This window comes from Halomonas flagellata (genome assembly GCF_022487945.1).
In the GTDB taxonomy this organism is placed as follows: Bacteria; Pseudomonadota; Gammaproteobacteria; order Pseudomonadales; family Halomonadaceae; genus Halomonas; species Halomonas flagellata.
Genome location: NZ_JAKVPY010000003.1, coordinates 171,083 through 226,555, shown reverse-complemented (window position 1 = coordinate 226,555; position 55,473 = coordinate 171,083). Strand labels below are relative to the sequence as shown.

The window sequence follows — 55,473 nt, the reverse complement described above, 5'->3', positions numbered from 1 at the left end:
TGATCGCCTACGACTATCGCCACCTGCCCCGCGAGAACCCGGCGACCCTGCACGCCATCAACGACGTCTTCGAGCGCTTCGAGCGGCTGCACAGCCTGACCCAGATGTACTACGACATCTGCGGTGACCTGGTGGACGGCTACCTCTCGATCTCGTCGCACCAGCTCAACACCACCATGCGCATCCTCACGGTGATCACCGCCATCTTCGTGCCGCTGACCTTCCTGGCCGGCATCTACGGCATGAACTTCGCGCACATGCCGGAGCTGGCCTATCGCTACGGCTATTTCATCGTGCTGGTCGTGATGCTGGTCATCGGCGTCGGCCTGCTCTGGGTGTTCCGGCGCAAGAAGTGGCTGTAAAAGTGGCTGTAAAAGGGGCCGTGACGGTGACCGGGAACGAGGCGAGTTGACGCAGGGCGGTTGGCCTGACCGCCGCGAGCCCTTAATCTCGGGGCTCCACCTCCTTTTCAGGCCCGACCATGCACCCCCAGCGAGAGCGATTGCACAACGAGCTCCATGCCCGGCCCTCCATCTACTTCGTGGAGCCGGCCCACCTGTACCACTACGCCTTTCTCGATACCGACGGCGTCGGCGACGGCATCGTCCCGCGGCTCTGTGAGCTGGCCGGAACGCGGCTGACGCCGGATGCCGTCCAGGACATCCTGACCCTCGACGATGGCCAGGTGCTGAAATGGGAGCGGCATACGGAGTTTTTCACCCTCACGCTGATGGTGCCGCGGGCGGCGGATGGCGAGGCCTGGCCGCCGCCACCGCCATGGCTTGCCGCCATCGCCGAGGCGCATCGCGCGGCGCTGATCAACGCCACCCTGATCCTGACCGAGTCGGAGTCCCGTTGGGGCGGTGACACCGCGGCCTACGGCTTCCGCGACCCCGCCGGCTCGCGGATCGGCGGCGGCGACGCCACCGTCTGGAGCGACTTCAGGCTCGACGCGAACGGCGTCAACCGCCTGCTGCTCGTCAATCGCGGGCTCAACGACTTCCGCCTGGGACGCATGGCCCGGCGGCTGCTGGAGATCGAGACCTACCGCATGATGGCCTCGCTGGCGCTGCCGCTGGCCAAGGAGCTCGGCGCCGAGCTGCGGGACTACGAGATGGAGCTCGGCGAGCTCTCCGACCACAACGCCGACCAGCAGGAGGCGAGCCCGCGCCCGCTGCTGGCGGCCATCTCGCTGCTGTCGGCGCGCCTCGAGCGCAGCGGGGCCCGCTCCCGGCAGCGCTTCAGCGCCACCGAGGCCTATGCGCGCATCGTCTACACCCGCATCGAGGAGCTGCGCGAGACGCGGGTCGGGGACTGCCAGCGCCTGGGCACCTTCCTGATGCGACGCTTCCTGCCCACGGTGCGTTACTGCGCGGCGGTGAATCGGCGCCAGGAGAGCCTGGCTCAGAGCGTCGCGCGGCTCAACGACCTGCTGCGGACCCGCGCCCAGGTGGAGATCGAGGAGCAGAACTCGGCGATGCTGCAGAGCCTCAACGAGCGCTCCAGCAGCCAGCTGAAGATCCAGAAGGCGGTCGAGGGGCTGTCGATCATCGTCATCAGCTACTACATCTTCAGCCTGTTCAAGCTGTCCCTCGAAGGGCTCGATGCGCTCGGCATACCGATCGAGCCGCGCCTCGCCGCCACCGTGCTGGGGCCGCTGGGCATCCTGATCGTCGGCCTGCTGGCCTGGCGGATCTGGCGGGTCAAGCAGCACTGAGCGAGGGGCGGGCGATCATGGCGCCTCGCGCTTCACCCGGGCCTGCAGGGCGAGCAGCCCCAGCATCAGTAGCCCCACCAGGCCGGCGAGCAGCAGGGGGAAGGCCCGGGTGCCGGCCCACTCCAGCAGCGGGCCGGTCAGTGACGGCACGATCATGGCCCCGCTGCCCGCGGCGAGGAAGATCAGCCCGGTGGTGCGCCCGCTCATCGCCATCAGCCGGTTGCTGAGCCCGAACAGGGTGGGGAAGATCGCCGAGGCGGCGAGTCCGAACAGCAGCGCCACCCCCGGCAGCGGCAGCCAGGCCAGGTGCAGCCCCAGGGCGGTGGCCAGGCCCAGCGCCAGGCAGCCGCCCAGCACTCGCCAGGGCGAGAACCGCCGCAGCAGCGGGATCGCCAGCAGGCGCCCGGCGGAGAGGGTCAGCCAGAACAGCGTGACCAGCAGGGCCGCGTCGCCCGGGGCCATGCCGCTCAGGGTGGCGTAGGCGGTGATCCAGCCGGCGAAGGTGATCTCCATGCCCACGTAGAGGCCGAACATCAGGAGGAAGATCGCCAGCCGCCAGCTGTCACGGGGCGGGGGTGACGGTCGCTCCCCACCATCGCTGCGCCCCGGCTGGGGGCTGGCCTGTCCGGCCAGCGGCTTGAGCAGCAGCAGACTGTAGAGCGCCACCGCCCAGAAGGCCCAGGCGACGTGCCCGGTCAGCGCCAGGGCGGCCACCAGCACCAGCGGCACCAGCATGTTGCCGAGCCCGAAGCAGAAGTGCAGGGCGCTGATCCAGGGGGGCGATGCCGTGCCATGGGTCCACAGCAGCAGGGTATTGGCGCCGGCATTGATCGACACCTCGGCGAAGCCGAGCAGGAAGACCACCGCCGTCAATACCGCCAGGGCCTGGCTGAAGGGGACCGCCGCGAGTCCCGCCGCCATCAGCAGGGCCATGCCGATCAGCACCCGATGGCCCGGGAAGCGGTCCACCAGCATGCCCGAGACCACCGAGCCGAGCATGTTGCCCAGTGCCCGGGCGGTGAACAGGATGGCGATCTGGCCCATGCTCGAGCCGGTCATCTCCGCCAGGTGCGGCAGCGCCGGCCCCAGCAGGCCGCCGCTCATGCCGATGGCGAGGAAGGCGAGGAAGTAGGTCAGGGTCACCCGGTGATGGTGCCGGGTCGCGAAGGCCAGCATGTCCGCTCCATGGAGTCGTTGGCGAGGGAGGATTGTCGCACGATCCGTTCGCGAGTCACTCCTCCCCCGGGGGGAGGAGAGCCCGATGCCCCTCCCTCGTGCGGGATCGGTGCGTCCACCTGTATGCGCTCCAGGCGAGCCGGCGTTCAGGTGAAACCCGAGCAGGAAGAAGGCACACAACTGCGGTGAAATTCAGAAAGAATCCTTCCGGCTCACCATGTCCCGTACGGCCGCGATCGTGTTTCAATCCTCGACTGAGGGGAACCCCCTCTCTGTGACCACGGCTGAAAGTCCATCCATGCCAGGAGGTTGAGACAAGTGGCATCCGATACCCTTCCGGAGAACGTTCCGGCCACCATGGCGGCCATGTTGCTGACCGGGCATGGCGGCATCGACAAGCTGGTCTACCGTGACGACGTCTCCACCCCGACGCCCGGGCCGGGCGAGGTGCTGGTGAAGGTCACGGCGACGGCGAAGAACAACACCGACCGCAAGGCGCGCGAGGGACTCTACCCGACGAAGGACAAGGGCGAGGTGACCTCCTTCGCCATGGGCGGCGCGCCGACCCTGACCTTCCCGCGCATCCAGGGCGCCGACGTGGCCGGGCGCGTAGTCGCCGTGGGCGAGGGAGTGGACGCCTCGCGCATCGGCGAGCGCGGGCTGCTGGACTTCAACCTCTACCCGGACGCCCGCCGCGACCTCAACCTGATGCCGGACTACTACGGCCACGGGGCCGACGGCGGCTTCGCCGAGTACATCGCCGTGCCGTCGGACCAGTTCCATCAGGTGCCCAACCCCGAGCTCGCCGACGCCGAGCTGGCGGCCATGGGCATGTGCTCCTACCAGACCGCCTACCACATGATGACCTCGGCCGGCGTCAAGGCCGGCGAGCGGGTGCTGGTCAGCGGCGCCAGCGGCGGGGTGGGCACCGCGCTGATCCAGCTGTGCCGCATCGTCGGCGCGATTCCCTATGCCGTGAGCCAGCCCGACAAGGCCGAGGGATTGCTGGCGCTGGGCGCCGAGGCGGTGATCGACCGTGGCGACCTGCCGACCTTCGTCGACCGGGTGCGTGATGCCACCGGCGGCGCGCCTGTGGATGCGGTGATGGACCTGGTCGGCGGCGAGATGACCGACCGCTTCATCGACACCATGATCTTCGACATGCGGCGCCGCGACAGCTACCCGAGGCTCTCCATCGCCGGGGCCAGCGGCGGCAACCTCAGCGAGATCATGTGGACCCGCATCTACCTCTACCAGGTACAGATCTTCGGCGTCTCCCACGGCACTCGCGAAGAGGCCGAGCAACTGGTGGCCTGGATCCGCAGCGGCCAACTGAAGCCGGTGCTGCACGCGGCCTTCAGGCTCTCCGACCTGCACGAGGCGGAGACCTATTTCGTCAACCGCGGCAGCAACTACCTGGGCAAGATCGTGATCGTTCCCGATAGCCAGTGGGATGAGCATGGCGCCCCCTTCGCGCTCGAGGGACAGGAATGAAGGAGAAACTCGTCTTCCAGCTGATGGACACCCACGCCGGCGGCGACGTCAGCCGCATCGTCACGGGCGGCATCGACCTGCTGCCCGGCGCCACGGTCAGGGAGCAGATGCACTACCTGCGCGATGACGCCGACGGCCTGCGCAAGCTGCTGCTGCACGAGCCCTACGGCATTCCCGAGATGTCGGTGGACCTGCTCGTGTCCCCCAGCCACCCCGAGGCCCAGGTGGGCTACATCATCATGGAGGTGATGGGCTACCCCATCTACTCCGGCTCCAACACCATCTGCACCGCCACGGCGGTGCTGGAGCTGGGCCTGGTGCCCAAGCAGGAGGGGCGCCAGCGCTTCGTGCTGGAGTCGCCGGCGGGCCTGGTGCACATCGAGGCGCTGGTGGAGGACGGTGTAGTGGAGGCGATCACCTGCGAGGGGCTGCCCAGCTACATCGACACCTACCACGCCAGCATCCATGTGCCGACCATCGGCGACGTGACCTACTCGGTGGCCTACAGCGGTGGCTTCTATGCCCTGGTGGACGCCGCCGCGCTGGGCTTCCATCTGACCCGCGACGAAGAGCGCGACCTGGCGGAGTGTGCCCACAGGATCGTCGAGGCGGTCCAGGCCGAGCGCGGCTTCTCCCACTATACCCTGGGCGACGTGGGGCCGCTGCCCTTCCTGCACTTCATGGGGCCGGTGGAGCAGGTGGCCGACGACTTCTACCGCTCGCGCTCGACCACCTACGTGCACCCCGGCGTGATCTGCCGCAGCACCACCGGCACCGGCACCTCGGCGCGGCTGGCGCTGATGCACCATGAGGGCAGCATCAAGCCCGGCGACAAGCTGGAGACCGTCTCGCTGCGCGAGACGGGCTTCATCGGCCAGTTCACCGGTATTCGCGAAGAGAATGGCGGCCATGTGGTGGAGAACACCATCACCGGCAAGAGCCATGTGCTCGCCCGCTCGGAAATCGTCGTCAACTGCGCGGATCCCCTGGTGGAGTGCGCCGGCCTGCACCATATCCTCACCAGCGGACACGCCTCGCCGGAGTAGGGATCACACCGGCACCTTGCCGCGCAGCGCCTTGGTCTTGCCCTTGCGGGTCTTCTTGTCCACCCGGCGGCGTTGCGACCCCTTGGTGGGCTTGGTCGGCCGGCGGGCTTTCTGCTGCTTCACCGCACTGCGGATCAGCTCCCTGAGGCGCGCCAGGGCGTCCTCCCTGTTCAGTTCCAGGGTGCGGAAGCTCTGCGCCTTGATGACGATGATGCCCTCCTTGCTGATACGCTGATCGGAGAGGGCCATCAGGCGCTCCTTGTAGAAGGGCGGCAGGCTGGAGGCGAGAATGTCGAAACGCAGGTGCACCGCGGAGGCGACCTTGTTGACGTTCTGCCCACCCGCCCCCTGGGCGCGGATCTGGCTGATGTCGATTTCCCAATCGGCCAGTTCCACCGTATTGGAGATGGTCAGCATGGCATGCCTCGTGGTCAGGGCCCGATGGTGTCAGGCTACCATATCGGCAGTCCCCGGCCTGCCGGCTGCCCCCGGAGGGCATGGGCCGTGTTGGCGCGTGACACCCGGCTACTCGAAGCCCGCCTTGCGCAATCCCTCGAGGTAGTGCTCGGCATCGGTGCGGCGCCGGTAGGGGTCGAGCGCCGCCAGCCAGTCGAGGCAGCCGGTGTGCTCGGGGAAGGCGCCGCGCGCCACCTGAATTCAAGCAAATTAATGCCGTGTGTCACGTCTTGGGGACGGGCGTCTGCTATTCCTTGAATGTAACCCATGGCGGGGGAGCCACGGCCTGTTTCCGTTCCCCCCTGCCCAATCCCGGTCGCTGTGCCGTGGATGGGGGCGGCGGCGGGCACGGTTTGGCATCGTCTGGCAACGTAACGAATGGGAGGTGGGTGATGGCAGATCCGGGAATCACTACACAGCGTCGCGACGCTATCGCCTTGGGCGCGGACGCGATTCGCTCATTCGCCGAGCGCCTGCGCGGGGCGCTGATCCAGCCCGATGACGAGCGCTACGACGAGGCGCGCCGGGTCTACAACGCCATGCACGATCGCCGCCCGGCCCTGATCGTCCAGGCGGCAGGCGTCGCGGACGTGATGACAGCCGTGACCTTCGCCAGGGAGCACGCGCTTCCCCTGGCCGTGCGCGGCGGCGGCCACAGCGTCCCCGGCTTCGGGACCTGCGATGGCGGCCTGGTGCTGTCGCTCGAGCGGATGCGCGGCCTCCGGGTCGACCCCGAGCGTCGCCGCGTCCGGGCCGAGGGCGGTTGCACCTGGGCCGACCTCAACCATGCCACCGCCGCCTTCGGCCTGGCGACGACCGGCGGGATCGTCTCCAGCACCGGCATCGCCGGCCTGACCCTGGGCGGTGGCCTCGGCTACCTGGCGCGGAGCTGCGGGCTCACCTGCGACAACCTGCTGTCGGCCGACGTGGTCACGGCCGAGGGCCGCTTCCTGACCTGCAGCGAAGGCCACAACGAGGACCTGTTCTGGGCCATCCGCGGCGGCGGCGGCAACTTCGGCGTGGTCACGTCGTTCGAGTACCGCCTGCATGACGTGGCCGATATCCTCGGCGGGCCGACCTTCTATCCGCTCGAGGCGGAGGTCATCCGTGGCTACCGGGCCCTGATCGCCGAGGCGCCCGAGGCGCTGGGGGCGGTGCTCGGCATCACCCTCGGTCCGCCGCTGCCGTTCGTGCCCGAGCAGTGGCACGGTCGGCCGGTGGTCGTGGTGCTGACCTGCTGGAGCGGGCCGGCAACCGAGGACGACGCGATACGCGAGCGGCTCGGCCGACTCGGCCCCGTCGTGGGGCAGGCTGTCCAGCGCATGCCCTACCCGGTGATCAATACCCTGTTCGACGAGCTGCTGCCCGCCGGGCTCCATCACTACTGGAAGGGCTGTTTCACCCGGGAGCTGACCGACGAGGCGATCGACGTGCATCTCGACTTCGGCGCCCGGATGCCGTGCCTGCAGAGCGCGACGCTGCTGTTTCCCGTCGATGGCGCCTGCCAGCGTGTCGCGCCCGACGCCACGGCGTTCGCCTACCGGGACGCCACCTTTGCGACGGTGCTCGGCCCGAGCTGGCCGGACCCCGCCGACAGCGAGCACAACGTCGCCTGGGGGCGCGCCTACCATCAGGCACTGCGGCCCTATTCCGAGGAGGGGGGCTATGTGAACTTCATGTCCGCTGACGACGCCGATCGGGTGCGTGCCAACTACCGGCAGAACTACGATCGGCTGGTCGAGATCAAGACCCGCTACGACCCGACCAACCTGTTCCGCCTGAATCAGAACATCGCCCCGGCGCGGCTGGCTTGATCGGCGTCGGGGCCAGGGGCTCCCCCACGACCCTGGTCAGACCTGAACCAACAGGGCCGTGGTGTACATTGCCATGGCCCCCGCGCCGACACCGGACAGGGCGACTCCCGAGAACCATGGCTGTCCCGCGCCGCGCGCGCTGCGCACCAACAGCGCGCCGACCTCAATGATGACCTGGAGGATAGCCCCCGTCCCCACGGCGAACGCCATGGCGGCCCAGTAGGGCGAGAACGCATAGCTGCCGACCCATATCCCGATCACGGCGGGCAGCCCGGCAAGGGCCGCCAGGGCGGCGAACACCCACAGCGGTGGTCGCTGCTTGAGCATGGGGGCCACGATGCCGATACCTTCCGTCAGGTTATGCAGGGTGAAGCCGAGTACCAGAAACGAGCCGAGTGCAACCGAGCCGGTGGCAAACGCAGAGCCGATCGCCAGGCCTTCGCCCAGGTTATGCAGGCCGATCCCGAGGGCGATCGCGGTCGCGAGACTCACACCGGCCAGCGTCTTTCCCTGACGCCGACTCACTCCCATCAGCACCGCGAATGTCAAGGCGGTGACAAGCCATACCGAGATTTCCCCCTGGAAGCCGGGCGCGGCTTCCCCTGCCAATGCCAAGGCCTCGTCAAGGGTGTCGACCAGCAGGTAGGCCAGGAGACCGGTCGTCAGGGCGAGAGCGAACTGGAAAGCCCGCGTCCCCCCCGCGCGCAGGGCCGGATAGAACAACATGCCAAGTGTCACCGGCACAACGCCGACGAATAATCCGACCATGCCGAAGGTGCGCAGCGTGCCGGCGTCGGGGGTGGGCGTGGCAACGGCAACCTCGATGGTGTGATCGAAGGTGATGCCGCTTGGGGTCAACAGGGTCAAGTGATGGGTCTCGCCCTCCACCCATGGATAGGGGATCCGTATCCAGGCCGTTTCCATGCGTTCCAGCGCCCCCGACGGAGTTTGCATGAAAGCCCAATAGGCGCCGTCGACCTGTACCTGGGCGATCTTCATCGGTTCCGATCCGCCGGCACGCACCCGAAGCGCGATACCGTTCTCGTCGAGCAGGGTGCGCTCGACCGTGAGTTCCTCGATGGGGGGGACGGCGCCGGTCAAGGAACGCAGGGGATCGCTGGCCAGGAAGGCCACCATGACGGCGACGATCAAGAGAATCGGTAGCACGATCCAGAGCACGGTGCGTTTCATCGGCGTAGCCTCCCGAGGCCTGCTGCAGCTATCATGCCTCCCGGACATCGAACAGACTCATCCAACCCAGCTCGGCGAATTCCGACTGATGGGCGTGGAACATGTAAAACCCGGGCTCGTGATCGGAGAAGGAGAATTCCAGGATCCCGCGCTGGGCCTGGCACTGCATGATGGTGTCGACCATTCGTAGCGTCGGGGTGAGCGTGGTGCCGTGGTCGTAGTAGTCGAAGAAATTCGCATGCAGGTGTAGCGAGTTGACCGGGTCGAACTCCGTGACGTTGATCAGGTAGAGCCGCAGTGGGCGAGCCCGGTCTACCGGGATGGGCCGCTTGAAATAGGCGTGAGCGATCGAGTTGACCGCGTAAATCTCATTCTCCTCATCGAAGTTCGTGTCGAAGCCGTTCATCACCAGCACGAACTCCTGCCAGCGCGCATTCTCCGACGAGCCAAGGAGGCGCGAACGCGCGGCCTCGGCCTGCTCCGGGTGACGGTCCGGGTCCGGGTCGACGATGAAGGCACCGTACAATCCCTTGTGGATGTGTCGCTTGAGTGGGATCGAATGGCAGTGGTAGAGATGGCAACCGAACGGGAAGGCATCGAACTCGTAGACGAACACGCCGCCCGGAGGCACGTCTCCGGCCCCTGGCACGCCATCCATGCGTGCCGGGTGGATCCCGTGGAAATGCATGGAGTGCGTGTGACTGCCGCCGTTGACAAAGCGTATGCGGATACGATCCCCCTCGGTGGCTCGCAGGGTCGGGCCCGGTACGCGGCCGTTGTAGGTCCAGGCGGGAAAGAACATGCCCGGGGCGATTTCGATCTCCTTGTCACTGGCGGTGATGTCGAATTCGCGGAGAACCTGTCCGTCCGGCAGGCGAGAGACCGTCCCTCTCTCCCAGTCGGTCAGGATCTCGTGGGGATCGAAGCCGTTGCGGGCATTGTCCACCTCCCCCACGGTGATCATGCCGTCATGAGACTCGTGCCCACCCGTCGGGGCGTACTGGGCGGTATCCGGCGCCTGGCCCACTGCCAGGCGTATCACCGATGAGCCGCCGATCAGCGCACCCGCCCTGAGCAGAAGCCGCCGTGTCATGGGGTACTTGAACCAAGGTCGCATCTCTCGGCTCCGATGGTGCAAGACGAGCCTTCCAGGTGGATGTCCGATAGCAGGCTCGATGATGGGTATGTGGCTATACAATACAGCATAGGCTATATCTCGTGTTCCTGTGGCACCTTGCCCCTGCAGGCACGCCAGCCGCATGGCACGGTTATGTTATGGTGAGATACACGACATCGAGGTAGGGACGGCGATGACCAAGTCGGAAGTGGGCGCCGGTAACGTGTTGCCGGATGCGGATCAGCAAGCGGTCAATTTCAAGCGGGTGCGGGAAGCCCATCAGAGCGAGGTAGCCGAGGATTACGTTGAGCTCATCGCCGACCTGATCAACACCACGGGGGAGGCGCGCGCGGTCGACATTGCGCGACGGCTGGGGGTGGCGCATGCCACGGCAGTGAAGACCATCGCTCGACTGCAGCGGGAGGGGCTCGTTTCCAGCCAGCCCTATCGGTCGGTCTTCCTGACGGAGAGGGGGCAGGAACTCGCGGCGCGTTCGAAACGCCGCCATGAAACCGTGGTGAACTTCCTGCGTGCCCTCGGCATCAGCGAGAAGACCGCGCAACGCGATGCCGAAGGCATCGAGCATCACGTCAGCGACGAGACACTGGTGGCCTTCGAACGCGTGATCCGGGCCCAGAAACGCTAAGCTTTGTCCGAAGAGTCGCCGAGCGCAGGCTACTAGGCAGGCAGAAGGCGTTCGCAGACGACCCGAAGCGCCCCCGGGCGTGTCGAGACCGTGGCCGCCATGAGACGCCCCAGGACCTCGCCATCCGCGCCCCGGCTGACGGACCCATCGCCGCCCGCGACCATCACCTGCCTCGGCATTCGCGACCAACCACTGGTGCCTCCCGGCGTCTCCCTGGCTTGGGGTGATCCCGAAAGCATGGCGTATAGGCGTTACCCGAAAGCTGTCTGACACGGGGGGAGCCGCCGTAGTCGGCTCAGCGTTGTACCCGGCGCTCCAGCGTCTCCCGGTACTTCCGGATCCTCGCCGCATTGGTCCCCACATCGCTGCGGCCGATGCGGGAGGCGGAGCGCACGTCGACGCGTACGCCGTCGTCGGTCTCGGTCAGGCGGATCACCACGTCGTCCTTGAAGCCGAACCAGGTGGTGGTGTCGGTGGCCTCTATCCTGTTGGCGGTGACGCCGGCGAGCTCCCAGCCCAGGTCCAGGGCGGCGGCCTCCGCGACCGAGAGGGCGCTGTCGAGCGACATGTCCAGGTCGATCGGCCGGATATCCGGGTAGGCCTCGCGCTGCTGGCGGGCGAACGCCTCGCCGGGGTAGTCCACGGCGTTGGGGGCCGCTTCCCGGGCGTCGACCAGCGCCTCGAAGGCGGGCGGGTCCTCGGTGTCGGTGGTGATGTCGTGGATGGGCGGCGCCAACTGGGCGCGCTGCCAGTGCACCCAGGGCACGGTCACCATGCCGGCGACGGCGACGATCACCAGGCCGCCGGCCAGGGCCGGGCGCAGGCGTCGGCAGAAGATGGCGAGGATCAGCGCGATCAGCCCCACCCCGGCCGCACCAGCGGCGACGTAGGCGCCGTAGCGCAGCAGGCCGAAGGCATCGCCCAGGGGAAGCAGCCCGAAGCGGTAGGCGGGCCCCGCGGCGGCCATCAGCAGCGCGGCGATCACCAGCAGGATCAGGGCGAGCCAGGCGACGCCGACCGGCCAGCGGCCACCGCGTGGGCGAGTTCTCGGGCGCAACAGAGACATGACGGCTCCTTGGCGTTTCGATAGGGATCAACAACAGCATAAGGGCTTAGCCGCCATCGTGCCGGTCTGCGTCGCCCTCGCGGCTTCGCCTTCTCCGACCTCAGCGAGCGGCTGACACCCGGGGAGTGATCCTCGACAGGTTCGTCCGCAAGGCGTCGAGCTTTGCCGCGGTGCCACTGTCCACCCTTGGCACGAGAGGGCGTTTCGTCGTCGCGAGCGTGGTCACGACGAACGGAGACGTCATCGCGCGCAGCAGCGCCGAGTAATCGAGGCCGAAGCGGAGCTCCGTGCCGGGTGCCAGGCGGTGAGGCGTCTCGAGCACCAGGTGGTCGCTGCTGGCGGCGAGCACGCTGACGCCGCCTGGGGGCGTCAGGCCGTCCGGGTCGACGTCCTGCCGCCCGATCGAGGCGATCGTCTGGATGATGGTGCCGCGTTCGCGCATCGGCGTCGGCGCGCCGAATGCCGCCTCGCCGGTGGCGCCGCGTGGCACCGTCGGCTTGGCCAGCGACTCGATGACGGGCACCACCAGGATGAAGGCGTCGGTGTGCAGCCCGCTCAGGGGCATCCGCGTGAGGGGGTCGCAGCCCAGCAGGATCGACTCGCCGAGCCGCAGGTCGTTGACGCGGCCAGCGGGAGCCTTCATGGCCCAGGCGAGATTGGCCGAATTGCCGCCGGAAATGATCGGCAGGTGCAGGCCCAGCTCGCCTTCGAGCAGGGTCGCGAGGGCAGACAGCTCGCCCATGTTGTCGGTGCTCGGCACGACGCCGGCACGGCACGCCAGGTTGGAGCCGAGGCCGGCGAGCGTGACGTGGGGAGTGCGCGATAGGCGCCGGGCGAGGTCGAGCACATCGCCCGGCAGCACACCCTCGCGCAGGTCGCCCAGCTCCACCATCAGCACCAGGCCGTGAGTGACGCCGCGCCTGCCCGCCGCCACCGACAGCGCCTTCACCACCTCGAGCTCGCTCACCTGACTGATGCCGGCGCACGCCACCGCCCGATCGGCCTGTTCGGGCGTGGGCGAACGAAGCAGCGTCAGCGGGGCCTGGATGCCCGCGTCGCGGAGCGCCTCGAGGTTGTCGATCCGCGAATCGCCGAGGCGCGCCACACCCCCCGCGAGCATGGCCTTCGCCACCTCGGGCGAGCCCAGGACCGCCTTGGTGACTCCGGTGACGTCGATGCCGCGGCCGGACAACCGGGTGACAAGCGTGCGAGCGTTGTGCTCGATCTTGGCCAGATCGATCTCGATGCGGGGAGAGATCACGCCATTGCCAGTGGCTGGCGCGCCTGCAGTGCGGGAAAGGCGGCGGTGACCATTCCCACCAGCGCCGAGGGGTCGTGCCACAGCGCATCGGTGGCGGGAAGGCCGAGCTCGACCTTGTAGCGGGCGATGGCCGCCGTGACCTCTGCCTCGCTCATGTCCTCGTGGTTGATGGCCAGCCCGATGACCGTGGTCTTGCCGAACAGCTCGATGAGCTTGATCTCCGAGAGGGGAGACGGCATGCGCACCGCCGGATAGTCGCTGAGCATCCGGCGGGCCGGGGCATGCTGCATGATCACGGCCTGTGGCCGGCTGGCGCGCAACACGACCGTCGAGCTCAGGTAGGCGGGGTGGCTGAGGGCGCCCTGGCCCTCGATCACGATGACGTCGGGGTGTTCGCCCTCATAGGCGGCGAGCACCGCCCCCTCCAGTTCGCCGACGCCGAACTGGGCGGGAATGGCATCGAGCGCGACGCCATAGGCGGCGCCCTGCATGAGGCCGGTCTGGCCCGTCCCCACCATCACGGTGTGAATCCCGGCGTCGTTGAGCGCCTGGGTGAGCAGCGTCGAGGTGGTGCGCTTGCCGATCGCGCCATCCGTGCCCAGCACCGCGATGCGCACGCAATCGACGCTGTCGATCGCACCATCGAACATGCGCAGGTGCTTGGTGGGGCGAGGCCGGCGGATATCGTGAAGCGACACCCCGCTGGCGAGTGCCGCCGCCGAGATCTCCGGGTCGTCCGCGAGGAACTCGTGCAGGCCGGATACCACGCCGATGCCGGCCGCCACGGCCGCCAGCACCACCGCACGGTCCGCCTCGGACATCAGGCCCGACAACGGCGCCAGCCCGAAGATGAGGACGTCGGGAAGGTCATCGGTCGCGGCGAGCGCCGCGGTCAGATCGGCGACGATGGGGATGCCCGCCGCCGCCTCGCCCAGGGCGATGCCCGCGTCCTCGCCGGTCAGGGTGCTGTCGATGACGGAAAGGATGCGATACCGCTCGCTGCTGCGCACCAGGCCGTTGGCCGTCTTGCCATCGATGCGCGCGAAGTTGCCCTCGCAGTACACGATGGCCGATTGGCGGTCGTCAGCGGGGTGAGCGGCGCAGTCGAGAATGGCACGAAGGGAACCAGGAAGCATGAAGCGTCTACCTCGGGTATGGACTCAGAGGAGGCGACGGGATGGTCCCGGCCGATACGGCCGACAGTCAACGAGAGGTCCCCACCAAGGCAAGTGGATGTACGTCAGCATACACAGATCGGGGGCACCCGTATGCTTCCGTCTCCCTGGTGGCGGCGACAGGCGGTATTGCAGCCCTGGGCCGGCCGAATCTGGCCGGCCCAGGGCGTAGGAATGTTGGCGATGTTCTGTGAGGTGATGGCGGGGCGTCTCTGGTCAGGCTGCTAGGCCCCATGGGACTCCCGCAGCGGATCGAGCAGCGGACTCAGGCCGTTGTGGTCGATCTCATGCATCAGATGCAAGAGCTGGCCGATCTCGCCGGGCGGGAAGCCCTGGCGGGCGAACCAGTTGAGGTAGGGGCCGGGAAGGTCGGCGAGCAGCCGGCCTTCGTACTTGCCGTAGGGCATCCGTCGGGTAACCAGCTTTTCCAGATCCTCGGGTTTCATGCATCGCGCTCCTCTGCAGTGCTCCGATTATGCCATGCTGCGCTTGTGGCGAAGGGAGACCATCGCCAGCCCCCTTGGCGGAACAGGAAGACAGCCGTGGCAGGTGCAAGCTTACTGACACTGATCGACGATATCGCGACGATCCTCGACGATGTGTCGTTGATGACCAAGGTGGCGGTCAAGAAGACCGCCGGAGTGCTCGGCGACGACCTGGCGCTGAACGCCCAGCAGGTCAGCGGGGTGAAGGCCGACCGCGAACTGCCGGTGGTGTGGGCGGTGGCCAGGGGCTCGCTACGCAACAAGGCGATCCTGGTGCCGGCGGCGCTGCTGATCAGTGCCATCGCCCCCTGGGCCGTGACGCCACTCCTGATGCTGGGGGGCGCCTTCCTGTGCTACGAAGGCGCCGAAAAGCTCTTCCACGCCTTTACCCACGACGAGGCCGAATCGGCGCAGGAGCATGAGCGCCTGGTGCGGACCCTGTCCGATCCGGATGCCGATGTGGTGGCGCTCGAGCGGGACAAGATCAAGGGCGCGGTGCGTACCGACTTCATCCTCTCGGCGGAGATCATCGCCATCACCCTGGGCAGCGTGGCCGGTGCGCCCTTCCTGCAGCAGGTCGCGGTGCTGGTGGGCATCGCCCTGATCATGACCGTTGGCGTCTATGGCCTGGTCGCCGGTATCGTCAAGCTCGATGACCTCGGCCTCTACCTCAGCCAGCGTAGCGCTGCGCCGGCCCAGGCCATGGGCAACGCCATCGTGCGGGTGGCGCCCTACCTGATGAAGTCGCTCTCGGTGATCGGCACCGCCGCCATGTTCATGGTCGGCGGCGGCATCCTGGTGCACGGGCTGCCCGCCGTGCATCACGGCGTCGAGGCGCTGGCTCACCTCGCGGCCGACCTACCCAGCGCCGGGGCGATCCTCGGCCCGCTCGGCGAGACGGCACTGAATGCCGCCTTCGGCGTGCTCGCCGGCGCCGCTGTGCTGGCCGGGGTCAAGGCCTTCGGTATGCTCAGGCGGCGCCGCCATGCGTGATCGCCAAATCCCATACGACTCCCAGCCTGGCTGGCGGACACTCACCCCTCCAACGTGACGCCACCTCGCACGGTCGCCTCAATCTCGAACAGCAGCGCAAGCACCCCGGACAGGAGGTCGAACATGGCAGAGATCATGTTGTTCCACCACGCGCACGGGCTGACTCCTGGCGTCGTCGAGTTTGCCGACCGGCTGCGCCGGTCCGGGCACATCGTCCACACGCCCGATCTCTTCGCTGGCCGCACCTTCGACGATCTCGAGAACGGTATGAGATTCGTCGAGGAACTCGGGGTTGGCGAGGTGTTTCCGCAATTTTGTCCAAGCCTGCGGCTTGGGGTTGGGCCTAAGCTATGCCTGAGTGGTGGTCAGGGAGGTGTGGCATGGCGAAACAGTCCAGTCGGTTCGACTACTTCAAGAGCCGGCATATTCCCGAGCTTACGGTCCTCCAGGCGGCGCTGAGCGATTTCAGCTACGACCGTCATGCCCACGCGGAGTACGCCTTCGGCGTCACCCTCGCCGGGCGCCAGGATTTCTTCAGCGGCGGGCAGTTTCACCGCAGCCCGCCCGGCAACGTCATCCAGTTCAATCCCGAGCAAGTGCACGATGGACACCCGGGCGGCGACAGCACGCTGGGGTATGTCATGGTCTACGTGCCTTCCGCCCAGCTCAAGGCGCTGTTCGCCGATGCGGCGGGGTGCGAGCGCGCCGGCCGGTTCAGAGGCAGCGAAACCTTGCTGGCGGACCCCGAGCTGCGCCAGGCCATCCTGGAACTGGCGCACCTGATGACCCAGCAGCTGGGCTCTCGCATCGATCAGGAGCACGCCCTGCATCGAATGGCGACTCGCCTGGTGCAGCGAGCCGGCAAGTTCCAGCCGGGCGGCACGGTGAGTCGGCCCGATGCTCTGCTGCTGCGCGCCAAGGAGTACATTCTCGCGCACCTGGAGGCGGATCTCTCGCTGGACGATATCAGCCAGGCCGCCCACCTCTCGAAATACCACTTCCTGCGCCTGTTCCGTCAGCAGTTCGGCATCACGCCGCACCAGTACGTGCTCAGCTGCCGGGTCAATGCCGCGCGCAGCGCCCTGGAGGCCGGCGTGGTTCCCAACGACGTCGCCTTCCGCTATGGCTTTGCCGACCTCAGCCATTTCAACCGCCGATTCAAGCGCATCTATGGCATGACGCCCTACCAGTACCAGCGTAGCGTCACCAACTGATTCGAGGCTCCCCCATGTTAGAGATCGTCGCCTATGCCCTGGGCGTCATGTACACGCCTGGGCCCGTGAATCTGCTCGGCCTCAATGCGGGGCTCAACGGCCAGGCCAGAACCTCGGTCGGTTTCTTCCTCGGGGTGGGGCTGGCCATGTTTGTGCTGTTCGTGGTGTTCGGCTGGGCCGGCGCGGCCTGGGTGCGCGGCGATATGCTCGCCCTGGTGGGAGCCGCGGGATGCGGGTATATCTTCTACCTCGCCGTCAGGATCGCCCGGTCGAGCATCGACCTGGGCGCCGTACGGCAAGCGCCGCGCGTGCTGCAATTTCGCGATGGCCTGATCATGCAGCTCTGCAACCCCAAGGGCATGATAGCGACCCTGCCGATCGCCACGATCCAATTCCCCGCCGCAGGCATCCACGGCGTCAGCCTGCTGCTCTGGTCGCTGGGGCTGGCCGCTCTAGCAGTGGGGGCGCCCGGCAGCTATGCGCTGATGGGCGCCGTTGCCGGGCGGCGGATCGAGAACCCGAGAATTCTCGCGGGGTTCAGCCTCGCCATGTCGGGACTGCTGGTGGGCGTCTCCGTCTCGATTGGTTATGAGCACGTCTGGCTCCCTCTCGCGACCGGCGCAGGTTGATGGATCGTCATCTACCCCATCGGAGACTCGACCGACCTGGGCTCACTCCCGCCGCGCCACCAGCAGGCCCACGCCGGCGCTCGTCAACAGGCTCGCGCAGGTGCGGTTGAACAGCCGGCGCATGGCGGGGCGCGAGAACCAGTGACGCAGGAAGGCGCCGAAACAGGCATAGCCGGCGATCGCCACCCACTCGAGCGCCAGGAACAGGGCGCCCAGGATCAGGAACTGGACGGCGACATTGCCGCCCGGCGCGACGAACTGCGGGAGAAACGCCGTGAAGATCAGGATGGCCTTGGGATTGCCGGCGGCGAGCAGGAACTCCTGCCTGGCGAGGCCCCAGAGACCCAGCGGGCGGGTGGCCATGGCCTCGTCCCCGCTCTCGGCGTTCCACAGCTGGAAGGCCAGCCAGAACAGATAGCCGGCACCGAGCACCTTGATGACCAGGAACAGTTTCTCGGAGGTGTGGAGCACGGTCGCCAGGCCCGAGGCGGCGAACGTGATCATCACCACGAAGGCCGCCAGACGGCCGATACCGGCCAGGCAGGCCATGCGCACGCCATAGCGCTTGGCGTTGCTCATGGACAGCAGGTTGTTGGGGCCCGGCGCCATGTTCAGGGCGAAGCAGGCCGGCACGAAGAACAGCAGGGTCATCGAGTCCATTTGGGCCACCTGAGTGGAGTGGTTCAGCGTTCGATTCTGCAGCAGCGGTCTCTGACGGACAATCCATGCCTTCGCCCCGAGTACCGTCCCCGCTGTCTGGCACCGCCTGGGCCGGGATGCAATGCCTTCCGGGATGACAGATAATGAGCAGGTTAACGATTCACACCCCATCCCTCGAGGTCCCATGAATCCCACCATTGACCTGCTGAAGTCCCACCGCTCGATCCGCAAGTTCACCGACCAGCAGATCCCTCGCGAGCTGCTGCTGGAGCTGATCCGCGCCGGCCAGGCCGCTGCGACCTCCAGCCACGTGCAGGCCTACAGCGTCATCCATGTCAGGAATCCGGCCAACCGCGAGAGGATCGCCGAGCTGGCCGGCCTGCGTGCTTCCGGCGTGCCCTACGTGATCCTCAAGCCGGGACGGCTCACCGACGAGCCCGCGACCGAGCGGGTGGCCGCCTCGCTCGAGGAAACCGGCGGTACGAACACCGTCTCGCGCGGCACGTCGTCAACGGCTGGCGTTTGCACCTGGTACATATCCTGCCAGAAATCGACCCCGCCACCGTGACCGGGCTAACCCTTGATGCAGACCAGCGGCTTCAGCTTGGCCACCTTGCGCGCCAACCCTGCCGCCTCGGCACAGTCGACCACGGCATCGACATCCTTGTAAGCCTGGGGGGCCTCCTCGGCGACGCCTCGGAGCGATGGGCTGCGAATGATGATGCCGCGCTCGCGCAGCTCCCTCAGCAACTGGCCGCCCTGCCAGCTCTTGTGCGCCTGACGACGGCTCATGGCACGCCCGGCACCATGGCAGGCCGAGGTAAACGAAGGCACGCGAGGATCGGCATTACCGGCAAGCACATACGACGCCGTGCCCATCGAGCCCCCGATCAGTACCGGCTGGCCAACGGCGCGATACTCGTCGGGAAGCTCCGGGTGGCCGGGGCCGAAGGCGCGGGTCGCCCCCTTGCGATGCACGAACAGCCTCCGGTTCACGCCATCGAGCCTATGCTCCTCGAGCTTGCAGGTGTTGTGCGACACATCGTAGAGCAGTGTGAGATCGGCCTCGGGGAAAAGCTCGACAAAGGCCTGTTGCGCGAGGTGCGTGATGATCTGGCGGTTGGCCAGCGCGCAATTGCTGGCGGCACGCATGGCGCCAAGATACGCCTGGCCGGTGTCGGAGCGCAGCGACGCGCAGGCGAGTTCCCGGTCCGGCAACTCGATGCCATGCTCGCGGGCGCTGGTCGCCATGGTCTTCAGGTACTCGGTACCGACCTGATGGCCGAGACCGCGCGAGCCACAATGAATGAACACCACCACATCATGCTCGTCGAGCCCATAGGCACGGGCTGTCTCGCGATCATAAATCTCGCTGACCTCCTGGACCTCGAGGTAGTGATTGCCGGAACCCAGCGTGCCCATCTCCTCGCGCTGGCGTTGCTTGGCCTTGTCGGAAACGGCATCGGCGCGGGCACCGGCAATGCAGCCTTGCGCCTCGATGTGTCTCAGGTCATCGCGAGTGCCCCAACCTTGTTCCACCGCCCATCTGGCGCCTCCGGTCAGCATCGCATCCATTCGCTTGCCAGCCAGGCGGATCGGGCCATGACTGCCGACACCCACCGGAATCCGGTGGTACAGCGCGTCGGCCAGAGGCTCCTTGAACGGCTCGACATCGGCATGCCGTAGGCCGGTACGCAGACAACGCACGCCGCAGGAGATGTCGAAGCCCACGCCGCCGGCGGATACCACACCGCCTCGATCGGCATCGAAGGCCGCCACGCCACCGATCGGGAAGCCGTAGCCCCAATGCGCATCCGGCATGGCATAGGACGCCGAGACGATGCCTGGCAGGCAGGCGACATTGACGACCTGGTCACGGACTTTCTCGTCCATGGCCTCGATCAGCGCTTCGGTAGCATAGATGACACCCGGCACTCGCATCTTGCCGGTCGGCTCGATCCGCCACTCGAAGTCCGACACACGGGTCAGGGCTGCCGTTTTCATGCTTTCCCCTCCCTGATTCCCAAGGTTAGACCGCCGCCACAGCCTAGACATCGACGACACACTGCGCACGCCACTCCCCTGGCCGGTCTTCGTGGACCGCCAGCTCGGTATAGGTGGCCCCCTTGACCTCTATCGCCGGCCGATGGCGAGCGATATCGACGACTTCACCACAAGCGCTGCCAAGCAATTGCGAGCCTTGAAACTCGACCTTGAAGCGGCAGAACAGCATATGGCGGGTCGCCATCTCGTAGATGAGCGCATTGAGCCAATCCGCCAGAAGCAACTCCCGGTCGGGCGCCTCGCAACGCACCTCGCAGGTTTCAAGACAACGGATCTCGCTTGGCTCGGCGATCACCGCCGTCAAGGCGACCGCCGCCTCCTCGAAGGCTTGCTCGAGCGTCTTGCCGATGCCCCGAACCCCGATATCGGCGCCGTGATGGAAATGTGACCACATACCGCTCCAGCGCCCCCTTGGCGCGAATGGCGGCGGAAGGTTTCTATGGATAGTGAAGGCCACTGGTTACCTGACTTCAAGGACCGGGGTGTTCAAGCCCAAGCGCAGCGAGGCGGCGGAGGGAAAGCCGACCAGCTCGGCGATGGTCTCCACCGGGTGAGCGCTGGATTCCAGCAGTTCCTGGCTGCGCCGCAACCGCTCGGCCTGCATTCATTCAGGTGGTGATGAAGCGCTACTCTAGGCGTAGCGGCTCCCGGCAAGAATGGCCGAAGGACCAGTGTCGTCGATTTCGGGCCAATTGCCTTATGCGGTGAGCCGAATGTGAAGCGACTGACGTGATCGTCTGGACTGCGAGTACAACGTGATAACGATGTTGAACAATCAACCGGAGGCGCCATGGAAATGCTGCTGAACGCACGGACGGAAGTGACGGATGCGGCGCTGGCCGCCATTGCGCATATGCCGACCGCCAGTCTGCCGGTATTGATGGACGATGACTTCGCCCGGCGCCTGACCGATGCCGACGTCATGCGGATCGCGGTGCTGCTGGCGCAGAAGAGCTTTGATGAGGGCGGCTGCCCCATCGGCGCGGTGATTGTCGACAACGCCTCGCGCCGGATCCTCGGCAAGGGGCACAACACCCTGGTGCAGGAGAACCACCCCTACCACCACGGGGAGACCTCCGCCATCCGCGATGCCGGCCGCCTCGACTTCGGCCGGTCCACGCTCTTTACCTCCCTGAGCCCCTGCGAGATCTGCGCGACCCTGCTCCACATGCGGGGCTTCTCCCGCGTGGTGGTGGGCGATGTCACCAATGCCTCGGGCACCGAGCCCCTGCTGCGCGACAAGGGCATCCAGGTGGATATCCTGGAAGACCCGCGCGGTATCGAGCTCTATGCCCGCTTCCGTGCCGAAAGGCCCGAGCTGGACCTCGAAGACTGGAAAGGCGTGAGGGCAACGCGTGAGCCATGACATCGGCTCGGATGGCGTGAGGCCGGCGGGCGCCATGACGCCCCCCCTCACCACCGAGCGGCCGATCGGCGTCATCAGTGATACCCACGGGCTGCTGCGCCCCGAGGCGCTCACCCTGCTCGAGGGCTGCGGGCTGATCCTGCACCTGGGCGACGTGGGCAGCCGGGACGAGGACGTCACTATGCTCGAGCGGCTGGCCGACCTGGCCCCGGTGACGGCGGTGCGCGGCAATATCGACACCGCCCCCTGGGCCGAGGCGCTACCGCTGACCCGCGACCTCACCGTCAACGGCTGGCGCCTGCACCTGGTGCATATCCTGCAGGAGTTCGACCCTGCCACCCCCTGCGACGCCGTGCTCCACGGCCACTCCCACAAGCCACGCCACCAGTGGCAGGATGGCCGGTTGCTGTTCAATCCCGGCGCGGCCGGCAGGCGCCGCTTCCGCCTGCCCATCACCCTGGGCAAGCTGTGGGCCGACGAGCGCGGCCTGCGCGGCGCCATCCTGCACCTGCCGCTGTGAGCATGGTGCGCCGAGGCAGCGGGAGTGTTACCGCCAACACATGGACCTTGAATGCATGAAGACTACCCAGGAAACCGAGCTGGCCCCGCGACTGCGTGAGCTGTTAATGGGCCTGCCCGACGAGGCGCTGCCGATCACCTACCAGCAGGCCGCCGAGGCCCTGGGCCTCACGCCGCCGCGCACCATCCAGCGCGTTGCCCGGGCCCTGGAGGCGCTGATGCGCGAGGACGTTGCCGCCGGGCGCCCGATGATCGCCGCCCTGGTGGTCAGCCGCCGCGGCGACCTGCCCCGGCAGGGCTTCTTCGAATTGGCCGTGGAGCTCGGCCGCTTCCCTGCCGACCCGGCCCAGCACGAGGCGGCGTATCGGCAGGAGTTCAGGCAGGCATTGGCCGGTCGATGGTGGCCGTAGCGAGGGCCCGAGTCGACCGCCTGGTGCTAACATGCCAGACAGCCTCCCTTGAACTACCACTGGCGGGATGCCTTCGAATGAAGCTCAAGTGCCTGACATTGGAGAACTTCCGCACCAAGCCATCGCTGTCGATGACGCTGGGGCCGCGCCTGGCCATGCTGGTACGTCGGACAGGGGCGTCACTGTCCAGTCTTCTTCACCGCCTCGACGCGGCCATCGAGGAGGCGTTGGAGCGGGAGATCTTCGTGGCTGAGATCAACGACGGAACCTGATGAACAGAAAGTTGACGCCAGCCGCCGCCGAACATCTAGCCAAGACGACGAGGAGAGCCCATGACGACCCTGGTGATCGGTGCCAACGGCCAGATCGGCCGCCAGCTCTGCGCGCTGGCCCGCGAGGCGGGCGAGCCCATCCGCGCCATGATTCGCGAGCCCGCTCAGCAGCCCTGGTTCGAGGAGCGCGGCATCGAGACGGTGATCGCCGACCTGGAGGGCGACTTTACCCACGTCTTCGACGGCTGCGACCAGGTGCTCTTCACCGCCGGCTCCGGTCCGCACACCGGCCCCGACAAGACCCTGCTGATCGATCTCTACGGCGCCATCCGCGCGGTCGACGTGGCCCGTGAGCATGGCCTCTCACGCTTCCTGATGGTCAGCGCCATGCGCGCCGAGGACCCCCAGGCCGCCCCCGAGAAGCTGCGTCCCTACATGGCCGCCAAGTTCGCTGCCGACGCCTACCTGCGCGCTTCCGGCCTGCCCTACGTGATCCTCAAGCCGGGCAGGCTCACCGACGAGCCCGCGACCGAGCGGGTGGCCGCCTCGCTCGAGGAAACGGGCGGCACGAACACCGTCTCGCGCGGCAACGTCGCCCACGCCCTGCTGCACCTGGTCAAGGCCGGGGGCCTCGTCGACCGCGAGTTCGTGCTGCTCGACGGCCAGCGACCGATCGCCGAGGTGCTGGCTTGATACCAGACTCTCCCCCGTGCTGCAGATCGCCCTGCGCACCGGCATCGCCGCGCTGCTGGCGGTGGCCGCGTTCTCAACGATCTACTTCATGTTCCTGCAGGTCGGCAGCGGCTGCATTGGCTTCTTCGCGAGTCTTGTGCACCGACACGATGTCATTCCGATGCAAGTCCACGACTTCCCAATCCTCCGGGTGGGACTTGTCCGGATGCGTGTAGACGGCGCGTACTTCATATCGCTGTTCCATGGCACCCTCCTGACGTTGGATGGATACCTACCAGTCTAGCGCTACGACCCGATCAAAGGGCATGCCAATCGGCAGCGCCTCGCTCGTTGAGCAACCACGCCCCCAGCCCGGCGACAACGAGTCCCAGGGTGGCGAAGAGCATGAAGGTGGTGACATGGCCTTCGGCCCCGACAAGCCAGCCGGCCAGTGGAGAGCCGGCGACCTGGCCGACCGAGGTGGCGAGCAGCGGCAGCACCGGGGCGAAGGAGGGCGCCTCGGTCATGATCTGGGTGCTCCTGACCAGGTAGAAACCGCTGAGGGTCATGTACCCGGCGCCGAACAGGGCCGCGGATGCCAGGGCGAGGGCGAAGTTGCCGGGAACGACGACCAGCAGCGCGAGGCTGGCGGACATCACCGTGAGGCCGGCAGCATGGCTCGCGGCCGGCCCGAAGCGCGCGATGAGATCACCGGCGCCGGCGCCTGCCAGCCCCCCGACGCCGACGGCCAGCCACATCCAGGCGGTCTGGCTCGGCGCGAGCCCCCCGGCGTTGATCACCGCATCGGGGGCAAACACCCAGTAGGCCGCGCTCACGCCCCCCATGCCGACGGCCAGACCGCTCAGCCGGGCGATCCCGAGCCACTGCGACCGGCTCACCGGCAGGGTGATCGGGCGGGGCTGCGATGGTGAGGGGCGTTGGCCATCCCGAGGCAGGTAGCCCAGGGCCGCCAGGGTGCCCAGGGCCGCCAGGGCGGCGAACCCGAGATAGGCGCTGCGCCAGGCCTCCGCCCAGATCAGCACCGCCGGCATGGCGAGCGCGATCCCCAGGCTGGTGCCCGCATTGATGGTGGCGTTGACCCGCCCGCGCAGGACCCAGGACGGCACGACCCGGTGAACCGCCTCGGCCATGACCGGCGATGACAGCCCGGTGCTGATCCCGCAGATCAGCACGCCGGCGGCCAGCAGCAGCGATGACGGCGCCTGGGCGATCATCATCAGCCCGACCCCGGCCAGGCCGGCGGCCGCGACCCCCGTGCGGCGAACCCCGAGGCGGCGTATCACCCAGGTGGCGGCGAGGATGGCGAAGACGAAGCTCAGGAAAGGCAGGGCGCCGATCACCCCCGCCATGGACGGGGAGATCGTCAGCTCGTCGCGCATCGCGGGCAGGAAGAGCCCGAACACGAAGCGGGCCAGGCCGTAGGTGATGGCAATGACCCCGCTGCCGAGGGTCGCCATGCCGAGGGGGGACAGGGGCCTCATGGGGTCTCGCTCCGGGCCGTTGCGAGGAGGGCGTCGGTCACCGCCCGAGTGTCGGCCAGGGCCGTCTGTACGCCCAGCAGGGCCACCGCCGTATTGCTGCCTTCCAGCACCATGAAGAGGCGTCGCGCCAGGCCGGCGTGGTGGTCCAGCCCGTCGCGTGCCACGGCGGCTTCGAGGCGTGCCAGCAGGTCGGTCTTGGCGGCCGCCGCCAGGGCATGGATCTCGGTGCTGTGCTCGGCGAACTCGCCCATCGCCTTGGCCATGATGCAGCCATGCTGGCTGTACCGTTCCAGCCAGTGGCCATGCGCCTCGACCAGGGCCCGTGTCACCTGGCCCGGCGAGGCGCAGGCCGTTGCCGCATCGAGGCTGGCGATGAAGCGTTCATGTCGGGTCTTCAGGACGGCCGCCACCAGGGCCTCCTTGGAGGCGAAGTGGTTGTAGAGCGTCATGCGCACCACCCCGGCGGCAGCCACGATGCGGTCGATGCCGGTGGCGTGGAACCCCTGCTCATAGAAGAGTCGCTCGGCCGTGGCGAGCAGCTGGTCGCGCTTGGAGGCTGGCATCGGATGTTGCTCCTGTATAGACCGATCTATCTAAATTCTGGCCTATCTAAATACAGGACACCCGGAAGTGTCAAACGATACCGCAGTGAAGAGCGCCCGGCTGGGATCAGGCGTCGCTCGCGCCACCGACCGTCTGGATGACCTCGAACCCCTCGAACGTCGGCGGGCCCAGGTACAGCCCCTCGCGCCGGCTCTGGCCGGCATTGGCGTGGGCCTTGCGGAACGCCTCGGAGTGCGTCCAGGCCTCGAAGTCCTCGCGCGAGCGCCAGACGGTGTGGGAGGCGTAGAGCACGTGATCCTCCTTCTCGGGGCCGCGCAGCATATGGAACTCGACGAAGCCGGGCAGACCCTGCAGGTGGGTCTCCCGCTCCAGCCAGATCTGCTCGAACTCCTCCACTCTCTCGGGGGTGACCCGGAAACGGTTCATGGCGATGAACACGGTGCTTGCTCCTTGTCGTCAGGCGGCGAATGGTTTCCGGGTGACGATGACACCTTCACCGATGGCGAGCAAGGTCACCGCAAGCCGCTGCGCTGCGCTCTGCCCCGCACTGGCAACAGGCCTGCAACGATTCGACCATCAGAGTTTCAAGCGGCCTTCGGCGAGCGCCTCGCCGAGGCGGTCGACGGCGGAGGCCAGCCTGTCGTCGATGACATGGAGAGTTTCCGTCCAGTCGCCGACGTGGCGCAGTTCCGTCTTGCCGTCCGAAATGCCGCGCAGGACGACAAGCGGCACGTCGAAGCGCATGCAGGCGCGCAGGCAGGCATAGCTTTCCATGTCCACCATGTCGGCGGCGATGGCGTCATAGGCCGAGCCCGAGACGATATTGGCGCCGGTCGACAGCGAGGCCTCACGAATGCCGGGAATGCGCAAGGGCAGCGGGACGGTCGCCGGCAGGTCGAGAAAGGGCGTGGCACCCTTTTCGAAGCCCAACGGGGAGGCGTCCATGTCGCGGTAGGAGACGGAGATCGCCTGATAGATCTCGGTCTGCTCGAGAACCCGGCTGCCGGCCGACCCCAGTGACACCACGAGATGCGGCAAGCGCTCGTACTGGTCGAGGGCGGCAAGGGCAGCGGTGAGCTCGACGGCCGCCTCGACGGGTCCAACGCCGGTCATGAAAGGTGCGAAACGCTGCTTGAGATGCGGGCCGTATTCGGCCTCGGCCGCCATCACGAAGAGGAGGTCGCGGCCGCCCAGTGCCGTCAGCTTGGCCTCGACGGTCTCGCTGAATGCATCGGCCTGGGCGTTACGGTTACGGGTCTTCTTCATCGACGCTGCTTACCTTGCCATGGGTTGCCTCGGCTCAGTGTACTGCCTTGACGGGGTGCCCACCGCTCCTAGGCTGAAGGGAAGTTCCCACGCCGCCGCCGGGAGGGCGCCAGCGCCATGGGGAAAGGCGCGAGTGACAGCATCGAGAGGAGGTTTACCATGCCTTCCAGAGCACGCTATGCCCATGGCGGCTGGCTGGGCGCCGCCCTGGGGCTCTTTCTGGCGACACCACTGGCCCTCGCCGAGGTTCGTGAAGCCAGCGGTGAGTGGCGCCGGATGGTACCGCTACCCGAGGCGCGCACCGAAGTCAGCGTGGCCACCGACGGCGAGCGCATCTTCCTCGCCGGCGGCTTCCTGCTGGCAGGCGAGCGCGACGCCACGGCACCGCGCACGCTCTTCGTCTATGACCCCGGTGACGACCGCTGGGAAGCCCTCACGGAGCTGCCGCGTGGCGTCAATCACGCCGGCTTCGAGTATCACGACGGCCGGCTCTACGTGATCGCCGGTTTCGATGAAGCCAGCTTCACCCCCACCGACGCTTTCCATATCTACGACATCGACACGGATAAATGGCGCCAGGGCCCGGTGGTCCCCACCCCGCGGGGCGCCTTGGCCACGGCCGTGCTGGACGGGCGCATTCACGCCATCGGCGGCACCACCCACGGCCGGGAGGATGTCGGCGTCCACGAGGTCTACGACCCGCAAAGCGACTTGTGGAGCCAGCTCGCGGCCATGCCCACCCCGCGCAACCATCACCGTGCCGCCGCGATCGACGGTCGCATCGTCGTGCTCGCCGGCCGCGACGACTCTACCTTCCGCCTGACCACCAACGAGATCTACCATCCCGACGACGATCGTTGGGAGGAGGGCGCCCCGGTGCCCACCGGGCGCAGCGGGGTCGCCGCGACGGCGCTCGACGACTGGGTCTACCTGTTCGGCGGCGAGACCTTCACGCCCGAGCGGCGCACCTTCGACGAAGCGGAGCGCTACCATCTGGAGGAGGATCGCTGGGAGCGCCTGCCCGCCATGCCCACGGCTCGCCACGGCCTGGATGCGGCGGCGGTGGAGGGGGCCATCTACGTCATCGCCGGTGGCCCGGAGGCCGGCTTCGCCTTTTCCGACCTCAACGAGCGGTTGATTCCCGACGACTGACACTCGCCTCTCCGTTGATCCGGCGCATGGGAATAGCCATACTTCAGTTCTAGGCTGAAACACAAAGCAACATAACGATACAGCCGTACGCAAGGGATGCCCCTATGGCAACGGCTTCCACCGAGCCCCGCATCACCCTCCACCCGCACGACCATCGGGTGCAGGTGTAAGGAGAATGACCGAATCGTTGATCCAGGCGTGCGTTGTTCCACGCTATAGCTGGCGTTATCGCTGTCCATCTCTTGACGTTAAGGTGGCCCATGGACGCTGGAGCATCCAAGGCAACAGAAGAGCATTCGCTGGTGGATATTTCCCTGGGGCTAGATGAGCTCGCCGAAGCGTCGACCGAACGCGCGCTGCTCGAGGTCCTGCATGCCATCCGCACCCATCTCGGTATGGAAGTCGCCTTTATCTCGGAGTTTGAAGGCGAAAGACGGATCTTGCGCTTCGTGGACGAAGAGCAGGCAGCACCACACCTGGAAGTCGGGGCGTCGGATCCTCTTGAGGAAAGCTACTGCCAACGGGTCGTGGATGGCAGGCTGCCGGAGGTAATCCACGATGCGCGACAGGAGCCGGCGGCGCTGGACCTGGCGGCCACCCGGGGGATACCGATAGGCGCCCATCTCAGCGTGCCCATACGCCTGCAGGATGGCAGTGTTTACGGCACGCTGTGCTGCTTCGATCGCCAATCTGACGCCACCTTGAATGAGCGTGACCTGGCCATGATGCGGGTCTTTGCCGACTTTGCTGCGCGGCAGCTTGAACGCCAGCGCAAGCGCAAGCAACGGCAGAAGGGCGCCGAGGCAAGAATACGCGATGTGCTCGACCAGCGTCGCTTCCACATCGTCTTCCAGCCCATGCACGATCTCGTCGACGAGCGCATCGCCGGTTATGAAGCGCTGTCGCGCTTCGTCGCCGAGCCGAAGCGAGGTCCCGACAAGTGGTTCGAGGAGGCCGCCACGGTGGGGCTGCGAGAGGAACTGGAGCTGGCGGCCATCGAGTTGGCGCTGGAGGCGCTGCCCGAGATTCCCGACACGGCCTATCTGTCGCTCAATGCCTCTCCGGCCACCATCCTGTCCGGCCGGCTTGCCGATCTGTTCGGGCCCCATCCCCTTGACCGCCTGATGCTCGAGGTCACCGAACACGATGTCGTTGACGACTACGCCGGCCTCTTCGAGGCGCTGGTCGAGATGCGCAGGCAAGGGCTCAGGCTGGCGATCGATGATGCGGGCGCCGGCTATGCCAGCTTTCGCCATATCCTCCGCCTGGCGCCGGACGTCATCAAGCTGGATCGATCCCTGACCCACGGCATAGACCACCGCCGCGACAGCCGAGCGCTGGCCGCGGCCCTGGTGGGCTTCACGGCCGAAACGGGCAGCCGGCTACTCGCCGAGGGCGTCGAGACGCAGGCCGAGTTGCAAGCACTGCGAGAGATCGGGGTCCGCAAGGCGCAGGGCTACCTGCTGGGTCGGCCGGGCCCCTTGCCTGCCCCCCGGGAGCTTGCCGAGTCCGATCGGGAAAGTTCTTGAACTGCACCCCGGGTGAGGAGGGGATTGGGGAGTCGAGCAGCAGCAGGGCGGTAGTGACTTCACCGGCCCGTTGATCCAGCGCATGGGAAAACCATGCTTGAGTGCTAGGCTGAAACACTAACTAACATAACGACACAGCCCGTACGCAAGGGGGTGACCAAATGGCACGGATTTTTGGGTTTTCACACAGCCTCGGCCGATAGCTGCCACCGCTACTTCTTGCGGCGGCAGCTCTTCCTATAATTTCCTCAATCCACTTACCAACATCACTTCCCTGGTCACGGCTTCACCTGGTCCGGCGGCTGTCGTTGACATCATCCGCAAGCCAAGCTTTGATCAGGGATTGATAGGGCATATCTCGCTTGTTGGCCTCGATCTTGATCCGGTCGAGTAACGCTTCAGGCAGACGAAGCGAGATAGTCTTCGTGGATGGCTTCAGTTTCGGAAAAGAGGCGGGTTCTGCCTGGCTCCAGTCCACGTAGTCGGACGAGTCGTGGGTTTCCCAGAACTCCCGTTCCTCTTCTTCGGTCTTGAACTCAGGCATCTTTTTTTGCTTGCTCATAAGCAGCCCTCTCTTTGCGGTGCATGGCGCGAGCGGATATCACCCGTATCAGCGTACCGTCCTGTCTCAACGTGAACGTGATATGCAAATGCCGCGCGTCATCCGTTTCACCAAGGGCATGGAAACGGGCTTCGGCCTGGCTATGCCTGGCGTCTTCCAGAATCAGAAGCGGTTCATTGAAGAATATCGATTCCGCTTCGGACTGGCCGACACCGTGCTTCTCCACGTTCTTGCGGGAGTTGCCCTCGTCCCAGTCAAAGCCGGTAACTCGTGCCCAATTGATCATAAATGTATATTACCATCATATACAAATTCGTCAAGGAAGGCTGACCAAACACCTCCCGCTCGGCTCTAGTCGGTAGCGCACGAGACATGTGTCTCGCGCAGGTCACACCTGAAAGTTTTCTCATGCGCGACAGCGGTTACCGTAAGCTCCCCAATCCGCTGACTCGCATCACTTCCCTCGTCACCGCTTCATCCAGCATCCCCTGTCCAGTCTCCACCACGGTGAGCCAGTCGCGGGCGCGGGTGATGCCGGTGTAGACCAGCTCCCGGGTGAGGATGGGGTTGGGGGCGTCGGGGAGCAGCAGGGCGGTGTGGGTGAATTCCGAGCCCTGGGACTTGTGCACCGTCATGGCGAAGACGGTTTCCACCGCCTGCAGGCGGCTGGGCAGCACCCACTTGATCTGGCCACTGCCGTCGCTGGCGGGGAAGGCGACGCGCAGCAGCGTGCGACCGGGCATGCGGGCGTCGGGCAGGGCGAGGGTGATGCCGATATCGCCGTTCATCAGCCCCAGGCCGTAGTCGTTGCGGGTGACCAGCACCGGGCGGCCCTCGAACCAGCCGCTCTCCAGTTCATGATCCGAGGCCGCGATCAGCCGGGCGCGGCGCAGCGCCTGGCCGATGCGTGGGTTGAGGCCTTCGATGCCCCAGGGGCCGCGGCGCAGGGCGCAGAGCAGCTGGAAGCGGCCGTGGGCCTCGAGCACCGCCCGGGCCCAGGCGTCGAAGGGGATGCGTTCCTCGCTGCCGGCCTCGCCGAAGCTTGGCTGGTCGGGGCGCTGGTCGCGTAGTACCTCCAGGTAGTGGCGATAGCCGGTGGGCGGCGCCAAGGGCTCGCCGCGGCGGTCGTGGCGCCCCTGGCCGCCGTCGACGAAGCCGGCCGGGTTGCCCTCCACCACCAGCTTGTCCAGCGCCGGGTCGTCGGCGCCGGCCAGGCGCAGGCGGGCCAGGTCGGTGTAGGCCTGCTCGAACACCTGGCGCACGGCGCGGCGCTTCTCCTTGGCCCTATGGCCAGCATCCAGCGGCCGGTTGACCGCCTCGGCGAGTCGGCCGATGCCGCTGGCGGCGTCGAAGCGGTGGCTGACCCGCAGCATGGCGATGGCCTGGTCCAGCGGCTGGCCTGGGGTGCCATGATAGTCATCGCGGTACTGCTCGGGCAGCGGGGCGCCGGTGACCGCTTCCAGCCACTCGGCGGTCTGCCGGGTGTAGTGGCCGCCTTCGGCACGCTGGCAGAGATCGCCGAGCACGGCGCCGGCCTCCACCGAGGCGAGCTGGTCCTTGTCGCCGAGCAGCACCAGCCGGGCGCGGGGCGGCAGGGCGGTGAGTACCGCCGCCATCATCTCGATATCCACCATCGAGGCCTCGTCGATTACCAGCAGGTCCAGGGCCAGCGGGTTGCCGGCATGGTGGCGGAAGTGGCGGGTGTCCGGGCGGGAGCCGAGCAGGCGGTGCAGGGTCGTCACTTCCGTGGGAATGCTGTCGCGCAGGGTCGAGATATCCACACCCTGTTGGCCCACGGCGCTGGCCAGCTCCACCAGCGAGAGGCCCTTGACCTGCTTAGCGATGGAGTCGTTGAGGCGCGCCGCGGCCTTGCCGGTGGGCGCGGCCAGGCGGATGCGCAGGGCGTGGCGGTCTTCCCGGCCGAGCTGCAGGGCCTGGAGCAGGGCGAGCAGCTTGACCACGGTGGTGGTCTTGCCGGTGCCGGGGCCGCCGGTGATCACCGCGAAGGGCGAGCGGGCGGCCAGGGCGCAGGCGGCCTGCTGCCAGTCGAGTTCGGCGCCGGGTGTGAACAGCGCGTCGAGGGCGGCGGCGAGGGTGGCGGTGTCGGTGGCGTTATCCGGGCGCCTGCCGGCGCCATCGCGCGGCGGAGCCGTGCTCCCACAGGTGTCGTCGCTTGCGCTGGTGGCGTTATCGGGGCGCCTGTCGGCGCCATCGCGCGGCAGAGCCGAGTCGTCGAACCGCGTGCTCCTACAGGCGTCGTCGCTTGTGCCCAGTCTTGCCGAGATGTGGTGGCGGATATCCTGCTCGTACTGCCAGTAGCGGCGCAGGTAGAGCCGGGGGCCTTGGTGTTGATGACCAGGCGCGGTGGCGCTGCGCACCAGCGGGGTGTGGCCGGGGGCGCCCTGGTCGCCGTCGGCGACCAGTTCGGGATGAGCGAGGGCTTGCTCCCATTCGCCGAGCGTCAGGCTGTCGAGCACCTGGCTGGGCAGCGGTGGCGGGTCGCTGAGGTCGTCGCCCTCCGGCGGCAGCGAGAGCGCCAGGTCCGGCGCGGACAGGGTGGCGGCCAGGTCGAGGCACACATGGCCGCGGCCGAGCTGGTGGCTGGCCAGGGCCGCGGCGAGCAGCAGCGGGGCAGGGGCATCGGGCACCTCGCGCTGCAGGAACACCACCAGGGCGCGGTCCAGGGCGCGCAGCCAGCCGCGCGCCACCCAGCGCTCGAGCAGGGCCAGCAGCGCGGCGGTATCGCTCAGTGCCGAGTGGGGCCGATCCGGCCGAGACGGCGGCTCGGGGGCATCGTCGAGATCGTCGAACAGGTCTCTCATTGTGGCGCCTCCGCCCGGGAAGAGTGAGGGGTCGCTCTCGGGGCCTGGCCCTGGAACAGCGCGTCCAGGGTCTCGATCAGGGCCCGCGGCGGGCGTTCGGCGTGGACGCCGCGGCCCTCGGTGGCGGTGGCGGAGCCGACCCCGCGCAGGAAGACGGTCAGCGAGCCGCCGATATGGCGGTCGTAGTCGTAGTCCGGCAGGCGCGCCTTGAGCAGCCGGTGCAGTGCCAGCAGGTAGAGCGCGGCCTGCAGGTCGTAGCGCTTGTCGAGCATGGCGTCACGCATGGCCGCCGGGGTGTAGGCGTCGTCGTCGGGCCCCAGGTGGTTGGATTTCCAGTCGAGCACGTAGTAGCGCCCCCCAGACTCGAACACCAGGTCGATGAAGCCCTTGAGCATGCCGTTGAGGGTGTCGGCGTCAAGCGCCGGGCGTGGAGCACCACCGAGTGTGTGAGTGCTTACCGGGGCGTCCAGGACGCGGGTGTCGACGCGGCTGGCGGCGAACCAGAACTCCATCTCCACCTGGTAGACGTCGAGCTCGCCGAGCCGCACCTGGCCCGCCTCGGGCAGCGGCAGCGGGGTCTCCAGCAGGGCGGCCAGCCAGCCGTCGAGGGTGGCGAGCCAGGGCGTCCAGCCGCGCAGCTGGGTGCGCCGGGCGAGCATGTCCTCGCGCTGGGCGGCGTCCCGGCTGGCCCGGGCGAAGCCGTGCTGGCCGGCCCATTCCAGCAAACCATGGAGAAAAGTGCCGGGACCCGGCCCGCGCGGGAACCGATGCATGGAACGATCTGCGCTCGGCCATACGGCGTTGATATCTCGCTCGAAATGCTCATTTACTGGCGTGTAAACTCCGCTTTCCCGCGAGATATCGCCTTGTCTGGCCTTCGCTCGATGGCGTTCCATATCCGGCTGTACCCTGTCATGCGGTTCGTCGAGCACCTCGAAGGCGGTGGCCTCCAGCGCCGTGGTGGGCTCGGCCAGGGTCGCGGTGGCCGCTGTTGGCTCGGGGCTCTTGGGCGCCGTGGTCGGGGCGCTGTGGAGTGGATGAGTACTTACCGGGGCGGTGTCGGGGGTGGCCAGCGGCGCGGTGATCAGGCCGGAGGTGCGCAGTGCCGAGTAGCTGGCGATCCACCACTGCTCCCGGGCTGGGCGCCGTGGGCTCAGCGCCTCGCCCAAGGTGGCCTGCCGCTCGTCCGGGCGGAACAGCGTGGCGGTGGCGGGCGGCGCCGGTTCGATGGCGATGGCCGCCTCCTTGCCCTTGAGCGCCTCCAGGGCGGGGGCAAAGGCGGCCGGCTCCAGCGGTGCGCCGTCGGCCAGCAACTGGCCGATGGCGCTGCCCTCGCCGCCCTTGAGTGGCGCCATGCCCAGCCAGGTGGCGTGGCGGGCGCGGGTCAGCGCCACATAGAGCTTGCGCAGGTCCTCGCCGAGGCGCTCGCGGTCGGCCAGCGCCAGGGTCGCCTCGTCGGCCTCGAGGCTGATACGCAGCCGGCCCTCGGCGTCGTGCCAGCACAGCGGCGAGTCGTCGGCCCGGGTGGCGCGATGCCCGCAGATGAAGGGCAGGAACACCAGCGGGTACTCCAGGCCCTTGGACTTGTGGATGGTGATCACCTGCACGAGGTCGGCATCGCTCTCCAGGCGCAGCTTGTGGGCGTCGCCCTGGTCGTCGGGGTCGGCGATGGACTCGGCGAGAAAGCGGATCAGGGCGTGTTCGCCGTCGAGCTCCTGGCTGGCGTGCTGCAGCAGCTCGCCCAGGTGGAGCAGGTCGGTGAGATGGCGCTCGCCGTCGCTGGCCGGGCCACCGCCCAGCAGCCGGCCGGGCACCTCGAAGTCGTTCATCAGCCGCCGCACCAGCGGCAGCACGCCCTGGCGCTGCCACAGCCGGTGGTAGTCGCGGAACTGCAGCACCCGGGCTTCCCAGGCCAGCTCGTCCTGGTTCAAGCGGTCGAGCTCGGCCAGGCCGAGCCCCAGGGTGGGGGTGGCCAGGGCCGCGCGCAGCCGGCGCTCGTGCTCACTCGAGGACGAGGGGGACTCGGCGCAGGCGCGCAGCCAGGCGTCGAGTTCGCCGGCCATGGGCGAGGCGAAGACCTTGTCCTTGTCCGAGAGGTAGACGCTCTTCACCCCGCGCCGGGCCAGGGCCTGGCGGATGGCGCGGGCCTCGCCCAGGCCGTTGACCAGCACCGCCATATCCGAGGGCGCCAGGGGCCTCAGCGCGTCGCCGTCGTGGAAGCCCGCCTCGCCGCGGCGGCCACTCTCCAGCAGCGCGACCATCTGCGAGGCGCAGCGCTCGGCCATCTCGCCGTGGTAGGCGGTCTTGGAGAGCGGCTCGTCGGCGTCGAGGCGCCACAGGGTCAGCGCCGGCTGGGGCTGGCCGTCGATGGTCAGGGCGTCTTTCCTGCCTTTCGCCTTGACCGGCACGAAGGGCACGGGGTTGCCGCTATCGCCCGCCTGCTTGAACAGGAAGGCGCCGGGCGGGTGCGCCTCGGCGTAGGCGAAGCAGCGGTTGACCGCGGTGACCATGGCCGCGCTGGAGCGGTAGTTGGTGCCCAGGGTGACGTGGCGGCCGGCGGTGTCGCGGCGGGCCTGCAGGTAGGTGTGGATATCCGCGCCGCGGAAGGCGTAGATCGCCTGCTTGGGGTCGCCGATCAGGAAGACGCCCGTACTGTGGGGATCGCTGTGGGAATTGCCGCGGGCGTTGTCGGCCAGGCGGTAGACGCGGTCGAAGATGCGGTACTGCACCGGGTCGGTGTCCTGGAATTCGTCGACCAGCGCCACCGGGAACTGGCGGCGGATCTGCTCGGCCAGGGCCTCGCCGCTGGGGCCACCCAGGGCACGGTCGAGGTGGGTCAGCAGGTCGTTGGGGCCCATCTCGGCGCGGCGCTGCTGCTCGCGCTCGAGACGCGTGCGGCACCACTGCACGGCGTGGATCAGCAGGTCGGCGCGCGGGTCGGGCAGCGCCTCCAGGGCCGCGGGAAGGTCCCGGAAGGCGTCCAGGGCGGGGTGGGTCGGTGGCTCGCCCTTCCATATCTCGGCGATGCCTTCTGGCGTCAGGCGCTTCCAGGCGGCGGCCTTCTTGTCGAGCTCGGGCCACAGCTGGTCGCTGTCTGCCCAGTCGCGGATCTTCTGCAGCCAGTTGCCCCGATGATCCTTGCGCATTTTGCCGGCGTTGAAGGCCTTGGCCTGTTGCCCTTCATCGAAGAGTTGCCCCAGCTCATCGACCCACTGCATCCAGGGCGCCTTGAGCTCGGCCAGGCGGACGTCGCGTTCGGCCCGCGTGGTGGCCAGGGTCTCGGCCGGCGGCGGGGCGTCGGGCGGCAGGGCGTCGCATTCGGGCAGCAGGCGGCGCACCGCGCCGTGCAGCGACGCGCGGGTGTTGGTCGGCGCGTCCCAGTACTGGGTGATCTCGGCCAGCGCCTCGGCGCCCAGCGGGTAGTAGAAGCTGCGCCAGTAGTCGCGCACCACCTCCTGCTCCAGCTCGCTCTGGTCGGTTTCCAGCTCCAGCGAGAACAGGCTGCCGCTGTCGAAGGCGTGCTCGCGCAGCATGCGGTAGCACCAGCTGTGGATGGTCGAGACCGCAGCCTCGTCCATCCACTCGGCGGCCAGCTGCAGGCGCCGGGCGCAGGCGGGCCAGCCGGCCGGGTCGTAGTCGTCGCGCAGTTGCACCAGCAGCGGGTCGGCCTTGGGGTCAGACCCCTCAGCGGACTTTGGGGTCTGACCCCAATGTTGACTTTGGAAGACCTCGGCGGCTTCGACCAGCCGGGCGCGGATGCGCTCGCGCAGCTCCTGGGTGGCGGCGTTGGTGAAGGTCACCACCAGGATCTCCGGCGGGGTGAGCGGGCGCGAAAAGGCCGCGTCGTCCTGCGCGGTCCTCGCACCCAGCACCAGGCGCACATAGAGCAGGGCGATGGTGAAGGTCTTGCCGGTGCCGGCGCTGGCCTCGATCAGGCGGCTGCCGTGCAGGGGAAAGTCGAGCGGATTCAGCTCGGTGACTTCACTCATTTGTCATCTCCCTTCACCGCGAGAAAGAGCGGGGCCAGCAGCCGCTCGGCCAATGTCGCGAAGTGGCGCTCGCTGTCCGGCTCGGCGGCGAACAGCGCCTCGAAGTCGGGCCAGCGGTGGGCGAGGTAGGGGTTGCGGTCCACCTCGCCGGCGGTGAAGTCGTCGCCCTGGTAGGCCTTGCGGGCGGCGTGCCAGGTGTCGCTGCCGGGGCCGTTGTCGTCGGCACCGCTGGCCTGCTTGTTGACCTTGCCCAGCCAGGCGAAGGCCGCCTCGCAGGCCAGCGGCAGCGGCGCCTGCATGCCGGCCTGCCAGGTGGCGATCAGCTCGCGCAGCCGGCGCCGCGCGGTCTGGGGCTCCAGCGGCGGCAGGGTGACGTGGCCGGCCTTGGAGAGCAGCCGGGTGGTCATCGGTTGCTCGAGGTTGCCGGCCAGGTGCGCCACCCAGGGCCGTACCAGCTGGGCCCAGCGGTACTGGCCGCGGCCCCGCCCCTGGCTGATCAGGCTGCTGCTGGAGAGCAGCAGCCGGCAGCGCTCGCCGGCCTCGTCGAGGCGCAGGGCGTCGAGCCAGTCCTCCAGCGGCGGGGCGTCGGCGGCGTCGGCGTCGAACAGCGCCAGGCGCACCGGCTCGGGGTCCTCCACGGCATGGGGCCATTGGTCGAGGGCCTCTCGGTAGGCCTCGAACAGCGCCTCCATGGGCTCGGCGAGCTGCTCGCGCATGCGGCTGCCGAAGGCGCCCATGGCCAGCACGCCCTGGCCCGCCAGGCGTTCGAGGGTGGCGTGCAGGGCCTCCACGCGGGGCTCGCCGGCGTCGATGGCGCGGCGCTGGGCCTGGATCAGGATGTCCTGCAGCTGCCAGTGGGTCAGGCCGTCGAGGGTGAAGGGCTCCTGGTCGAGGCTGGTGACGTCCTCGCGCTCGAGGAACACCCGGAGCCGGGTGGTGAAGAAGGCCTTGGTAGGATCGCGCAGAAAACTCCCCAACTGGACTATTGTTAACGGCGTTTCCTGCTTGAAAGCCCCGAGTTGGGTTTCCGGCGCGGCCGGCGCCGGTTCGCCGTGGACGTCGTGCCACTCATGGGCATAGGTGAAGAGCCGCTTGTCGGCGACGCTGCGCGCGTCCCGCTCCTGGGGGGCGGGGAAATAGGCGCGGCTGAACGGCTGCAGCGGGTGCTCGGTGGTCAGGGCGGCGAGCAGGCTGTCACCCGAAGCCCCGCCGCCCGCGATGTGCCAGCCGGCGGCCAGGTGGTCGCGCAGCTGGCCGACCAGCACCGAGGGCGGCTTCTCGGCGTTGTCGACGATGCTGCGACCGACCCAACTGATATACAGCTGCTCGCGGGCCGAGAGCAGCGCCTCGAGGAACAGGTAGCGGTCGTCCTCGCGGCGCGAGCGGTCGCCGGGGCGGTAGTCGCCGTTCATCAGGTCGAAGTCCAGCGGCGGGTGGTGGCGCGGGTAGTCGCCGTCGTTCATGCCCAGCAGGCAGACGCGCTTGAAGGGGATGGCGCGCATCGGCATCAGGGTGGCGAAGTTGACCGCGCCGGCCAGGAAGCGCTGCGACAGGCTGTGCTCGTCGATCTGGCCCAGCCAGTGCTCGCGGACGATGGTCAGCGGCAGTTCGCGCTCCAGCCCGGCCTCGCGGGTGCTCTCCTGGAAGTCCTGCAGGGCCTGTTCGAGGCGCGCCAGCATCAGGCTGTCGCTGGCCTCCTCGGCCGCGAAGCAGGCCTCGAGCAGCTCGCGCAGGCGGGTCACCCAGCCGTCGGCGTCGGTGGGCTGGCGCAGCCGCTGCCACTGGGTCTCCAGGGTCTCCAGCAGGTGGGCCAGGGGCCCGGCCAGGGCCGCCTCCAGGCCGCCGATGTCGTCGAAGGGCTCGATGCCCTGCCAGGCGCCGGTGGCGCTGCCCACGGTGTAGCCGAGCAGCAGCCGGCGCAGGCCGAAGGCCCAGGTGTTCTGCTCCAGGCCGTCGGGCAGGTCGAGGCTGCCGCGCTGGTGGCCGTGCAGGCCCCAGCGGATGCCGGCGCCCTCGATCCAGCGCGCCAGCGTCGGCAGGTCCTCCTCCTCGATGCCGAAGCGGGCCCGCAGCGCCGGCACCTCGAGCAGGTCGAGCAGATCGCTGACCGAGAAGCGCAGCTCCGGCAGGCGCAGCAGCTTCTCCAGGGCGATCAGCAGCGGCAGGCGGTGGCGGCTGGCCTGGTCGGAGAGGGTGTAGGGAATGTATCTAGGGTCGTCGGGAGGGACTTGACCGAACACGGCCTGGATATGCGGCGCATAGTGGTCGATGTCCGGGACCATGACGATGATGTCCCGCGGGCGCAGCGTCGGGTCGGCGCTGAAGGCGGCGAGCAGCTGGTCGTGGAGGATCTCCACCTCGCGCTGGGGGCCGTGGGCGACGTGGAAGACGATGGAGTCGTCGTGCTCCACGTCCACCGCCGGCCAGGTCTCGCGGGTCTCGGCCAGCGGGCGCAGCTCGCGGATATCGTCCTGCAGTTGCTGCAGCAGGCGGCCGTCGCCCTCACTCACGCAGGGCTCGAAGAGGTCGATGCGCAGCGCCTCGCGCGCGAACAGCCCTTCGTACTGCTGGCTGTCGTCGTGTTCGTCGAGCAGGCGCAGGTAGTCGCGGCCCTGCTTGCCCCAGGCGGCCAGCAGCGGCTGGGCGTGCAGGTGCAGGGCGGAGTCGCCGTCGCCATCGCCGAGCACGTCGAGGCGCTCGGGCATGCCGGCCTTGCGCTGCTGGCGCCTTCTTTCCGCGCGAAGGAGGTCCTTGTGCTCGATGATATCGGCCCAGTAGTGCTGGCAGGGGTTGTGCACGCACAGCACCACCTGGCTGACCCGGGCGATGGCGGCCAGGGCCTCGAGCGCCTGGCGGGGCAGCGAGGAGATGCCGAACACCAGCACCCGGCGCGGCAGGCCGGGGGGGCGATCGTCGGCGTCGAGGCGCTCGGCGGCGTCGAGGAAGCGCCGGTGGACCCGGGCGCGGCTCGAGTCGATGCCGGCCTGGCCGTGGGCCGCGGCGACGTCGGCGCACAGCGCTCGCCACAACTCGGGCTGCCAGCGCTGGGTGGCCTCCAGCTCGCGCCGCCGGCCGCGGGCGTCGATCCGCACGTCCTCGCCGGCGGCCCAGGCCTCGAGCCAGTCGGCGCGGTAGACCTGGTACTGGTCGAACAGGTCGGCCAGGCGCTCGGCGAGCTGGTGGTGCTTGCGCAGGTCGTCGTCGCCGGCCAGGAAGCGCGCCAGGGGGGCGAAGTCGTCGCGCTCGAGCAGGCCGGGCAGCAGGCGCAGCAGCCGCCACACCAGCCGCGACTTGTCGAACGGCGAGGTGGCCGGTACCGCCTGGTCGTCGCCGGCGTCGTGCTGTTCTTGATGAGTCAGCACCGCCCGATAGGCCTGCCACAGGAAGCGCGCCGGCAGGGTCACGTCGAGCGCGGCGGCGATGCCGGCGCCGCCGTTGGCCGGGTCCTCGGCCAGCGCCAGCTTGAGCCACTGGCCGATGCCGTTGCTCTGCACCAGGATGGTCTCGTTCTCGAGCGGCCCCAGCGGGTGGCGCTTCATCCACTCCACCGCCAGGCCGCGCAGGTCCTCCAGGCGGTTGCCGTGGATCACCATGAAGCCGGGTTGGAGGGGGACGGCGGCGAACGGCATGGCGTGTCCTTGCTGCATGGGGTGAGCCTTGCCATGTTGCCATAAATGCAGCTTTACCGTTTTGCAGTTATACGGTCTTGCAGGTTTATGGGCATGGCGTCGCGGTGGGGTACGATGAGGTCCTCCCACGATTGCCACAAAGGTTGAACATGAGCGACTACCTGCTGGAGGAACACGGACTGAACCCGGGCAAGATCTACCGCCTGTTCACGGGCAGCATCTGCCCCCGGCCCATCGCCTGGGTCTCCACACTGGACGCGGACGGCAACGCCAACCTGGCGCCCTTTTCCTTCTTCAACGTGGTCAGCGTCAACCCGCCGGTGCTGGGCTTCTCGCCGCTGCTGGATGGCGACGCCAACCCCAAGGACACCATCCGCAACCTCGAGGCGGTGGCGGAGTGCGTGGTGCATATCGGTGGGGAGGGGCTGGTCGGGGCGCTCAACGCCACCAGTGCCAGCGTGGCCCACGGCGAGGACGAGTTCGCCCTGGCGGGGCTGGAGAAGGCGGCGATGCCGGGCGTCTCGGTGCCGCGGGTGGCCGAGGCACCGGTGGCCTTCGGCTGCCGGCTGCGCGAAATCATCCGCTTCGGCGACCAGCCGCTGGCCGGCAATCTGGTGCTGGCCGAGGTGGTGTCGATCCATATCGACGATGCGATCTGGAACGGCCGCCATGTCGATATCGCGGGGCTGCATCCCGTGGGGCGCATGGCGGGCAGCGACTATGCCAGGACCACCGACCGCTTCGAACTGGAGCGGCCGGCCTGAACCGACCCCTCGGCTCAGAGCTTGCCGGTCAGGGCCTTCTCGACCAGCTCGAGGCGGTCCTGGCCCCAGAAGGGCTCGCCGTCGACGACATACCAGGGCGAGCCGAAGCAGCCCGCCGCCAGGGCCTTCTCGCAGGCCTCGTCGAGGCGCTGCTGTCCCTGGTCGCTTTCCGACTCGCTCAGCAGCCGCTGGCCATCCAGGCCGCAGGCGTCGGCGACCTCGCGCAGGGTGTCCGGCTCGGCGATGTCGCGCTCCTCGACCCAGCAGGCCCGCATCAGGGCCAGCGACAGGTCGGCGATGTCATGCCCTTGAGCCTTCGCCGTCAGCGCCAGGCGAGCCGCCGGGCGGTCATCCGTCGGGAAGTGCTTCGGCTCCCTGTTGAGGGGGATGCCGAGCAGCTGTGGCCAGCGCTTGAGCTCGGCCATGCGATAGGCCTGCCGCTCCGGGGCACGCTTGGGCAGGGGCAGCCCGCCGGTCTTGGGGAAGATCGCGCTGAGCGTGATCGGCACGTAGTCGATGGTGGCGCCGTGGCGCGCGGCAAGCTCGCCGAGTCGCGAGTGCCCCAGGTAGCTCCAGGGCGAGACGTGGGTGTAGTAGTAGGTGATGACCTTCGCCATGACGATGTCTCCTGCCGGGTGGTTCAATGACGCTGCGTGCGTGACTCGATACGACGGGGGCGCCGGGCATCCGCCGCGGCGACGCCGTCGTGTCAAGCCCGGTTTGCCGTGCCGCTTGCGTCGATTCAGCGATAGGTGTCCTGGTACTGCTGGCGCAGCTGGTTCTTCTGCACCTTGCCCATGGTGTTGCGCGGCAGGCTGTCGACGAAGAAGACCCGCTTGGGCTGCTTGTACTTCGCCAGCTTGCCCTGCAGGAAGTCGAGCACCTTGGCCTCGTCCAGGCGGGCCTCCCGTTCCGGCACCACCACGGCGGTGACCCCCTCGCCGAAGTCCGGGTGGGGCAGCCCGATCACCGCCGATTCCATGACGCCGTCGAGTTGGTCGATCACCTGCTCGACCTCCTTGGGATAGACATTGTAGCCCCCCGAGATCACCAGATCCTTGTCGCGACCGACAATATGTACATAGCCGCGCTCGTCGACCATCGCCAGGTCACCGGTGACGAAGAAGCCGTCGTCCAGCAGCTCCTCGCGGGTCTTCTCGGGCATGCGCCAGTAGCCGATGAAGACATTGGGGCCGCGGATCTCGAGCATGCCGATCTCGCCCTGCGGCACGGGGTCGTGGGTCTCGAGGTCGGTGATGCGGTACTCCACGCCCGGCAGCGGCATGCCCACGGTACCGGCACGGCGCTCGCCGTCGTAGGGGTTGGAAAGGTTCATGTTGGTCTCGGTCATGCCATAGCGCTCGAGGATGGCATGGCCGGTCTTCTGCTCGAACTCCCGGTGGGTCTCGGCGGTCAGCGGGGCCGACCCGGAGACGAACAGGCGCATGTTGGCGGTGACCTCGCGGTTAAGGCGCGCGTCCTGCAGCAGTCGGGTGTAGAAGGTCGGCACGCCCATCAGTACGCTGCCGCGGGGCAGCTCCTCGAGGATCACATCGGTGTCGAACTTGGGCAGGAACAGCATGCTGGCCCCGGCCATCAGGGTGACGTTGCAGGCCACGAACAGGCCGTGGGTATGGAAGATCGGCAGGGCGTGGATCAGCCGGTCATCCGCAGTGAAGCGCCAGGCCTCGGCCAGGGTGGCGGCGTTGGAGCCCAGGTTGCGGTGGGTGAGCATGGCGCCCTTGGAGCGCCCGGTGGTGCCCGAGGTGTAGAGGATCGACGCCAGGTCGTCCTCGCCACGCGCGACGATGTCGTCGCGGGGCGTGGCCTTCTCGGCCGCCTCCATCAGGCTGCCGTCGGCGGCGGTGCCCAGGGTCTCCACCTCCGGACAGCCGCACTCGGTGGCGATGGTGCGGGCCTCCTCGGCGTTGGCCGGGCGGCAGACGAACAGCGCCGGCTCGGCATCGCCGAGGAAGTAGCGGATCTCGTCGCCAGTGTAACCGGTGTTGAGCGGCAGATAGACGCCGCCGATGCGCAGGCAGGCCAGGTAGAGCAGGATGGCCTCGGGGCTCTTGTCGACCTGCACGGCGACCCGGTCGCCGGGGGTCACACCCAGCGCGGTCAGGGCGCCGGCCAAGCGGGCACTGGCAGACTCGGCGGCGGTATAGGTATAGCCCCGGCCTTCACGGGTGGTGATGAAATCGGCGTCGCCGCGCTCTTGCATGCGCTGGGCGAAGGTGGCGAAAAGGTTGTGGTTCATTTGGTCGTCTCTCCCTTGGCCAGCTTCCTGGCCTTGCGGACGAGGTCCTTGACCTCGCTCGAACGGGCCACGGTGGCGTTGGCGGTATAGTTCTCGTGATTGCGCTCGATGTTGTCGAGCACGTAGAGGTAGTTGACCATCAGCCCGGCGGCCTGCTCGAGGCCCTTGGCCGAGACGTCGCCCAACCAGTTGATGCGGTGCAGCTCGGCGCCGTTGCCGAGGTGGAAACGGGCCACGGCGTTGAGCGGCAGGCCCCTGGCGTTCTTCTCCTCGACCAGGTAGCGGGCGGCCAGGGGCTTGATCACCGTCTCGAGGCGCTCGGCGAGCCTGGCATCCCGATGCCAGCCGGGGGTATCGAGCGCGGCCAGGGTGTTGCGCAATTCGGCCGGCAGCGTCTCGTCCTCGCGGCAGCCGGCCAGCCACCTGCCGAAGCCGGGCACCGGCGAGAGCGTCACGAAGTGGCGCAGCTGGGGCAGCTCCTGCTTGAGCTCCTGGACCACCTGCTTGATCAGGAAGTTGCCGAAGGAGATCCCGCGCAGGCCGGTCTGGCAGTTGCTGATGCCGAAGAAGGCGGCGGTGTCGGCCGCCTCGGGGTCGTCGATCTCGCTTTGCTCGCCCGAAAGGATCGGCTGGATCCTCTCCGGCAGGCCCTTGTGCAGGGCCACCTCCACGAAGATCAGCGGCTCGTCGCCGATGGCCGGGTGAAAGAAGGCGAAGCAGCGGCGATCGCGGGCATCCAGGCGGCGGCGCAGGTCGTTCCAGTCCTGGATCTCGTGCACGGCCTCGTAGCGGATGATCTTCTCGAGAATCGAGGCCGGGGTGTTCCAGTCGATGCGCTTGAGCATCAGGAAGCCACGGTTGAACCAGGAGCCGAACAGGTGAGCGAAATCGGCATCGATGGCGCCCAGGTGGGGCCGGTCGCGCAGCCACCCCAGCAGATCCTCACGCATGCGGACCAGCTCGTAGGTGCCGTCACTGGCCAGGTTGAGGCGTCGGAACAGCTCCTGGCGCTGCGGCTCGCAGGCTTCGAAGAGCGCCTGCAGGGTGGCGTTGTCGCGGGCCTGGCGATAGGCCTCGTAGGCCGCGTCGATGGCCGACGGCTCGGCGGCGAACTCCGTCGCCAGGCCCTCGAAGAAGCGCTGCTTCTCCGTCTCGTCCAGCCGGCGGTACATGGCCAGCGCCCGGCTGGCCAGGGCGATGCTCGAGGCCTCGCCGTCGCTCTCCAGCAGGCGGTGGCAGGCCTCCACCAGGCGGCGGTGGTCCGTCGTCTCCGAATCGCCCTGACGGCGACGCCGCAGGGCGTCGCGCTGGGTGATCGACTGGAACATCTCTTGCAGGAAGGTCATGTTCATGATGTCGGCGACTCCTTCAGCCCATGAGCAGATCGGGTAGCCAGGTCACAAGCCCCGGGAAGAAACACAGCAGCAGGATCCCCAGCACCATGCATAGCGCATAGGGCAGGCTGCCCATCAGCACGTCGCGCAGCGAGATGTCCGGCGCGATGCTGTTGATGATGAATAGGTTCAGCCCTACCGGTGGCGTGATCAGGCCGATCTCCAGGTTGATGGTCAGGATCACCGCGAACCAGTAGGGATCGAAGTTGGCCGACAGGATGATCGGCAGCAGGATCGGCGCCGTCATTACGATGACCGCCACCGGCGGCAGGAAGAAGCCGGCCACCAGCAGGAAGACGTTGATCACCCCCATCAGCACCCAGCGGTTGACCTCCAGATCGGCGATGGCGCCGGCCACGGTCTGGGTGATGAACAGCGACGACAGGGCATAGGCGAAGACCTCGGCGGCGGCGATGATCAGCATGATCATCACGCTCTCGCGCAGCGCATCGCGCATGATCAGCGCGAGTGGCTTGACCTGCCACATGCGGTAGATGATTACGGCCAGCGCTATACAGAAGAAGGCACCGACGCCGGCGGCTTCGGAGGGGGTGGCCACCCCGCCATAGAGGGCGAAGAGGATACCGAGCACCACGGCCAGGAAGGGCAGCACCCTGATCAGGGCCTTGAGGTTGGCGTCGACGTTCTCGCGCACGCTGCGCTTGATGCTCTCGGTGGCCGTGACCATGGGAGTGCCGTAGCCGCCGGCCAGCTTGCAGGCGATCAGCGTCCAGACCATGAACAGCCCGGCGAGCATGAAGCCGGGCACGATGCCGGCGATGAACAGGCGGCCGATGGAGGTCTCGGTGGCGATGCCATAGATGATCATGGTCACCGAGGGCGGAATCAGGATGCCCAGGGTGCCCCCGGCGGCGATGCAGCCCGCGGCGACGCCGTCGGGATAGCCCCGGCTGCGCATCTCGGGAATGCCCATCTTGCCGATGGCCGCACAGGTGGCCGGCGAGGAGCCGGAGAGGGCGGCGAAGATCGAGCAGGCGCCGATATTGGAGATCGCCAGGCCACCGGGCAGCCTGCCCAACCACAGGTCCAGCGAGCGATAGAGGTCGCGTCCCGTGGGCGATGAGGCCACGGCGGCGCCCATCAGGATGAACATCGGGATGGCCACGAAGCCGAAGGAGGCGATGCTGCTGAAGAAGGTCTCGCCGAAGTAGGTCAACTCGGGCAGGCCGCGGTCGGCGACCAGGGCGATCAAGGAAACGGCGCCCAGGGCGAAGGCGATCGGGGTGCCGATGGCCATCAGCACGATCAGGCCGATGGCGACCAGAATGCCGGCGGTAACGGGATCCATGTTCAGCCCTCCCCGCGCAGGATTTCAGCGACGTACTGCAACGTCAGCAGGCTGATGCCCACTGCCATGGGCAGCAAGGCCGGCCACAGGACCGGGTTCCACACCGAGCCAGTGGTCCAGTCGCCGTGCCAGGCCTCGGCGACATAGATCCAGGAGCCGTAGGCCAGGGCGAGACAGAAGCCCAGGCCGAACAGGGCCGCGATGAGCCGCATCAGCTTGCCCATCACGCCACCGATCGCATCCGGCAACAGGGTGATGGCGACGTGGCCGCCGGTCATCAGCACATAGGGGCTGCCGAGCAGCATGGCGGCGGTGACCGAGAAGACCGTGAACTCGGTCTGCCAGCTGGTGCTCTCGCCGAGGATGTAGCGCACGAACACCATCTGGCAGACCACCACCACGCCGGCGATGAAGAAGGCGGCGGCGAGAAAGGCGGTAGCACGCGAGAGCTGGTCCATCAGGCGGATATAGCCGCCGACGAGCCTGCCGGGCGTCGTGGCGTCAGTAGTGCGGGAGTGTTCCATGAGGCCCTCCGATATGACGGGTTGGCCGCCCTCGCAGGGGCGGCCGGTCGGGTCCGAGTGGATCGCAACGTCGGCGTCATTCCACCGCGAGGGCGGCGTCGATGATCGCCTGGCCGTTCTCGACATTATCGGCGAAGTTCTTGTAGGAGCTCTGCTTGGCGATCTCCAGCCAGGCGTCGTAGTCTTCCTTGCTCATGCTGACCACCTCGACGCCGTTCTCCTCGAACACCTCGACCATCTGCTGGTCGATGGCTGCGGCCTCGGCGGCGAAGAACTCCTCGGCCTCCTGGCTAGCCGCCATCAGGGCCTCTTGCTGCGCCTCGTCGAGCCCTTGCCAGACCTGCTCGGAGATCAGGATCGGCTCGTACATGAACCACAGGGCGTGCTCGCCTGGTTCGGTCAGGCAGTCCACCTGCTCGTAGAGGCGGTAGGAGACGAAGGACATGGAGGAGGTATTGGCGGCGTCCAGCACCCCGGTCTGCATGGCGGTATAGATATCCGAGGAGGGCATGGAGGCGATCGAGGCCCCGGCGGCCTCGAGCATCTCCTCGAAAGCGGGCCCGGCGGCGCGGAAGTTCTGTCCTTCCACGGTCTCCGGCGAGGTGATGCAGTTCTGGCTGGATGCGAAGGCCCCCGAGAGCCAGGCATCGGCGAGTACCCGGGCGCCGCCTTCCTGGATGATCTCCTTGATCATCTCCATGTATTCGGAGTCGTTGAGGCGCTGGGCGTGCTCGTGGTTGCGCACCAGGCCGGGCATCAGGGTGGCGGAGAACTCGGGATGGCGACCGCTGGCGTAGTCCAGCGGTAGCGCGGTGATGTCCAGGCGTCCGCGAACCAGGGCACCCCACTGCTCGTCGGCCTTGAACAGCGACTGACCGGGATAGACCTGGATCTCCAGGCCGACATCGGCCTCGGCGACCTTGTCGGCCATCATCTGCACCATCTCGTCGCGCACGTCCCCCTGGCCCCCGGGGAACTGGTGGGAGGCGCGCAGCACGGTCTGGGCGGAGGCAGCGCTGCTGAAGGCGAGGGCGGCCAGGGTCAGGGTGGCGATAGCGGGCGTGAGTGAGCGTTTCATGGCATCTCCAGAGACATTGTTGTTGGCATTGAAATGTCCATCAGCTTGGCTGATATATATATCAATAGAGGTTACATATACCTTTGTCAATCATCTGGCACGAAAATGTGCTATTTATGTATAGGACAAAGGCAGGATCATCGCCATGAGGGGTCATGGCTGACGGGCCAGGCTGAGGAGGTGGTAGATGAACGGGAAGAAACGCTCGAATGCCCAGCGACTCAAGGATGCCCTGGAGAACGACATCATCAACGGGCGACGTACGCCGGGGGAGCGACTCGACCTCGAGACACTGGGTCGGGAATTCAATGTCTCGCGTACCCCGGTTCGGGAGGCAATCCAGCAACTGGTGGCCAGCGGCCTGGTGACGGTCATGCCGAAGAAGGGCACCTTCGTGTCCCGGGTGGGCATCGACCAGCTGATCGAGATGTTCGAGGTGATGGCGGAACTCGAAGGGATGTGCGGGCGTCTGGCCGCGCGGCGCATCACGGAGGATGAGCTCGCCGCCCTGCAGGGCGCGCTGGAGCGCTGCGCGGCGGCCGCGGCGGCGGGGGACACCGACGAGTACTACTACGAGAACGAGAGCTTCCACGACTGTATCTATGCCGCCAGCCACAACACCTTCCTGGCGGAAGAGGCGCGTCAGCTCAAGCAGCGCCTCAATCCCTACCGTCGCCTGCAGCTGCAGGTCCGTCACCGCATGCACAGCTCGCTGGCCGAACATCGCGAGATCCTGGCCGCCATCGAGGGTGGACAGGCCGAGCGGGTGGAGCGAGTGTTGCGTGACCATGTGCTGATCCAGGGGGAGCGCTTCAGTGACTTCGTGGCCAGCGTCCGGCAGCTCGGCCATCCCCTCGCCGGCACCGGCTGAGGCTCGGCTGTCGCCACCCGCGGCCCGGGTCACAGGAAGACATACACCGTGACCACGAAGAAGGCCCCGTGCAGCAGCGGCCAGAACAGCAGCTTGGGGATGAGGTTATCGCGGTAGTGGAAGAAGCGGTTGTCGTTGAGCGCCGTGAGCATGAAGGCGTTGATGGAGATGGCGACGATGGTGAAGTAGGTGATGAAGTAGAAGTACTCCAGGTACATGATCTCTTCGACGGCGTAGCGGCGGCGGACGTCGATATGCGCGAGCAGGATGATGAAGAAGATGGCCGCCGCCGTCGCCAGTACCGTGGCGGTGGTGAAGCCGTACAGGGAGGCACGGTCCTGCTCCCGGGTGTCGATCATCAGCATCGCGAACAGCATGATGGCGGCGACGAACAGCGGGATCTGGTTGGAGAAGAAGGCGTCGGTGATGTTGCGCAGCAGGGTGAGGTGGTAGGTCAGCTCGGGAAACTCGCCCACCCTGGCGCTCCCGCGTATTCCGAGGTCGCTGCGGTAGTCGTGGAAGCGAAAGGCGAAGAAGCTGCGCTGCAACTGCCAGCCCGGCAGGCGAAAGCCGGGCTCCATCCCCGGCAGTGCCGTGGGGTGGATCAGCCGGTAGGCCTCCAGTTCCGGCACCAGCACGACATGGTGCGCCACATCCGGATGCCAGAGGCGCAGCCGCAGGGTCTTGATATCGATCGGGAAGCGGGAGTAGTCGAAGGGTTGATGCAGGGTGGTCTTGAAGTACCAGCCGACCACCTCGCTGTCGCCTTCGCGGAAGCGGAACAGCTCCTCGCGGATGTCCTCATGGGGGATGGCGTCGGGGAAGAAGATCCCGCGCTGCAGGTCATCGTGGTCCGGCACCGTATAGCGCTGCCAGACGTAGCCGGTGACGACGAAATCGTGCGCCGTCTGGAAGCGGATCGCCTGGATGAACACCCCCGTCGGCAACTCGATCAGGTCGTCGAAGCGCTGCAGGCGGGCCTCCTCGGCGTAGCCGGCGAGGTAGCTCTGGATGCCGGCACGGTCGACCAGCATGACCGCCTCCGGCGGATCGCGGCCGGCCTCGGCAAACTCCAGGGTCCAGAGGTGGACCACGCCGACCAGGAACAGCAGGGCCACGGTGAGGCTTCCGCTCCACAGCACCGCGCTGGAGTCCAGCCGGTAGGCGACGAGCAGGACGACCAGGCCGGTCGCGCCGGTGATCAGGGCGATGGCGATCAGGATCTGCCGGCGCTTGTGGTCGCTGAGGTCGAGCGGCACCTCGGCGGTGAAGGCCACCACTGCCAGGGACCAGTCCGGTGCCGTGATGGGGCCATAGAAGATCCGGGAGTCCTGGCCGGTGAGCTCGTTGGAGTGGGCGAGCGCGCCGCTGCGCAGGTCGGTGGCCCGCTGGGCCAGGCGCCGCAGCACCGGGTCGCCCAGTCGCTCGGCGATGTCGTACAGGGTCAGGCCCTGGCGCACGTAGTCCCGCCGCGGGTGTGACACGAAGGTGCCCTGGTCGGTGATGACGAAGGCATAGCCGGTCTCGCCCAGGTCCAGGGCGCCGACCAGAGCCCAGACATCCTCGATCGAGTAGTCGATGCAGACGGTGCCGGCGGTCTCGCCAGCCTCGCCCCCGGGGAGTCGGAAGGGGGTGCAATAGAGGGCGAGCATCGCCTGGCTGGCCTGGCCGAAGAAGGGCTCGAGCCAGCCCGGGCGCGCGGTCCCCTGGTGATACCAGTCGTGCTCGGGCAGGGTGTAGTCGTAGACGTCGCCCACCCACACCATCCGATGGACACCGTTGCGCTTGACGATATAGGGCGCATACAGCCGCCGGTCCGGGGCGTAGGCATAGGGGCGAAATATCACCCCGACCCCGAACACGTAAGGATGGTGCTCCACCAGGGCCTCGAGCCGGGCCTCTACCCGGGTGAGCGGCAACTCGCCGCTTTCCAGGTCGGCGGCGATCTCGTCGGCGAGGCCGGAGAGGTGGCGCAGGTCGGCGTCCAGCGACTCGGCGGCCGCCGCGGCTTCCTGCTGGATGCGCTCCAGCCAGTTCCCGGTCGTCTGCAATCGCGCGCCGCGATCCACCCAGGCCAGGCCGGCGGCAACGGCGAAGGCGATCACCGCCACGACCAGGGCCGTGGTGAAGACGCGGCGTGCCGGACCGGCTGGGGGCAACATCCTGCACCTTGGGGACGAACAGGGGTCTCTTGTGTATGGCACCGAGTGGCGGGGATTGCAAAGTCGACGGCACCGGAATGTTGACGGGCACCTCGTGTCTCATCAGTGTGTCCTTTCCTGTCTTCCCGACATTCAGCCGCTATCCGGAGCCGCCATGTTTCCCGAGTTCACTCTTCGCTATGCCCGCCTGCCGGAGCGCTTCTACGAGCGCTTCGACCCCGTGCCGGTGGAGGCGCCGCGGCTGGTCGCCTTCAACCGGTCGCTAGCAGAGGAACTGGGCTTCGACCTCGACGCCTTCGATGAGCACCAGGCCGCCGAGTGGTTCGGCGGCAACGCCGTGCCGCCGGGGGCCGAGCCGCTGGCCCAGGCCTATGCCGGCCACCAGTTCGGCACCTTCGTGCCGCGGCTGGGCGATGGTCGGGCGGTGCTGCTCGGCGAGCTGACCGACCGCCATGGCCGGCTGCGCGACATCCAGCTCAAGGGGGCCGGCTGTACGCCCTTCTCCCGTGGCGCCGACGGTCGTGCGCCGCTGGGGCCGGTGCTGCGCGAGTACCTGGTCAGCGAGGCGATGCATGCGCTGGGCATTCCCACCACCCGGGCGCTCGCCGCGGTGACCACCGGCGAGCGGGTCTTCCGTGGCCTTCCCGAGCCCGGTGCGGTGCTGACCCGCGTCGCCGCCAGCCACCTGCGCGTGGGCACCTTCCAGTACTTCGCCGTCCGCGGCGACGTCGAGGCGGTGCGCGAGCTGGCCGACCAGGCGATCGAGCGCCACTATCCCGAGCTGGCGGATGTGGACGAGGCCGGGCGCTATCTGGCGCTGGTCGAGGCGGTGCAGGCGCGCCAGGCGGCGCTGGTGGCGAAGTGGATGGGCGTTGGCTTCATCCACGGGGTGATGAACACCGACAACGCGGCGATCTCCGGCGAGACCATCGACTACGGCCCCTGTGCCTTCATGGAGGCCTATGATCCGCGCACCGTGTTCAGCTCCGTCGACGAGGGGGGCCGTTACGCCTACGCCAACCAGCCGTGGATCGCCCAGTGGAACCTGGCACGCCTGGCCGAGACCCTGCTGCCGCTGATCGACGCCGACCAGGAGCGTGCGGTGGAGCGGGCCACGGTGCTGATCCAGGCCTACCCGGAGCAGTACGAGGCCGAGTGGCTCGCGGTGATGCGCGCCAAGCTGGGCCTGGCCACGGAGGAGGCCGGGGATCGCGAGCTGGCCGAGGACCTGCTCGAGGCGATGCAGGCCGGTCGTGCCGACTTCACCCTGACTTTCCGTCGGCTCTGCGATGCTGCCGAATCGGCCGAGGCGGACGCGGCGCTGGTCGAGCGCTTCGCGCCTTCCGAGGCCATCAAGGCGTGGCTGCCGCGCTGGCGCGAGCGGCTGGCGCGGGAGCCGGGCGACCCCGAGGCCATCGCCGTGCGGATGCGAGGCGTCAATCCCGTTTATATTCCCCGTAACCACAAGGTCGAGGAGGCCCTGGCCGCGGCGGCCGAGCACGACGACTTCGGTCCCTTCGAGGCACTGCGCGAGGTGCTGGCCAGCCCCTTCGCGGAGCAGCCCGGCCGCGAGGCCTACATGCGGCCGGCCGAGCCGAACGAGCGGGTCCTGCGCACCTTCTGCGGGACCTGAGGAGCAACACGCCACGCTCGTCCGCCCAGGGAGTAGCTGGATGAGTCTCTGTAGACGCGGACGGGGGCGCCTGCTTGTGGGCTACTGTAGCGGGGCTTGGGTGGTTCGCTTCAGGGTCTCGGAAGGCAGCTCACCGAAGCGCGCCCGGTACTCCTGGGAGAAGCGCCCCAACTGCTGGAAGCCGCAGTCCATGGCGATGCTGGAGACGCTCTCGTGGGGAGCGGCCTGCTCCAACTGCTGGCGCACGTGGTCGAAGCGCAACTGGCGGAAGTAAGCGATGGGGGAGATCCCGTACTGGTTGTGGAAGTCGCGGTAGAGGCGCTCCCGGGAGACGCCAGCGACGCGCTCCAGGTCGGCCAGGCCCAGAGGGTGGTCCAGGGAGTCCCGGAACAGGGTCTCGAGACGGGCGAGGTAGGCCGGCCGACCATGCTGGCGGTCCAGCAGTTCGCTCGAGTAGTTGTGGGGCTGGGTGTAGAGCAGGCTGGTGATCAGCGAATTCTCGAAGTTGCTCCACACCTCGGGCAGGTCGCACAGCGAGCCGTCTGCGTCCAACATCTCCTGCAGATTCGCGACCATCCGCCACCACTCCTGCACCGTGCCGCTCAGCGGCATGCGTGGATCGAAGATGACCGGGCGGGACAGTTCACGGCTGAGCAGCTGAGAGAGCTTGCGTTCGATGGCCTGGCGCGACAGCCGTACCAGGCGCTTCCGGCAGCTCTCGTCCATGCTCAGCTGCAGCGGCTGGCTGGGCGAGATGATGGCGGCCACACCGGTGTCGGAGCCGAAGGCGTTGCCCCGGAGCTCGAAGTGCTGGGTACCGTGCAAGGGCAGGCTGATGCTGTAGCTATGGGTCAGGTCGGCGATATCGATATGGACGGGAGTCGAGTATTCGATGATGCCAATGGAGACGTTGCCCAGGCTGGTACCCTGGTGACGAAAGCTGAGCTCCCGGGGGCGCGGCACCTCGAGGCGATGAGGGCCGTTGATGCCACTCATCCAGCGGCAGGCCGAGTCGGGGTTCTGGAACTCGGCAGCGATCTGCTGCCGCGTCGGGGCAGGGGATACGGTCATGGTTCCTCCTTGCCTCGCCGTCGGGTGTGGTTGTCATCGGGCCATCGGCGATGGCCGTGGAGAGACGGTCGAGGTCTGTGTTCGCATATCGCTCTTGGGTACGCACTGCGAACTGGTGGGTTCATTTTGCCACCCTGATCAAGCAATGACCAGTTCCATGGAAGATACCGCCAATCGGCGTTGAGACAAAGCCGCTTCTTGTCGCCGCCCTTTTCAGCTCCTCGGGGCGGGCGGCGATTCACCGTGAATCATCTGGGCAAAGACCAGGGTCCGGGAGGCGTGAAGCCGCTGGCATGGGCATCCTGCCTGGCGGAAAAAGTGAATAGCCTTCCTCCAATAACCGCATAGTGGCCCCAGGGGGGGATGCCTAAGGTAGGTCGTACCACGACAAGCAACAAGACGGTAACGACCGATGACAGCACAACGCTCTATCCCCGAGTGGCAGCAATTCGTCGAGAACTGTCTCGATTTCCGTCCCGATGAAGGCGTCTACCAGATGGCCCGGGAGATGTTCACCGACGAGGCACTGTTCGATCTGGAGATGGAACTGATCTTCGAGAAGCAGTGGATCTTCGCTTGCCACGAGAGCCAGATTCCCGCCCCCAACGACTTCATCACCATGCAGGCCGGTCGCCAGCCGATGATCATCGCCCGCGACGCCAAGGGCCAGCTGCGGGCCCTGGCCAACACCTGCCAGCATCGTGGCGCGACCCTGGTGCGCACCGAGTGCGGCAACCAGTCCACCTACACCTGCCCCTTCCACGCCTGGTGCTACAAGTCCGACGGCCGCCTGGTCAAGGTCAAGGCGCCGAGCGAGTATCCGGCGGACTTCGACAAGTCGAGCCGCGGCCTCAAGCAGGCACGCATCGAGAGCTATCGGGGCTTCGTCTTCATCAGCCTCGACGCCGAGGGGACCGAGAGCCTCGAGGACTTCCTCGGTGATACCCGGCTGTTCTTCGACATGATGGTCGAGCAGGCCGAGGACGGTGAGCTGGAGGTGCTGCCGGGCAAATCCACCTACACCTTCAACGGCAACTGGAAGCTGCAGAACGAGAACGGCCTGGACGGCTATCACGTCAGCACCGTGCACTACAACTACGTCTCCACCGTGCAGCACCGCCGCGAGCTCGAGGCGCAGAAGAGTGGCGGCGGGGACACCCTCGACTACAGCAAGCTGGGCGCCGGCGACAAGGACACCGACGACGGCTGGTTCTCCTTCGCCAACGGCCACAGCCTGTTGTTCAGTGACATGCCCAACCCCCAGGTGCGTCCCGGCTACGCCACCGTGATGCCGCGCATGCTCGAGAAGCATCCCCAGGAGCGCGCCGAGTGGACCATGCACCGCCTGCGCAACCTGAACATCTACCCGAGCCTGTTCTTCATGGACCAGATCAGCTCCCAGCTGCGCATCGTGCGTCCGGTGGCGTGGAACAAGACCGAGGTCATCAGCCTCTGCCTGGGCGTGAAGGGCGAGTCCGACGCCGACCGCGAGAACCGCATCCGCCAGTTCGAGGACTTCTTCAACGTCTCCGGCATGGGCACCCCCGACGACCTGGTGGAGTTCCGCGAGCAGCAGCGCGGCTTCCAGGCGCGCGCCTCCCGCTGGAGCGACATCTCCCGGGGCCACCAGGACTGGCAGTACGGTGAGACCCACAACAGCAAGGTGCTCGGCATCCAGCCGGTGATCACCGGCACCGAGTTCACCCACGAGGGCCTCTACGTCAACCAGCACGGGACCTGGCAGCGGCTGCTGCTCGAGGGCCTCGAAAAGAAAGCACTCAAGCTCCAGGAGGTGTAAGCCATGAACCTTCAGCAATCCATCGAGCAGTTCCTGTACCGCCTGGCCGAGCTTTGCGATGACCGTGACTGGGACGGCTACCTGGACCAGTTCGCCCCGGAGTGTGAGTTTCACATCCCGCAGTGGAAGAACGAGGAAGAGGTCACCCGCG

General features: G+C 67.6%; 53 protein-coding genes and 1 pseudogene (2 of these 54 only partly in view). 24 read left to right on the top strand and 30 right to left on the bottom strand.

Translation table 11 applies throughout. From position 1 onward, the window contains the following. Window positions 1-362, top strand: partial view of a magnesium transporter CorA family protein gene (locus MKP05_RS03880; RefSeq protein ID WP_240567110.1) — the 3' portion only. The gene continues 607 nt to the left of window position 1, outside the view; the window shows 362 of its 969 coding nt (coding positions 608-969); the start codon falls outside the window, past its left edge; its stop codon occupies window positions 360-362. Between the two features lie 119 nt (window positions 363-481). Further along, window positions 482-1,717 (top strand): DUF3422 domain-containing protein, encoded by a 1,236-nt coding sequence (locus tag MKP05_RS03875; protein ID WP_110282542.1) that lies wholly within the window; start codon window positions 482-484, stop codon window positions 1,715-1,717. Between the two features lie 15 nt (window positions 1,718-1,732). Here MKP05_RS03875 and MKP05_RS03870 read toward each other — a convergent pair whose 3' ends face one another. Next, window positions 1,733-2,893, bottom strand: a complete 1,161-nt coding sequence (locus MKP05_RS03870) for an MFS transporter (RefSeq protein ID WP_240567109.1) — start codon at window positions 2,891-2,893, stop codon at window positions 1,733-1,735. A 357-nt stretch (window positions 2,894-3,250) separates the two neighbouring features. Between MKP05_RS03870 and MKP05_RS03865 the strand changes: the two genes are divergently transcribed. Both MKP05_RS03865 and MKP05_RS03860 read left to right on the top strand, forming a co-directional pair. After that, window positions 3,251-4,387 carry an alcohol dehydrogenase catalytic domain-containing protein gene (locus MKP05_RS03865; protein WP_240567130.1) on the top strand — a complete coding sequence of 379 codons (1,137 nt, stop codon included), beginning with the start codon at window positions 3,251-3,253 and terminating at the stop codon, window positions 4,385-4,387. Then, window positions 4,384-5,433 carry a proline racemase family protein gene (locus tag MKP05_RS03860; RefSeq protein WP_240567108.1) on the top strand — a complete coding sequence of 350 codons (1,050 nt, stop codon included), beginning with the start codon at window positions 4,384-4,386 and terminating at the stop codon, window positions 5,431-5,433. The genes MKP05_RS03865 and MKP05_RS03860 overlap by 4 nt, the downstream gene beginning before the upstream one ends. A 3-nt stretch (window positions 5,434-5,436) precedes the next feature. Here MKP05_RS03860 and arfB read toward each other — a convergent pair whose 3' ends face one another. Both arfB and MKP05_RS21725 read right to left on the bottom strand, forming a co-directional pair. Beyond that, window positions 5,437-5,850, bottom strand: coding sequence for an alternative ribosome rescue aminoacyl-tRNA hydrolase ArfB (gene arfB, locus MKP05_RS03855; protein ID WP_110282539.1), 414 nt, complete (start codon window positions 5,848-5,850; stop codon window positions 5,437-5,439). Between the two features lie 108 nt (window positions 5,851-5,958). Continuing rightward, window positions 5,959-6,084 carry a hypothetical protein gene (locus MKP05_RS21725; protein WP_276316505.1) on the bottom strand — a complete coding sequence of 42 codons (126 nt, stop codon included), beginning with the start codon at window positions 6,082-6,084 and terminating at the stop codon, window positions 5,959-5,961. Window positions 6,085-6,281: 197 nt separating this feature from the next. Here MKP05_RS21725 and MKP05_RS03850 point away from each other — a divergent pair, with 197 nt between their 5' ends. Next, on the top strand, window positions 6,282-7,703 hold the full coding sequence (locus MKP05_RS03850; RefSeq protein ID WP_240567107.1) for an FAD-binding oxidoreductase: 1,422 nt from the start codon (window positions 6,282-6,284) through the stop codon (window positions 7,701-7,703). Window positions 7,704-7,739: 36 nt separating this feature from the next. Here the strand turns inward: MKP05_RS03850 and MKP05_RS03845 are convergent, their stop codons facing one another. Together MKP05_RS03845 and MKP05_RS03840 are read right to left on the bottom strand one after the other, a co-directional pair. Continuing rightward, a complete protein-coding gene (locus MKP05_RS03845) occupies window positions 7,740-8,894 on the bottom strand; it encodes a ZIP family metal transporter (protein WP_240567106.1) in 1,155 nt (384 codons plus the stop codon). A 31-nt stretch (window positions 8,895-8,925) separates the two neighbouring features. Continuing rightward, complete coding sequence (locus MKP05_RS03840) at window positions 8,926-10,011, bottom strand: multicopper oxidase domain-containing protein (RefSeq protein WP_240567105.1); 1,086 nt, start codon at window positions 10,009-10,011, stop codon at window positions 8,926-8,928. A 193-nt stretch (window positions 10,012-10,204) separates the two neighbouring features. Between MKP05_RS03840 and mntR the strand changes: the two genes are divergently transcribed. Further along, a complete protein-coding gene (gene mntR, locus MKP05_RS03835; RefSeq protein WP_240567104.1) occupies window positions 10,205-10,657 on the top strand; it encodes a manganese-binding transcriptional regulator MntR in 453 nt (150 codons plus the stop codon). A 295-nt stretch (window positions 10,658-10,952) separates the two neighbouring features. On the opposite strand, the gene MKP05_RS03830 is transcribed toward mntR, so the two are convergent. From MKP05_RS03830 to MKP05_RS03815, 4 genes are all read right to left on the bottom strand, one after another. Further along, a complete protein-coding gene (locus MKP05_RS03830) occupies window positions 10,953-11,723 on the bottom strand; it encodes a DUF1499 domain-containing protein (RefSeq protein ID WP_240567103.1) in 771 nt (256 codons plus the stop codon). 100 nt (window positions 11,724-11,823) lie between these two features. Further along, the gene (locus tag MKP05_RS03825) at window positions 11,824-12,984 is read right to left on the bottom strand and encodes an alanine/ornithine racemase family PLP-dependent enzyme (RefSeq protein ID WP_240567102.1); all 1,161 of its coding nucleotides are present in this window, start codon (window positions 12,982-12,984) and stop codon (window positions 11,824-11,826) included. Beyond that, window positions 12,981-14,120 (bottom strand): N-acetyltransferase DgcN family protein, encoded by a 1,140-nt coding sequence (locus MKP05_RS03820; RefSeq protein WP_240567101.1) that lies wholly within the window; start codon window positions 14,118-14,120, stop codon window positions 12,981-12,983. The genes MKP05_RS03825 and MKP05_RS03820 overlap by 4 nt, the downstream gene beginning before the upstream one ends. A gap of 263 nt (window positions 14,121-14,383) precedes the next feature. Further along, the gene (locus MKP05_RS03815) at window positions 14,384-14,605 is read right to left on the bottom strand and encodes a DUF3820 family protein (RefSeq protein ID WP_110282531.1); all 222 of its coding nucleotides are present in this window, start codon (window positions 14,603-14,605) and stop codon (window positions 14,384-14,386) included. Window positions 14,606-14,701: 96 nt separating this feature from the next. Between MKP05_RS03815 and MKP05_RS03810 the strand changes: the two genes are divergently transcribed. The 3 genes from MKP05_RS03810 to MKP05_RS03800 all read left to right on the top strand — a co-directional run bounded on the left by MKP05_RS03810 (window position 14,702) and on the right by MKP05_RS03800 (window position 17,480). Next, window positions 14,702-15,637, top strand: a complete 936-nt coding sequence (locus MKP05_RS03810; protein ID WP_240567100.1) for a DUF808 domain-containing protein — start codon at window positions 14,702-14,704, stop codon at window positions 15,635-15,637. A 380-nt stretch (window positions 15,638-16,017) separates the two neighbouring features. Then, window positions 16,018-16,851, top strand: a complete 834-nt coding sequence (locus MKP05_RS03805) for an AraC family transcriptional regulator (protein ID WP_240567099.1) — start codon at window positions 16,018-16,020, stop codon at window positions 16,849-16,851. Between the two features lie 14 nt (window positions 16,852-16,865). Further along, window positions 16,866-17,480, top strand: coding sequence for a LysE family translocator (locus tag MKP05_RS03800; protein ID WP_240567098.1), 615 nt, complete (start codon window positions 16,866-16,868; stop codon window positions 17,478-17,480). A gap of 42 nt (window positions 17,481-17,522) precedes the next feature. Here the strand turns inward: MKP05_RS03800 and MKP05_RS03795 are convergent, their stop codons facing one another. Beyond that, complete coding sequence (locus tag MKP05_RS03795; RefSeq protein WP_240567097.1) at window positions 17,523-18,140, bottom strand: LysE family translocator; 618 nt, start codon at window positions 18,138-18,140, stop codon at window positions 17,523-17,525. Window positions 18,141-18,324: 184 nt separating this feature from the next. On the opposite strand from MKP05_RS03795, the pseudogene MKP05_RS22110 reads away from it, so the two are divergent. Both MKP05_RS22110 and MKP05_RS22105 read left to right on the top strand, forming a co-directional pair. Then, window positions 18,325-18,519, top strand: a pseudogene (locus MKP05_RS22110) (nitroreductase family protein); the annotation flags it as partial. A 15-nt stretch (window positions 18,520-18,534) separates the two neighbouring features. Further along, on the top strand, window positions 18,535-18,708 hold the full coding sequence (locus tag MKP05_RS22105; RefSeq protein WP_439108966.1) for a hypothetical protein: 174 nt from the start codon (window positions 18,535-18,537) through the stop codon (window positions 18,706-18,708). Between the two features lie 5 nt (window positions 18,709-18,713). On the opposite strand, the gene MKP05_RS03785 is transcribed toward MKP05_RS22105, so the two are convergent. The 3 genes from MKP05_RS03785 to MKP05_RS03775 form a co-directional block, all read right to left on the bottom strand. Further along, window positions 18,714-20,144 (bottom strand): RtcB family protein, encoded by a 1,431-nt coding sequence (locus MKP05_RS03785; RefSeq protein WP_240567095.1) that lies wholly within the window; start codon window positions 20,142-20,144, stop codon window positions 18,714-18,716. A 43-nt stretch (window positions 20,145-20,187) separates the two neighbouring features. Then, a complete protein-coding gene (locus tag MKP05_RS03780) occupies window positions 20,188-20,598 on the bottom strand; it encodes an archease (protein ID WP_240567094.1) in 411 nt (136 codons plus the stop codon). A gap of 66 nt (window positions 20,599-20,664) precedes the next feature. Next, window positions 20,665-20,808, bottom strand: coding sequence for a hypothetical protein (locus tag MKP05_RS03775; RefSeq protein ID WP_240567093.1), 144 nt, complete (start codon window positions 20,806-20,808; stop codon window positions 20,665-20,667). Between the two features lie 186 nt (window positions 20,809-20,994). Here MKP05_RS03775 and MKP05_RS03770 point away from each other — a divergent pair, with 186 nt between their 5' ends. The 6 genes from MKP05_RS03770 to MKP05_RS03745 all read left to right on the top strand — a co-directional run bounded on the left by MKP05_RS03770 (window position 20,995) and on the right by MKP05_RS03745 (window position 23,747). Then, a complete protein-coding gene (locus MKP05_RS03770) occupies window positions 20,995-21,570 on the top strand; it encodes a nucleoside deaminase (RefSeq protein ID WP_240567092.1) in 576 nt (191 codons plus the stop codon). A gap of 34 nt (window positions 21,571-21,604) precedes the next feature. Continuing rightward, complete coding sequence (locus tag MKP05_RS03765; protein WP_240567091.1) at window positions 21,605-22,090, top strand: metallophosphoesterase family protein; 486 nt, start codon at window positions 21,605-21,607, stop codon at window positions 22,088-22,090. A 55-nt stretch (window positions 22,091-22,145) separates the two neighbouring features. After that, the gene (locus tag MKP05_RS03760) at window positions 22,146-22,499 is read left to right on the top strand and encodes a hypothetical protein (protein ID WP_240567090.1); all 354 of its coding nucleotides are present in this window, start codon (window positions 22,146-22,148) and stop codon (window positions 22,497-22,499) included. 77 nt (window positions 22,500-22,576) lie between these two features. Continuing rightward, a complete protein-coding gene (locus tag MKP05_RS03755) occupies window positions 22,577-22,771 on the top strand; it encodes a hypothetical protein (RefSeq protein ID WP_240567089.1) in 195 nt (64 codons plus the stop codon). 60 nt (window positions 22,772-22,831) lie between these two features. Further along, window positions 22,832-23,464: an SDR family oxidoreductase gene (locus tag MKP05_RS03750; RefSeq protein WP_240567088.1), complete on the top strand. Its 633-nt coding sequence runs from the start codon at window positions 22,832-22,834 to the stop codon at window positions 23,462-23,464. Between the two features lie 16 nt (window positions 23,465-23,480). Then, entirely contained in the window at window positions 23,481-23,747 is a 267-nt protein-coding gene (locus MKP05_RS03745; protein WP_240567087.1) for a hypothetical protein, read from the top strand. Between the two features lie 13 nt (window positions 23,748-23,760). Here MKP05_RS03745 and MKP05_RS03740 read toward each other — a convergent pair whose 3' ends face one another. The 4 genes from MKP05_RS03740 to MKP05_RS03725 form a co-directional block, all read right to left on the bottom strand. Beyond that, on the bottom strand, window positions 23,761-24,945 hold the full coding sequence (locus tag MKP05_RS03740) for an MFS transporter (RefSeq protein WP_240567086.1): 1,185 nt from the start codon (window positions 24,943-24,945) through the stop codon (window positions 23,761-23,763). Next, window positions 24,942-25,508 carry a TetR/AcrR family transcriptional regulator gene (locus MKP05_RS03735; protein WP_240567085.1) on the bottom strand — a complete coding sequence of 189 codons (567 nt, stop codon included), beginning with the start codon at window positions 25,506-25,508 and terminating at the stop codon, window positions 24,942-24,944. The genes MKP05_RS03740 and MKP05_RS03735 overlap by 4 nt, the downstream gene beginning before the upstream one ends. A 106-nt stretch (window positions 25,509-25,614) precedes the next feature. Next, the gene (hmuQ, locus tag MKP05_RS03730; RefSeq protein ID WP_110282516.1) at window positions 25,615-25,947 is read right to left on the bottom strand and encodes a heme-degrading protein HmuQ; all 333 of its coding nucleotides are present in this window, start codon (window positions 25,945-25,947) and stop codon (window positions 25,615-25,617) included. A 138-nt stretch (window positions 25,948-26,085) separates the two neighbouring features. Then, window positions 26,086-26,775: a 5'-methylthioadenosine/S-adenosylhomocysteine nucleosidase gene (locus MKP05_RS03725; protein ID WP_240567084.1), complete on the bottom strand. Its 690-nt coding sequence runs from the start codon at window positions 26,773-26,775 to the stop codon at window positions 26,086-26,088. A gap of 159 nt (window positions 26,776-26,934) precedes the next feature. Here MKP05_RS03725 and MKP05_RS03720 point away from each other — a divergent pair, with 159 nt between their 5' ends. Beyond that, window positions 26,935-27,927 (top strand): Kelch repeat-containing protein, encoded by a 993-nt coding sequence (locus MKP05_RS03720; protein WP_240567083.1) that lies wholly within the window; start codon window positions 26,935-26,937, stop codon window positions 27,925-27,927. Window positions 27,928-28,229: 302 nt separating this feature from the next. Next, entirely contained in the window at window positions 28,230-29,456 is a 1,227-nt protein-coding gene (locus MKP05_RS03715; protein WP_240567082.1) for a sensor domain-containing phosphodiesterase, read from the top strand. Between the two features lie 286 nt (window positions 29,457-29,742). On the opposite strand, the gene MKP05_RS03710 is transcribed toward MKP05_RS03715, so the two are convergent. The 5 genes from MKP05_RS03710 to recC form a co-directional block, all read right to left on the bottom strand. Further along, window positions 29,743-30,000: a BrnA antitoxin family protein gene (locus tag MKP05_RS03710; protein ID WP_240567081.1), complete on the bottom strand. Its 258-nt coding sequence runs from the start codon at window positions 29,998-30,000 to the stop codon at window positions 29,743-29,745. Beyond that, window positions 29,993-30,304: a BrnT family toxin gene (locus MKP05_RS03705; RefSeq protein WP_240567080.1), complete on the bottom strand. Its 312-nt coding sequence runs from the start codon at window positions 30,302-30,304 to the stop codon at window positions 29,993-29,995. The genes MKP05_RS03710 and MKP05_RS03705 overlap by 8 nt, the downstream gene beginning before the upstream one ends. Window positions 30,305-30,440: 136 nt before the next feature. After that, complete coding sequence (gene recD, locus MKP05_RS03700) at window positions 30,441-32,840, bottom strand: exodeoxyribonuclease V subunit alpha (RefSeq protein ID WP_240567079.1); 2,400 nt, start codon at window positions 32,838-32,840, stop codon at window positions 30,441-30,443. Next, complete coding sequence (gene recB / locus MKP05_RS03695) at window positions 32,837-36,829, bottom strand: exodeoxyribonuclease V subunit beta (RefSeq protein ID WP_240567078.1); 3,993 nt, start codon at window positions 36,827-36,829, stop codon at window positions 32,837-32,839. The genes recD and recB overlap by 4 nt, the downstream gene beginning before the upstream one ends. Further along, a complete protein-coding gene (recC, locus tag MKP05_RS03690; protein ID WP_240567077.1) occupies window positions 36,826-40,458 on the bottom strand; it encodes an exodeoxyribonuclease V subunit gamma in 3,633 nt (1,210 codons plus the stop codon). The genes recB and recC overlap by 4 nt, the downstream gene beginning before the upstream one ends. A gap of 149 nt (window positions 40,459-40,607) precedes the next feature. On the opposite strand from recC, the gene MKP05_RS03685 reads away from it, so the two are divergent. Further along, the gene (locus MKP05_RS03685; RefSeq protein WP_240567076.1) at window positions 40,608-41,222 is read left to right on the top strand and encodes a flavin reductase family protein; all 615 of its coding nucleotides are present in this window, start codon (window positions 40,608-40,610) and stop codon (window positions 41,220-41,222) included. 14 nt (window positions 41,223-41,236) lie between these two features. Here MKP05_RS03685 and MKP05_RS03680 read toward each other — a convergent pair whose 3' ends face one another. From MKP05_RS03680 to dctP, 6 genes are all read right to left on the bottom strand, one after another. Next, entirely contained in the window at window positions 41,237-41,839 is a 603-nt protein-coding gene (locus MKP05_RS03680; RefSeq protein ID WP_240567075.1) for a 2-hydroxychromene-2-carboxylate isomerase, read from the bottom strand. A 125-nt stretch (window positions 41,840-41,964) separates the two neighbouring features. Next, window positions 41,965-43,482 carry a malonate--CoA ligase gene (locus tag MKP05_RS03675; RefSeq protein ID WP_240567074.1) on the bottom strand — a complete coding sequence of 506 codons (1,518 nt, stop codon included), beginning with the start codon at window positions 43,480-43,482 and terminating at the stop codon, window positions 41,965-41,967. Next, complete coding sequence (locus tag MKP05_RS03670) at window positions 43,479-44,834, bottom strand: malonyl-CoA decarboxylase (protein WP_240567073.1); 1,356 nt, start codon at window positions 44,832-44,834, stop codon at window positions 43,479-43,481. The genes MKP05_RS03675 and MKP05_RS03670 overlap by 4 nt, the downstream gene beginning before the upstream one ends. Before the next feature lie 16 nt (window positions 44,835-44,850). Further along, window positions 44,851-46,185: a TRAP transporter large permease gene (locus tag MKP05_RS03665; protein WP_240567072.1), complete on the bottom strand. Its 1,335-nt coding sequence runs from the start codon at window positions 46,183-46,185 to the stop codon at window positions 44,851-44,853. A 2-nt stretch (window positions 46,186-46,187) separates the two neighbouring features. Beyond that, window positions 46,188-46,709, bottom strand: coding sequence for a TRAP transporter small permease subunit (locus tag MKP05_RS03660; RefSeq protein WP_240567071.1), 522 nt, complete (start codon window positions 46,707-46,709; stop codon window positions 46,188-46,190). Window positions 46,710-46,785: 76 nt separating this feature from the next. Beyond that, window positions 46,786-47,787 carry a TRAP transporter substrate-binding protein DctP gene (dctP, locus tag MKP05_RS03655; protein WP_240567070.1) on the bottom strand — a complete coding sequence of 334 codons (1,002 nt, stop codon included), beginning with the start codon at window positions 47,785-47,787 and terminating at the stop codon, window positions 46,786-46,788. A gap of 187 nt (window positions 47,788-47,974) precedes the next feature. Here dctP and MKP05_RS03650 point away from each other — a divergent pair, with 187 nt between their 5' ends. After that, entirely contained in the window at window positions 47,975-48,658 is a 684-nt protein-coding gene (locus tag MKP05_RS03650; RefSeq protein WP_240567069.1) for a GntR family transcriptional regulator, read from the top strand. Between the two features lie 29 nt (window positions 48,659-48,687). On the opposite strand, the gene MKP05_RS03645 is transcribed toward MKP05_RS03650, so the two are convergent. Then, window positions 48,688-50,820, bottom strand: coding sequence for a cache domain-containing protein (locus tag MKP05_RS03645; protein WP_240567068.1), 2,133 nt, complete (start codon window positions 50,818-50,820; stop codon window positions 48,688-48,690). A gap of 154 nt (window positions 50,821-50,974) precedes the next feature. Between MKP05_RS03645 and MKP05_RS03640 the strand changes: the two genes are divergently transcribed. Beyond that, a complete protein-coding gene (locus MKP05_RS03640; RefSeq protein WP_240567066.1) occupies window positions 50,975-52,453 on the top strand; it encodes a protein adenylyltransferase SelO in 1,479 nt (492 codons plus the stop codon). 81 nt (window positions 52,454-52,534) lie between these two features. Here MKP05_RS03640 and MKP05_RS03635 read toward each other — a convergent pair whose 3' ends face one another. Beyond that, entirely contained in the window at window positions 52,535-53,524 is a 990-nt protein-coding gene (locus MKP05_RS03635; RefSeq protein ID WP_240567064.1) for an AraC family transcriptional regulator, read from the bottom strand. A gap of 412 nt (window positions 53,525-53,936) precedes the next feature. On the opposite strand from MKP05_RS03635, the gene antA reads away from it, so the two are divergent. Both antA and antB read left to right on the top strand, forming a co-directional pair. Then, entirely contained in the window at window positions 53,937-55,322 is a 1,386-nt protein-coding gene (gene antA / locus MKP05_RS03630) for an anthranilate 1,2-dioxygenase large subunit (RefSeq protein ID WP_240567063.1), read from the top strand. A 3-nt stretch (window positions 55,323-55,325) separates the two neighbouring features. Continuing rightward, a protein-coding gene (antB, locus tag MKP05_RS03625) for an anthranilate 1,2-dioxygenase small subunit (RefSeq protein ID WP_240567062.1) crosses the window boundary here: on the top strand, window positions 55,326-55,473 show its beginning. The gene runs 338 nt beyond the window's last position; the window shows 148 of its 486 coding nt (coding positions 1-148); the start codon lies at window positions 55,326-55,328; its stop codon lies beyond the right edge, outside the window.

Excerpts from the sequence above, each read along its gene's own strand:
- MKP05_RS03705 (WP_240567080.1), bottom strand. The coding sequence starts at position 30,304 with ATGATCAATTGGGCACGAGTTACCGGCTTTGACTGGGACGAGGGCAAC.
- recD (WP_240567079.1), bottom strand. The coding sequence starts at position 32,840 with ATGAGAGACCTGTTCGACGATCTCGACGATGCCCCCGAGCCGCCGTCT.
- MKP05_RS03785 (WP_240567095.1), bottom strand. The coding sequence starts at position 20,144 with ATGAAAACGGCAGCCCTGACCCGTGTGTCGGACTTCGAGTGGCGGATC.
- MKP05_RS03750 (WP_240567088.1), top strand. The coding sequence starts at position 22,832 with ATGACGACCCTGGTGATCGGTGCCAACGGCCAGATCGGCCGCCAGCTC.
- MKP05_RS03660 (WP_240567071.1), bottom strand. The coding sequence starts at position 46,709 with ATGGAACACTCCCGCACTACTGACGCCACGACGCCCGGCAGGCTCGTC.
- MKP05_RS03685 (WP_240567076.1), top strand. The coding sequence starts at position 40,608 with ATGAGCGACTACCTGCTGGAGGAACACGGACTGAACCCGGGCAAGATC.
- recB (WP_240567078.1), bottom strand. The coding sequence starts at position 36,829 with ATGAGTGAAGTCACCGAGCTGAATCCGCTCGACTTTCCCCTGCACGGC.
- MKP05_RS03840 (WP_240567105.1), bottom strand. The coding sequence starts at position 10,011 with ATGCGACCTTGGTTCAAGTACCCCATGACACGGCGGCTTCTGCTCAGG.
- MKP05_RS03640 (WP_240567066.1), top strand. The coding sequence starts at position 50,975 with ATGTTTCCCGAGTTCACTCTTCGCTATGCCCGCCTGCCGGAGCGCTTC.
- MKP05_RS03765 (WP_240567091.1), top strand. The coding sequence starts at position 21,605 with ATGACGCCCCCCCTCACCACCGAGCGGCCGATCGGCGTCATCAGTGAT.
- MKP05_RS03875 (WP_110282542.1), top strand. The coding sequence starts at position 482 with ATGCACCCCCAGCGAGAGCGATTGCACAACGAGCTCCATGCCCGGCCC.
- MKP05_RS03850 (WP_240567107.1), top strand. The coding sequence starts at position 6,282 with ATGGCAGATCCGGGAATCACTACACAGCGTCGCGACGCTATCGCCTTG.
- MKP05_RS03755 (WP_240567089.1), top strand. The coding sequence starts at position 22,577 with ATGAAGCTCAAGTGCCTGACATTGGAGAACTTCCGCACCAAGCCATCG.
- MKP05_RS03845 (WP_240567106.1), bottom strand. The coding sequence starts at position 8,894 with ATGAAACGCACCGTGCTCTGGATCGTGCTACCGATTCTCTTGATCGTC.
- MKP05_RS03780 (WP_240567094.1), bottom strand. The coding sequence starts at position 20,598 with ATGTGGTCACATTTCCATCACGGCGCCGATATCGGGGTTCGGGGCATC.
- MKP05_RS03800 (WP_240567098.1), top strand. The coding sequence starts at position 16,866 with ATGTTAGAGATCGTCGCCTATGCCCTGGGCGTCATGTACACGCCTGGG.
- MKP05_RS03670 (WP_240567073.1), bottom strand. The coding sequence starts at position 44,834 with ATGAACATGACCTTCCTGCAAGAGATGTTCCAGTCGATCACCCAGCGC.
- recC (WP_240567077.1), bottom strand. The coding sequence starts at position 40,458 with ATGCCGTTCGCCGCCGTCCCCCTCCAACCCGGCTTCATGGTGATCCAC.
- MKP05_RS03760 (WP_240567090.1), top strand. The coding sequence starts at position 22,146 with ATGAAGACTACCCAGGAAACCGAGCTGGCCCCGCGACTGCGTGAGCTG.
- MKP05_RS03735 (WP_240567085.1), bottom strand. The coding sequence starts at position 25,508 with ATGCCAGCCTCCAAGCGCGACCAGCTGCTCGCCACGGCCGAGCGACTC.
- dctP (WP_240567070.1), bottom strand. The coding sequence starts at position 47,787 with ATGAAACGCTCACTCACGCCCGCTATCGCCACCCTGACCCTGGCCGCC.
- MKP05_RS03870 (WP_240567109.1), bottom strand. The coding sequence starts at position 2,893 with ATGCTGGCCTTCGCGACCCGGCACCATCACCGGGTGACCCTGACCTAC.
- MKP05_RS03710 (WP_240567081.1), bottom strand. The coding sequence starts at position 30,000 with ATGCCTGAGTTCAAGACCGAAGAAGAGGAACGGGAGTTCTGGGAAACC.
- mntR (WP_240567104.1), top strand. The coding sequence starts at position 10,205 with ATGACCAAGTCGGAAGTGGGCGCCGGTAACGTGTTGCCGGATGCGGAT.
- MKP05_RS03740 (WP_240567086.1), bottom strand. The coding sequence starts at position 24,945 with ATGAGGCCCCTGTCCCCCCTCGGCATGGCGACCCTCGGCAGCGGGGTC.
- MKP05_RS03650 (WP_240567069.1), top strand. The coding sequence starts at position 47,975 with ATGAACGGGAAGAAACGCTCGAATGCCCAGCGACTCAAGGATGCCCTG.
- MKP05_RS03725 (WP_240567084.1), bottom strand. The coding sequence starts at position 26,775 with ATGAAGAAGACCCGTAACCGTAACGCCCAGGCCGATGCATTCAGCGAG.
- MKP05_RS03645 (WP_240567068.1), bottom strand. The coding sequence starts at position 50,820 with ATGTTGCCCCCAGCCGGTCCGGCACGCCGCGTCTTCACCACGGCCCTG.
- MKP05_RS03680 (WP_240567075.1), bottom strand. The coding sequence starts at position 41,839 with ATGGCGAAGGTCATCACCTACTACTACACCCACGTCTCGCCCTGGAGC.
- MKP05_RS03865 (WP_240567130.1), top strand. The coding sequence starts at position 3,251 with ATGGCGGCCATGTTGCTGACCGGGCATGGCGGCATCGACAAGCTGGTC.
- MKP05_RS03665 (WP_240567072.1), bottom strand. The coding sequence starts at position 46,185 with ATGGATCCCGTTACCGCCGGCATTCTGGTCGCCATCGGCCTGATCGTG.
- MKP05_RS03830 (WP_240567103.1), bottom strand. The coding sequence starts at position 11,723 with ATGTCTCTGTTGCGCCCGAGAACTCGCCCACGCGGTGGCCGCTGGCCG.
- MKP05_RS03820 (WP_240567101.1), bottom strand. The coding sequence starts at position 14,120 with ATGCTTCCTGGTTCCCTTCGTGCCATTCTCGACTGCGCCGCTCACCCC.
- MKP05_RS03860 (WP_240567108.1), top strand. The coding sequence starts at position 4,384 with ATGAAGGAGAAACTCGTCTTCCAGCTGATGGACACCCACGCCGGCGGC.
- MKP05_RS03805 (WP_240567099.1), top strand. The coding sequence starts at position 16,018 with ATGGCGAAACAGTCCAGTCGGTTCGACTACTTCAAGAGCCGGCATATT.
- arfB (WP_110282539.1), bottom strand. The coding sequence starts at position 5,850 with ATGCTGACCATCTCCAATACGGTGGAACTGGCCGATTGGGAAATCGAC.
- MKP05_RS03720 (WP_240567083.1), top strand. The coding sequence starts at position 26,935 with ATGCCTTCCAGAGCACGCTATGCCCATGGCGGCTGGCTGGGCGCCGCC.
- MKP05_RS03795 (WP_240567097.1), bottom strand. The coding sequence starts at position 18,140 with ATGGACTCGATGACCCTGCTGTTCTTCGTGCCGGCCTGCTTCGCCCTG.
- MKP05_RS03635 (WP_240567064.1), bottom strand. The coding sequence starts at position 53,524 with ATGACCGTATCCCCTGCCCCGACGCGGCAGCAGATCGCTGCCGAGTTC.
- MKP05_RS03775 (WP_240567093.1), bottom strand. The coding sequence starts at position 20,808 with ATGCAGGCCGAGCGGTTGCGGCGCAGCCAGGAACTGCTGGAATCCAGC.
- MKP05_RS03815 (WP_110282531.1), bottom strand. The coding sequence starts at position 14,605 with ATGAAACCCGAGGATCTGGAAAAGCTGGTTACCCGACGGATGCCCTAC.
- MKP05_RS03675 (WP_240567074.1), bottom strand. The coding sequence starts at position 43,482 with ATGAACCACAACCTTTTCGCCACCTTCGCCCAGCGCATGCAAGAGCGC.
- antA (WP_240567063.1), top strand. The coding sequence starts at position 53,937 with ATGACAGCACAACGCTCTATCCCCGAGTGGCAGCAATTCGTCGAGAAC.
- MKP05_RS03770 (WP_240567092.1), top strand. The coding sequence starts at position 20,995 with ATGGAAATGCTGCTGAACGCACGGACGGAAGTGACGGATGCGGCGCTG.